Annotated in this window: 50 protein-coding genes (2 of these 50 only partly in view); 25 read left to right on the top strand and 25 right to left on the bottom strand. The window is 73.1% G+C overall.

The genetic code is table 11. The features are described from left to right. The 9 genes from ACPZVR_RS09955 to ACPZVR_RS09915 form a co-directional block, all read right to left on the bottom strand. A protein-coding gene (locus tag ACPZVR_RS09955; RefSeq protein ID WP_436699421.1) for a hypothetical protein crosses the window boundary here: on the bottom strand, positions 1-120 show its start. It extends 2394 nt beyond the left edge of the window; 120 of the gene's 2514 nt are visible here — the first part of the coding sequence; its start codon is at positions 118-120; its stop codon lies off the left edge, out of view. Then, positions 117-593, bottom strand: coding sequence for a phage tail protein (locus ACPZVR_RS09950; protein ID WP_436699420.1), 477 nt, complete (start codon positions 591-593; stop codon positions 117-119). Before ACPZVR_RS09950 ends, ACPZVR_RS09955 begins: the two co-directional genes overlap by 4 nt. Continuing rightward, entirely contained in the window at positions 583-759 is a 177-nt protein-coding gene (locus tag ACPZVR_RS09945; protein WP_436699419.1) for a DUF6760 family protein, read from the bottom strand. The genes ACPZVR_RS09950 and ACPZVR_RS09945 overlap by 11 nt, the downstream gene beginning before the upstream one ends. Positions 760-768: 9 nt before the next feature. Further along, positions 769-1269, bottom strand: coding sequence for a hypothetical protein (locus ACPZVR_RS09940; protein ID WP_436699418.1), 501 nt, complete (start codon positions 1267-1269; stop codon positions 769-771). After that, positions 1266-1748, bottom strand: coding sequence for a phage tail protein (locus ACPZVR_RS09935; RefSeq protein WP_436699417.1), 483 nt, complete (start codon positions 1746-1748; stop codon positions 1266-1268). The genes ACPZVR_RS09940 and ACPZVR_RS09935 overlap by 4 nt, the downstream gene beginning before the upstream one ends. Positions 1749-1798: 50 nt before the next feature. Continuing rightward, positions 1799-3370, bottom strand: coding sequence for a phage tail sheath family protein (locus tag ACPZVR_RS09930; protein WP_436699416.1), 1572 nt, complete (start codon positions 3368-3370; stop codon positions 1799-1801). 169 nt (positions 3371-3539) lie between these two features. Further along, a complete protein-coding gene (locus ACPZVR_RS09925; RefSeq protein ID WP_436699415.1) occupies positions 3540-3929 on the bottom strand; it encodes a DUF4280 domain-containing protein in 390 nt (129 codons plus the stop codon). Between the two features lie 39 nt (positions 3930-3968). Then, positions 3969-4433 (bottom strand): septum formation family protein, encoded by a 465-nt coding sequence (locus tag ACPZVR_RS09920; RefSeq protein WP_436699414.1) that lies wholly within the window; start codon positions 4431-4433, stop codon positions 3969-3971. Then, on the bottom strand, positions 4430-4984 hold the full coding sequence (locus ACPZVR_RS09915) for a Pvc16 family protein (protein ID WP_436699413.1): 555 nt from the start codon (positions 4982-4984) through the stop codon (positions 4430-4432). The genes ACPZVR_RS09920 and ACPZVR_RS09915 overlap by 4 nt, the downstream gene beginning before the upstream one ends. Positions 4985-5234: 250 nt before the next feature. Here ACPZVR_RS09915 and ACPZVR_RS09910 point away from each other — a divergent pair, with 250 nt between their 5' ends. The 4 genes from ACPZVR_RS09910 (at position 5235) to ACPZVR_RS09895 (ending at position 18344) form a co-directional block, all read left to right on the top strand. Continuing rightward, positions 5235-7628: a carboxypeptidase regulatory-like domain-containing protein gene (locus tag ACPZVR_RS09910; protein ID WP_436699412.1), complete on the top strand. Its 2394-nt coding sequence runs from the start codon at positions 5235-5237 to the stop codon at positions 7626-7628. 1 nt (position 7629) lies between these two features. Further along, complete coding sequence (locus tag ACPZVR_RS09905) at positions 7630-10194, top strand: carboxypeptidase regulatory-like domain-containing protein (RefSeq protein ID WP_436699411.1); 2565 nt, start codon at positions 7630-7632, stop codon at positions 10192-10194. Beyond that, positions 10191-15977: a carboxypeptidase regulatory-like domain-containing protein gene (locus ACPZVR_RS09900; RefSeq protein ID WP_436699410.1), complete on the top strand. Its 5787-nt coding sequence runs from the start codon at positions 10191-10193 to the stop codon at positions 15975-15977. The genes ACPZVR_RS09905 and ACPZVR_RS09900 overlap by 4 nt, the downstream gene beginning before the upstream one ends. A 261-nt stretch (positions 15978-16238) precedes the next feature. Continuing rightward, entirely contained in the window at positions 16239-18344 is a 2106-nt protein-coding gene (locus ACPZVR_RS09895) for an N-acetylmuramoyl-L-alanine amidase (protein WP_436699409.1), read from the top strand. Between the two features lie 28 nt (positions 18345-18372). On the opposite strand, the gene ACPZVR_RS09890 is transcribed toward ACPZVR_RS09895, so the two are convergent. Next, the gene (locus ACPZVR_RS09890; protein WP_436699408.1) at positions 18373-19101 is read right to left on the bottom strand and encodes a TIGR03089 family protein; all 729 of its coding nucleotides are present in this window, start codon (positions 19099-19101) and stop codon (positions 18373-18375) included. Positions 19102-19151: 50 nt separating this feature from the next. On the opposite strand from ACPZVR_RS09890, the gene ACPZVR_RS09885 reads away from it, so the two are divergent. After that, positions 19152-20228: a mannose-1-phosphate guanylyltransferase gene (locus ACPZVR_RS09885; protein ID WP_436699407.1), complete on the top strand. Its 1077-nt coding sequence runs from the start codon at positions 19152-19154 to the stop codon at positions 20226-20228. A 421-nt stretch (positions 20229-20649) separates the two neighbouring features. On the opposite strand, the gene ACPZVR_RS09880 is transcribed toward ACPZVR_RS09885, so the two are convergent. The 3 genes from ACPZVR_RS09880 to cofD form a co-directional block, all read right to left on the bottom strand. Then, positions 20650-21411, bottom strand: coding sequence for a DUF3105 domain-containing protein (locus ACPZVR_RS09880; RefSeq protein WP_436699406.1), 762 nt, complete (start codon positions 21409-21411; stop codon positions 20650-20652). Positions 21412-21479: 68 nt separating this feature from the next. Next, positions 21480-22436, bottom strand: a complete 957-nt coding sequence (cofE, locus tag ACPZVR_RS09875) for a coenzyme F420-0:L-glutamate ligase (protein WP_436699405.1) — start codon at positions 22434-22436, stop codon at positions 21480-21482. Then, the gene (gene cofD / locus ACPZVR_RS09870; protein ID WP_436699404.1) at positions 22436-23416 is read right to left on the bottom strand and encodes a 2-phospho-L-lactate transferase; all 981 of its coding nucleotides are present in this window, start codon (positions 23414-23416) and stop codon (positions 22436-22438) included. The genes cofE and cofD overlap by 1 nt, the downstream gene beginning before the upstream one ends. 222 nt (positions 23417-23638) lie before the next feature. Between cofD and ACPZVR_RS09865 the strand changes: the two genes are divergently transcribed. The 3 genes from ACPZVR_RS09865 (at position 23639) to ACPZVR_RS09855 (ending at position 28263) form a co-directional block, all read left to right on the top strand. Further along, positions 23639-23893 carry a WhiB family transcriptional regulator gene (locus ACPZVR_RS09865; protein ID WP_282403716.1) on the top strand — a complete coding sequence of 85 codons (255 nt, stop codon included), beginning with the start codon at positions 23639-23641 and terminating at the stop codon, positions 23891-23893. Between the two features lie 109 nt (positions 23894-24002). Next, positions 24003-26855 (top strand): glycosyltransferase family 2 protein, encoded by a 2853-nt coding sequence (locus ACPZVR_RS09860; RefSeq protein WP_436699403.1) that lies wholly within the window; start codon positions 24003-24005, stop codon positions 26853-26855. After that, entirely contained in the window at positions 26848-28263 is a 1416-nt protein-coding gene (locus tag ACPZVR_RS09855; protein ID WP_436699402.1) for a DUF5719 family protein, read from the top strand. Before ACPZVR_RS09860 ends, ACPZVR_RS09855 begins: the two co-directional genes overlap by 8 nt. A gap of 27 nt (positions 28264-28290) precedes the next feature. Here the strand turns inward: ACPZVR_RS09855 and ACPZVR_RS09850 are convergent, their stop codons facing one another. Then, a complete protein-coding gene (locus tag ACPZVR_RS09850; RefSeq protein ID WP_436699401.1) occupies positions 28291-28740 on the bottom strand; it encodes a metallopeptidase family protein in 450 nt (149 codons plus the stop codon). 57 nt (positions 28741-28797) lie between these two features. Here ACPZVR_RS09850 and ACPZVR_RS09845 point away from each other — a divergent pair, with 57 nt between their 5' ends. From ACPZVR_RS09845 to ACPZVR_RS09820, 6 genes are all read left to right on the top strand, one after another. After that, a complete protein-coding gene (locus ACPZVR_RS09845) occupies positions 28798-29169 on the top strand; it encodes a DUF3499 domain-containing protein (RefSeq protein ID WP_436699544.1) in 372 nt (123 codons plus the stop codon). Positions 29170-29190: 21 nt separating this feature from the next. After that, positions 29191-30579, top strand: coding sequence for a phosphomannomutase/phosphoglucomutase (locus ACPZVR_RS09840; protein ID WP_436699400.1), 1389 nt, complete (start codon positions 29191-29193; stop codon positions 30577-30579). Next, positions 30576-30770 (top strand): Trm112 family protein, encoded by a 195-nt coding sequence (locus ACPZVR_RS09835; RefSeq protein WP_436699399.1) that lies wholly within the window; start codon positions 30576-30578, stop codon positions 30768-30770. Before ACPZVR_RS09840 ends, ACPZVR_RS09835 begins: the two co-directional genes overlap by 4 nt. 22 nt (positions 30771-30792) lie before the next feature. Further along, positions 30793-31818 carry an SIS domain-containing protein gene (locus tag ACPZVR_RS09830; RefSeq protein WP_436699398.1) on the top strand — a complete coding sequence of 342 codons (1026 nt, stop codon included), beginning with the start codon at positions 30793-30795 and terminating at the stop codon, positions 31816-31818. Positions 31819-31916: 98 nt separating this feature from the next. Next, a complete protein-coding gene (locus tag ACPZVR_RS09825) occupies positions 31917-32996 on the top strand; it encodes an acyltransferase family protein (RefSeq protein ID WP_436699397.1) in 1080 nt (359 codons plus the stop codon). Positions 32997-33056: 60 nt separating this feature from the next. Further along, on the top strand, positions 33057-34073 hold the full coding sequence (locus ACPZVR_RS09820; protein ID WP_436699396.1) for a DUF808 domain-containing protein: 1017 nt from the start codon (positions 33057-33059) through the stop codon (positions 34071-34073). Positions 34074-34101: 28 nt separating this feature from the next. Here ACPZVR_RS09820 and ACPZVR_RS09815 read toward each other — a convergent pair whose 3' ends face one another. Continuing rightward, positions 34102-34521: a hypothetical protein gene (locus tag ACPZVR_RS09815; protein WP_436699395.1), complete on the bottom strand. Its 420-nt coding sequence runs from the start codon at positions 34519-34521 to the stop codon at positions 34102-34104. Between the two features lie 192 nt (positions 34522-34713). On the opposite strand from ACPZVR_RS09815, the gene ahcY reads away from it, so the two are divergent. The 10 genes from ahcY (at position 34714) to ACPZVR_RS09765 (ending at position 45722) form a co-directional block, all read left to right on the top strand. Further along, positions 34714-36156 (top strand): adenosylhomocysteinase, encoded by a 1443-nt coding sequence (gene ahcY / locus ACPZVR_RS09810; RefSeq protein ID WP_436699394.1) that lies wholly within the window; start codon positions 34714-34716, stop codon positions 36154-36156. Positions 36157-36593: 437 nt separating this feature from the next. Continuing rightward, entirely contained in the window at positions 36594-36800 is a 207-nt protein-coding gene (locus ACPZVR_RS09805; RefSeq protein WP_436699393.1) for a type II toxin-antitoxin system VapB family antitoxin, read from the top strand. After that, positions 36797-37237 (top strand): PIN domain-containing protein, encoded by a 441-nt coding sequence (locus ACPZVR_RS09800; RefSeq protein WP_436699392.1) that lies wholly within the window; start codon positions 36797-36799, stop codon positions 37235-37237. Before ACPZVR_RS09805 ends, ACPZVR_RS09800 begins: the two co-directional genes overlap by 4 nt. Positions 37238-37268: 31 nt before the next feature. After that, entirely contained in the window at positions 37269-37976 is a 708-nt protein-coding gene (gene mtrA / locus ACPZVR_RS09795; protein ID WP_436699391.1) for an MtrAB system response regulator MtrA, read from the top strand. Positions 37977-38004: 28 nt separating this feature from the next. Continuing rightward, complete coding sequence (gene mtrB, locus ACPZVR_RS09790; RefSeq protein ID WP_436699390.1) at positions 38005-39699, top strand: MtrAB system histidine kinase MtrB; 1695 nt, start codon at positions 38005-38007, stop codon at positions 39697-39699. After that, on the top strand, positions 39696-41525 hold the full coding sequence (locus ACPZVR_RS09785; RefSeq protein ID WP_436699389.1) for an LpqB family beta-propeller domain-containing protein: 1830 nt from the start codon (positions 39696-39698) through the stop codon (positions 41523-41525). Before mtrB ends, ACPZVR_RS09785 begins: the two co-directional genes overlap by 4 nt. 80 nt (positions 41526-41605) lie before the next feature. After that, complete coding sequence (locus tag ACPZVR_RS09780) at positions 41606-42349, top strand: ComF family protein (RefSeq protein WP_436699388.1); 744 nt, start codon at positions 41606-41608, stop codon at positions 42347-42349. A gap of 682 nt (positions 42350-43031) precedes the next feature. Beyond that, entirely contained in the window at positions 43032-43658 is a 627-nt protein-coding gene (gene hpf, locus ACPZVR_RS09775; protein ID WP_436699387.1) for a ribosome hibernation-promoting factor, HPF/YfiA family, read from the top strand. 95 nt (positions 43659-43753) lie between these two features. Continuing rightward, positions 43754-44413, top strand: coding sequence for a response regulator (locus tag ACPZVR_RS09770; RefSeq protein ID WP_436699386.1), 660 nt, complete (start codon positions 43754-43756; stop codon positions 44411-44413). A gap of 88 nt (positions 44414-44501) precedes the next feature. After that, positions 44502-45722 carry a winged helix-turn-helix domain-containing protein gene (locus tag ACPZVR_RS09765; protein ID WP_436699385.1) on the top strand — a complete coding sequence of 407 codons (1221 nt, stop codon included), beginning with the start codon at positions 44502-44504 and terminating at the stop codon, positions 45720-45722. A gap of 46 nt (positions 45723-45768) precedes the next feature. On the opposite strand, the gene ACPZVR_RS09760 is transcribed toward ACPZVR_RS09765, so the two are convergent. From ACPZVR_RS09760 to ACPZVR_RS09720, 9 genes are read right to left on the bottom strand one after another with little or no spacing between them, the layout of a single operon-like run. Then, positions 45769-47640, bottom strand: a complete 1872-nt coding sequence (locus ACPZVR_RS09760; protein WP_436699384.1) for an AMP-dependent synthetase/ligase — start codon at positions 47638-47640, stop codon at positions 45769-45771. Between the two features lie 34 nt (positions 47641-47674). Then, positions 47675-48817, bottom strand: coding sequence for an MlaD family protein (locus ACPZVR_RS09755; protein WP_436699383.1), 1143 nt, complete (start codon positions 48815-48817; stop codon positions 47675-47677). Further along, the gene (locus tag ACPZVR_RS09750; RefSeq protein WP_436699382.1) at positions 48814-49800 is read right to left on the bottom strand and encodes an MCE family protein; all 987 of its coding nucleotides are present in this window, start codon (positions 49798-49800) and stop codon (positions 48814-48816) included. Before ACPZVR_RS09750 ends, ACPZVR_RS09755 begins: the two co-directional genes overlap by 4 nt. Further along, positions 49797-50930: an MCE family protein gene (locus tag ACPZVR_RS09745; protein WP_436699381.1), complete on the bottom strand. Its 1134-nt coding sequence runs from the start codon at positions 50928-50930 to the stop codon at positions 49797-49799. The genes ACPZVR_RS09750 and ACPZVR_RS09745 overlap by 4 nt, the downstream gene beginning before the upstream one ends. Then, positions 50927-51907 (bottom strand): MCE family protein, encoded by a 981-nt coding sequence (locus ACPZVR_RS09740; RefSeq protein WP_436699380.1) that lies wholly within the window; start codon positions 51905-51907, stop codon positions 50927-50929. The genes ACPZVR_RS09745 and ACPZVR_RS09740 overlap by 4 nt, the downstream gene beginning before the upstream one ends. Continuing rightward, positions 51904-52974, bottom strand: a complete 1071-nt coding sequence (locus tag ACPZVR_RS09735; protein WP_436699379.1) for an MCE family protein — start codon at positions 52972-52974, stop codon at positions 51904-51906. The genes ACPZVR_RS09740 and ACPZVR_RS09735 overlap by 4 nt, the downstream gene beginning before the upstream one ends. Continuing rightward, positions 52971-54065: an MCE family protein gene (locus ACPZVR_RS09730; RefSeq protein ID WP_436699378.1), complete on the bottom strand. Its 1095-nt coding sequence runs from the start codon at positions 54063-54065 to the stop codon at positions 52971-52973. The genes ACPZVR_RS09735 and ACPZVR_RS09730 overlap by 4 nt, the downstream gene beginning before the upstream one ends. A 7-nt stretch (positions 54066-54072) precedes the next feature. Next, positions 54073-54915 (bottom strand): MlaE family ABC transporter permease, encoded by an 843-nt coding sequence (locus ACPZVR_RS09725; RefSeq protein ID WP_436699377.1) that lies wholly within the window; start codon positions 54913-54915, stop codon positions 54073-54075. Beyond that, on the bottom strand, positions 54912-55721 hold the full coding sequence (locus ACPZVR_RS09720; protein ID WP_436699376.1) for an MlaE family ABC transporter permease: 810 nt from the start codon (positions 55719-55721) through the stop codon (positions 54912-54914). The genes ACPZVR_RS09725 and ACPZVR_RS09720 overlap by 4 nt, the downstream gene beginning before the upstream one ends. Before the next feature lie 154 nt (positions 55722-55875). Here ACPZVR_RS09720 and ACPZVR_RS09715 point away from each other — a divergent pair, with 154 nt between their 5' ends. Beyond that, positions 55876-56643, top strand: a complete 768-nt coding sequence (locus tag ACPZVR_RS09715; RefSeq protein ID WP_436699375.1) for a MerR family transcriptional regulator — start codon at positions 55876-55878, stop codon at positions 56641-56643. On the opposite strand, the gene ACPZVR_RS09710 is transcribed toward ACPZVR_RS09715, so the two are convergent. Continuing rightward, a protein-coding gene (locus ACPZVR_RS09710) for a phosphatase domain-containing protein (protein ID WP_436699374.1) crosses the window boundary here: on the bottom strand, positions 56615-56968 show its 3' portion. Its footprint extends 96 nt past the window's final position; only the last 354 of its 450 coding nucleotides appear in the window; the start codon falls outside the window, past its right edge; its stop codon occupies positions 56615-56617. The genes ACPZVR_RS09715 and ACPZVR_RS09710 overlap by 29 nt on opposite strands.

Here is a 56968-nt window from a genome sequence, read left to right as displayed (position 1 = left end):
CAGGACGCCGATCTGGCGTTGGCTCTGCCGCGCGCCGGTGGCCGCCGGCAGGCGCAGCCGCCCGGCCGCGGCCCGGCCGAGCCGGGTCGCGTCGGTGGCCGCCACGGCGTCCTGGCTCACGTGACGGTCCTGGCCCGGAAGCCGTGGTGCGCGACCTCGAGCTCCTCCTCCAGCGGCGTCGGACTGCCGATCGAGAAGTCGGGTCCGCGCCACCGGACGGGGAAGACGTCGAGGAACTCCCAGGTGCGCAGCCGGGTCCCGGTGGTGTCGATCGCCGTGACGGCGCCGGTCGACCGGGTCAGCTTGTTCCCCGCCGCGGCGAACCCCTCGCCCGAGCTGCGCTCCAGCCACTCGAACAGGGCGTTGCTGTCGGTCAGTCCGCGCTTGAAGAGCAGGTGCGGCCACGACATGCGCCCCGGCACCCGGTGCGCGTACCCGTTCTGCCCTCCCTCGGCGAACTCGTGCACGGCGACCGTGACCTGGAGGCCGTGCACCTCGCGGAAGACGCCGATCTCGGTGCCGTCGAGCTCGAAGACGAACCGGTTCGCGGCGGGCAGATCGCCCCCGAGGGGCGTGACACTGCTACTGGACATGCTCGCGCACCGCCTCCCACGCTCGTTCGTTCAGGGCCACGACCGCGCGCACCATCCGGACCCGGTCCATGTGCTCGAGGTCGAGCAGGTCACCCATCGACCAGTGCAGGTGGTACGCCAGGTAGGCGATCTCCTGCCACAGGGCGTCGGTGGGGTAGCGCAACATGCCGAGACCTCACCCGTTCTTCCGCGGAAGCTCCTCGACGGCATGCCGCAACGTGGGACGGGGCTCGACGGCGACCTCGCCGGCCGAGGCCTGCTCGGTCGACGCGGCAGACACGGGCTCCGCAGCCGGCGGCTGCGACGGCGGCGCGGGCGGCTGGTCGACCACCAGCTGCGTGCCCTGCTGTGCCTGCACGAGGGCGTCGAACTCGGCCTGGTTGCCGAAGTTGATGACGCCGTAGAAGTCCTGGAGGTAGGCCAGGTCGACCGCGAACAGGCCCTCGATCTCGTGCATCGTCACCTGCGGCAGGCTGCCGAGCGTGCTGATCACCCGCGCGAGCACCAGGACCGTCAGCCGAGGGTCGTCCGGGCCCGTGACGCGCGGGTCCCGCAGGGGCTCCAGCTCGTCACGGGCCGTCGCCAGCCGCATGGTCCCGGTCCGGTGCACCTGGCCGTCGTCGTCCACGTACCCCCGCGGGAGCGTGAACTCGTAGGTCGTCCGCAGAGCGCTCACTTGACGCGCGACAGGCTCTCGACGGTCAGCGTGATGGTCTCCTTGACGGGGTCGTTGGAGTCGATGCTGAGCTGGTCGGTCGAGATCTTGCTCGGCCACCCGTTCGTGAAGTTGAACCGGGCAATCTCCGCATTGGTCGAGTCGTACATGACGATCGAGCCGTTCTTGCGGTTGCTGCTCCGGTCGCCGAGCGCGATGCCCTTCTCCCGGATGTCGTTGAACCAGCCCCAGAGCTTGTCCTGCTTGGAGTCCGGCGGCGCCATCCGCACCAGGCTGATGTCGGGCGCCTTGGTGGTCTTGCCGAGCGTCTTGACGACCTGCACCTTCCCGTTCGCGCCGGCCTGCTCCATGGTCACGACGTCGACCTCGATGTCGAGACCGGAGACGCTGCTGAGGATGGAGACGATCGAGCCGTCGATCTCCAGGAAGAAGTTGCTGGAGACGATGGGGTCGTTGTTGATGAGTGCGTCGTTGGGCATGTCAGATCCTTGGTTCTCGTCTGCGCGATGGGGTTAGCAGGAGCGGCCGCTCAGGACGCCGACTGCTTCTTCTGGCTGATCCGGAACACCACGAACTCCGCGGGCTTGACCGGAGCGATGCCGACCTCGACGACCAGCAGGCCGGCGTCGATCGACTCGGGCGGGTTCGTCTCGGCGTCGCACTTGACGTAGAACGCCTCGTCGGCGTTGGCGCCGAAGAGCGCGCCCGCCGACCACAGGCCGCGCAGGAAGGCGTCGAGGGTGCGCTTCACGCCCTCCCACAGGGTGATGTCGTTGGGCTCGAACACCGCCCACTGGGTGCCGGTCAGGATCGAGGCCTCGACCATGTTGAAGAGCCGGCGGACGTTGATGTACTGCCAGTCGGTGTCGGAGGCCAGGGTGCGAGCGCCCCAGATTCGGATGCCGCGGGTGCCGAACGGGCGGATGCAGTTGATGCCGATCGGGTTGAGCAGCGACTGCTCGTTCTGGGTGACGTTGCGCTCGATGTCGAGGACGCCGCGCATCGTGTCGTTGGCGGGGGCCTTCCACACGCCGCGGGTCTCGTCGGTGCGGGCCCACACGCCGGCGATGTGGCCCGACGGCGGGATCAGCATCTCGCGGTCGCCGTTGACGCCGATCGGGTTGTCGACCTTGATCCAGGGGTAGTACAGCGCGGCGTACGCCGAGTCGTACATGGCGACGTCGCTGCGCCAGTCCTTGATCTGCTGGGGGCTCATGCCCGGAGGCGCGTCCAGCACGGCCATCCGGTTGCCGTGCTGCTCGCAGTGGGAGATCAGCGCGGTCTGCACGGACTTCCACAGCGAGAGGTCGATGGTGCCGTCCTCCTGCGTGGCGGCGGTGACGAGGTCGGGAACCAGCACCATGGTGACGTCCTCGGCGACGGCCAGGCCGTTGATCCCGGCGCGAGCCGACTCCGAGCCGGCGAACTTGCGACCGGTGACGGGCACCGGCACCGGTGCGGCCTTCACCAGGTCGTAGACGCCGGGGCGGATCAGCTCGAGCTGACCGGACAGGTCGACGTCCTTCTCCACCAGCAGGTCGACCTTGACCTTGGTCGAGGTGCCGTTGACCGCGGTCGCGACGCCGGTCGCGCCGCCGGAGAGGTCGAGGCCGGGGAACGACTCGACCGGCTCCCCGCCCTCGAGGATCGTCATCGTGAACGTCGCGGCCGCGTCGTCGTCGGCCCCCGCGTCGTCGGAGCTGATCTGCACCGTGATGTCGGCGTCGGGCTCGAGGCTCTCGACGGCGACGGGCAGGCCGAGGGCCCGGTCACTGGCGGGCAGCTCGATGCGGGACGGCTCACCGGCCGGCTCGACGTTCGGCACCCGGCAGATGTAGGCGATGCTGCCGCCGTTGGCGAAGTAGCCGTACACCGACAGGGGCAGCATGCAGCCCGGCGCGAACCCGCCGTACAGCGCCTCGAACTGGTTCCAGCTGGTGACCAGGCGCGGGGCCAGGCCCTGGGGGTCGTTCGGGTCGTCGAGCGGTGCCCGCTCGGTGAAACCGACGAACGCGGCGACGGCAGTCGGTGCCGCCGAGAGCACCTTCTGTGACGAGACGACTTCTTCGACGTACACGCCGGGGGCGGTGTAGGTGGGCATGGCAACGGACTCGCTCTCGGGAGGGGGTGCTCGGGTGCTGGGGGGCCGAAAGAGCCGACCGGAGCAATCGTGCTCCATCACGAGGCGCGAAAAGTGCAAAACGACGAAACTGCTCCGGAGATACGCCCGGGCCCGGGTGAGCTGTGTTACGCGCGGTCGAGCGTCCGGCTCATCCGGTCTGCGTCGTGAACTGTCCGGGGGCGATCACCTGGATGACGCCGCCCCACGCGCAGTTCAGGGAGCAGTTGTTCTGCACGACCGGCAGCGACCCCACCAGGGGCGACGGCGCCGCACCGCCCCACGGCCCGGCCGGTGCGGGCACGCACGGCATCGGCGTGAGGACGCCCAGAGCCGCCGAGGTGGCCGCGGCCACCTGGGGGTTGGCCAGCGAGTTGCACATCCCGAAGGAGCCGATGTTGGCGAGCGGGATCATGTCGGTGATGACGGCCACCGGCTGCTTGCCGATCATCGCCCGCCGCGCCGGCAGCACGGTGAAGGGGGCCGGCGAGATCCCGAAGCTGCACATCAGCTGCGCGCCGTTCACGACGGGGAGGGGCATGGCGGCTCCGATCGGCTGGGTTCGGGTGGTCTTCGGCGCTCAGCGCTCGCTGCCCTCGACGGAGGCGGTGAGCGGCTCGCCCGCGGTCGTGATCACGCAGAGCACGTCGCGGTCGTCGTCCTCCCAGCTGCGCGGAGAGGGGAGCAGGTAGGTGAAGAACAGGTCGGAGTCGAGATAGTCCACGCCGACGTAGTCGCGGAACTCCTGCGCACAGTGCCCGTCCGCGAACGCCGTGAGCTCGTCCTCGCCGGGGAAGGTGCTGCCCTCCTTGTCGTAGGGGACGACGGCGTAGGCCTCGAGCGCGTGGGCATCGCCGCACGGCACCTGGTCGAGGTCGTCGACCTGGGCCTCGACCTGCTCCAGCGCGCGGAAGCACATCCCCGGCTTCACCTCGAAGACGGAGGTGCCGTCGGCGTCGTCGTCGCCGAACCACCCGCAGCCCGCCAGCAGGAGGGTGGTCGCCGCGAGCAGCGCGGGTACGGCGGCCCGGGGGTGCGGTCTCATCGTCGGATCCGATCGGCCATGGCCGCGATCCGCTCGACGGCGGGCGCCTGGTCCTCCCACGCGAACGTGTCGGCCGCGACGGTGGCCCGCACCTGGACGGCGGGTCGCAGGGTGCCACCGAGCGCCTGCCAGATCTCGCGTGCCGCGTGGCGGTCGTCCCCGAGCGAGAGCCGGATCGTCGAGGAGAGGCCGGACGGCGTGACGGCCGACGGCACGATCTCGGTGCCGGCGAGGAGACTGACGAGGTCGCTCAGCAGCTGGTGCTCGTCGCGGGGACCGCCGGCCCAGGTGCTGATCAGGTAGCTGAGCTGGATCATCGGCTGGGGCCGGCGGAAGCGCCGGCTCTCGGCGTCGTCGGGCCGGGTGACCGACCGCGACGGGTCGGCGCTGCGCTGCACGTCGTAGAGGAACAGGTTGACGGTGATCCGGGTCTGCTTGGCCGCCCACTCCTTGTCGGGGGTGGCGAAGGAGACCTCGCCGACGTCCTCGGTGAGGGAGAGCCGGTCGCGCACGAGCTGCTCGAGCGCGGCGTCGACGTTGCTGATGAACACGATGGGGGGAGGCCTCTGCTTCGACCGGTGGCGAGGTCGTCCGACCTCGGGCCGGCCGCGGCCGGCATGGACGGCCAATCTAGTGCCGGGCCACGGATGTCCGCAGGCGGTCGGGCAGATCCGGGCGCATTTGCCGATTCTCCTGCACGATGGCGCGGCCGTTCTTAGGATGCGAGGCGCCCCCAACGCACGCTCACCGGCCGGAATCTGCTGCCGGAAGTCCGGCGTGCCTGAAATCAGGTGAAAGCCGATGCAGCTGTCGACCCCGCAGCGAGAGATCGCCGCGGACCCAGGATCCGTCTCCCGGATCCTGGTCAAGGTCGTCAACACCGGCACGATCATCGACGGACTGTCGGCCCGGCTGATCGGCGCGGGCGGCGCGCAGGTCGGGGCCGAGCCGGCCATGCTGCCGCTCTTCCCGGAGGCGGAGGGCGAGTTCGAGCTGACCGTCCATCTGCCCGAGGCCCAGCCGGCGGGCCGGCACCCGCTGACGGTCGAGGTGGTCTCCCACACCACCGGTGCCGTGCAGCACGCCGACGTCGACCTGGACGTGGCCGCGCGGCCGATGCTCGGCGTGGTCCGCGAGCCGCGGATGGTCCGCGCCCGGCGCTCCGGGCGGTTCGTGCTCGCGCTGACCAACCACGGCAACGTGCCGCTGGACGTCGCGCTCGCCAGCACGCCGGGCGACGCCGGGACGACCGTGCGGCTGACGCCGGGCTCGCTGCGGCTGGACGCCGGCACCACGACGTCGGTGATGGCCGTGGTCCGCGGCCCCCGGATGATCACCGGCGCCGAGGTCGACCGCACGGCCGGCATCGAGATCGTCGGCACCCCGGCCGGTCCCGCGCCGACGACGGGCCCGGCCACTGCCGACCCGGAGACCGGTACGGCGCCGCGGACTCCCTCGCCGACCGTCGATCCCGCGGTCGAGGGGGACCCGGCCCTCACCCACAGCACCACCGTGCAGCTGCGCCAGCGTCCGCTGATCAGTCGCGGCCTGCTCACCTTCTTGATCCTGGCGTCGGTGGTCGCCCTGTGGGCGGCCATCTTCCTCTTCGGCCTGATCAACGTCTTCGCCGGCGACCCCCTGACCAAGACCGCGCCGGCCTCCTTCTTCGCCGCGGCGGCCGGAGGCGGCGGTGACCAGGACGCGGGCGGCGCGGGCGGTCCCGCGGACGCGCTGCCGAAGAGCGGTCTGCTGCCGCCGGGGGTGGGCGGGCAGATCGGCGGCACCGTCACCGCCCGCAGCGACGGCAGCCCGGTCGGCCGGATCCTGGTGGAGGCCTACCGCGCCGGGCGGGACGGCCGGATGGTGAAGGTGAGCTCGGGCGCCACGCAGAGCGACGGCAGCTACACGCTGGCCGGACTGTTCCCGACGTCGTACCGACTCAAGTTCTCCGCCAAGGGTTACGACACGGTCTGGTACGGCAGTCCGGGAGGCGGCGACGTCGGCGGTGCCGGGCAGTCCGCGCCGGGCGGTGGGTCCGGGCGCGCCGAGGCGCAGGAGATCCTCGCCGAGGCGCAGGGCACCGTCGACGGCATCGACGTGGTCATCGGCGGCCAGGAGGGCTCGATCTCGGGGAAGGTCGACCCGGGCGACTCGCTCGTGCCGGTCGCCACCACCGTGTCGGCGCGGCTGCTCAGCAGCGCCGCGGACGCCCCGCCGGCCGCGACCACGACCACGGACCCCGCGGGCGGCTACGTGCTGACCGGACTGCAGGCACCGGGCGCCTACGAGCTGAGCTTCGTGGCGGAGGGCTACCGGCCGACGACGGTGACGCAGAAGCTCGCCGGCGGCGAGAACCGGATCCAGCCGACCGTGCTGCTGAGTGCCGGGGGCGGCCAGATCTCCGGCGTGGTCCGCGGCGGTGCCGGCCCGCTCGGCGGGGTCACGGTGACCACCACGGTCGACGGAGAGGCGGTGTCGGTGATCACCCCGACCGTCGGCAGCGTCGGCAGCTACGCGCTGCAGAACCTGCCGACCCCGGGCACCTACGTCCTCACCTTCACCGCCGCCGGGCACGGCAGCCGCACGGAGACGGTCGCGCTCGATCCGGGGGAGAGCCGGGCCGGGTTCGACCAGAAGCTGACCGCCGGGACCGGCAGCGTCAGCGGTGTCGTGCGCGGCAGCGACGGCGGGATCGGCGGTGTCACGGTGGTGGTCGGCGGAGCGGTGAGTGCCGACGGGAAGTCCCCGTCCACGACCACCCTGACCACGGGCAAGGTCGGCAGCTTCGCGTTCAGCGACCTGCCCGCCCCCGGCGACTACACGCTGACCGTCACGGCGCCGGGCTACGCGCCGGAGACCCGGCCGTTCAGCCTCGCCGCGGACGGACCGGCGGCCACCGTCGATCTGCAGCTGACCACGCAGCTGGGCAACCTCCGGGGCAAGGTCACCCGGGCGGGCGGCGGCCTCCTCGACGGCGTCATGGTCACCGTGACCAGCGGCACCGAGACCTTCCGGACCACGTCCAGCGGCCGCGGTGGCGCGCTGCCGAACGGCGGCTTCCTGTTCGCCGGCCTGAAGCCCGGCTGGTACAGCGTCACCGCGACGATGCCGGGCTGGACCCAGCAGACCGGCCTGGTCCGGATCCGGGCCGGCCAGGACGCGGACCTGAGCCTCGCGCTCGAGGAGACGGGCTGACATGCGGGTCTCCGTCAGCCCGGCCCGGGTCGAGGTCACCGCCGGCATCCCCCAGACGATCGCGATCACGATCACCAACCCGGGCACCGTGATCGGCGGCTACGCCCTCCGGCTGCTCGGGGCCGACCCGTCGTGGGTCGAGCTCGAGGAGGAGCGGATCTCGCTCTTCCCCGACGAGTCGCGGACCCTGGTCGCGACGGTGAACGTGCCGGCCGGCCTGGCCGCGGGGGAGCGCCGGATGGCGGTCCAGGTGCGGGAGCTGACGCCGCCCGAGCGCAGCGCCGTCGAGGAGTTCGTGCTGGTCGTGCCGGAGGCGCCGAGCACGCAGGTGCGCATCGACCCGGTCACCCTCACCGCCGGGCGTACCGGCCGCTTCAGCCTCCTGATCGACAACAACGGCAACACCCCGGCGCGGGGCTGGCTGGCCGGGCTCGACGCCGAGAGCGCCATGCGCTACCGGTTCGACCCGCCGACGATCGACCTCGCGCCCGGCGAGCATGCGGTCGTCGACCTCCGCGCGCGCGGGCGCCGCCCGCTGATCGGCCAGCCGGTGGTGCGGGTCCTCGACATCCACCTGGTCGAGGGCGGTCCGCCGCCGAGCCCCGACCGCCACCAGGACGCGCCCCGCCCGCCGGATCCCGAGCAGCGGCCCGCGACGACGGCGTCGCTCGTGCAGACCGCCGTGCTCTCCCGGGGCCCGATCGGCCTGTTCGGACTGCTCGCCGCGCTGACCGTGTTCGCCCTGGTGCTGACGATCGCCCTCTCCCGGCTGGTCGGCCAGTCGGCGGCCGACCGCAACCTCGCCCTCGAGATCGCCGCCGCCGACGGATCGGGTACGACGAGCGGCAACTCCGGCGTGGCCGGCACGGTCCGGCTGCTGACGACCGGGCTCCCCGTGTCCGGCGTCGCCGTCAACGTCTACAGCGCCGAGGACCTGGTGACGCCGCTGGCGTCCGACGCCACCGACGCGGAGGGCGGCTACCGGATCGACGGCCTGGCCGCCGGCGACTACAAGCTCGTCTTCCGGGGCGCCGGGTTCGAGCCGCTGTGGTACCCGCGGTCCCTGGGCGTCGAGAACGCCGAGACGATCACGGTCGAGGCCGACCACCGGGTCGCGGGCCTCGACGTGGCGCTCGGGGGCGCGCCGGCCACGATCAGCGGCACGGTGCTCGGCGAGGACATCGCGGACGCCACCGTCTCGCTGCGCACGCCGGAAACGGCGCCGGTCGCGGCCCCGGGTGCGCCCGTCGCGACGGGGACGGTGACCGGCACGGGCGGTGCGACCGTCGACACAGCACCGGTCGCGGCGGACGGCACCTTCTCGTTCGCGAACGTGCCGTCGCCGAGCGTCTACGACCTGGTGGTGACGAAGAAGGGCTATGCGACCTCGACCCAGCGCGTCGACGTCGCGGCCGGCGAGGAGCGGCAGGGCGTCGAGATCAACCTGGTCCGCGGCAACGGGATCATCAGCGGCAGCGTGACCTCGAACGGCAAGCGGATCGACGGAGTGACGATCACCGCCACCTCGGGGGAGTCGTCCTCCTCCACGGTCTCCCTGAGCAGCGGCGACGTCGGCAGCTTCACGCTGCGCCGACTCCCGACACCCGGGGTCTACACGGTTGTCGCCAGCAAGGAGGGCTACGCCTCGCAGACCCTGAGCCTCACCCTCGCCGACGGCCAGGAGCTGACGGGGGTGGCGCTCAGCCTCGGCGCCTCGTCCGGAAGCCTGAGCGGCCGTGCCCTGCTCAGCGGCGGCGGTCCCGCCGCGGGCGTCACGGTCACCGTCACCGACGGCGTGCGCAGCGTGGAGACCGCGACCCAGAGCTCGGGGAAGGTGGGCAACTGGAAGGTCTCCGGACTCGACCTGCCCGGCACCTACACCGTCACCTTCTCGCGCTCCGACCTGGCCGCGCAGACCGTGTCGGTCACCCTGGACCAGGTCGGCACCATCACGCCGTCCTCGATCGGCGCCACGGTCACCTCCCACGGCATCGAGACGGTGATGAAGTCGTCGACGACCGTCTTGGAGGGACGGGTCACCCAGCCGGCCATCGACAACGTGGTCCGGCCGGTCGGCGAGGTGACGGTCGAGCTCAGCTCGGGATCCTCGACCTATCGGGTCACCACCGCGTCGGTGCCCTCCGACCAGCGCGGTCGCTACCGCGTCGAGGGCCTGCCGCCGGGCACCTACACCGTCAGCGTGAGCCGTGCCGGGGTCCGCCCGACCTCGACGATCCTCCAGCTCGCGGCCGGCGACACCCGCGACTACAGCCCCGAGCTCGCGAAGGCCGCGTCGTTGAGCGGGACGGTCACCGTCGCCGACTCCGGTGCGCCCGTCGGCGGGGGCTACCTCGTCGAGCTGTACCGCGCCGCGAGCTATCCCGGCTCGGTCTACCGCACGACCCGCACCGACGCGGCGGGCAACTACCAGTTCGCCGACGTCGACGCCCCGGAGGTGTACGTCGTCCAGGTGCGTCGGACCCAGGGCGCCGCTCCGATCGGCTCGGGCAACGCGACCGTCGCAGCCAGCCAGCAGGCCACCAGGAACGTGAGTGTGACGCCATGAGCATGCCGCCGATCGAGCCTGCCCCGCCGCCGCGGATCGAGGTCCCCGAGCTGGTCCGGACCGCCGCCGGCGCGGCGGTCGCGCTCACCGCGGTCGTCACGAACACCTCCGCCGAGCCGCGCAGCTACACGCTGCTCACGGTGGGCGTCGATCCCGCCTGGCTGCCCGGTCCGATCCGCAGCGGCGTCGTGGCGCCGGGGGCGTCGGAGACCCTCGAGATCCGGCTCACCCCCACCGCCGGGACGCTGCCGGCCCGCTACCCGGTCGCCGTCACGGTCCAGGCACTGGTGCCGGGGACGAGTCGTCCCGCCCCGGAGCCGGCCGCGATCGGCGAGGCGACCCTGGTGGTCAACCCCCGCGCCCAGTTCCAGCTCGAGGTCACCCCCGAGCGGTCGACCCTGGTCCGCCGGCGCCGGCTGAGCGTCGTACTCCGCAACGGCGGGGCGACCGACACCACCACCGAGCTGCAGGGCAGCGCGACCCCCGGCCTGGAGGTCCGCCTCAAGCGGCGCACCGTGACGCTCGCCGCCGGGGAGGAGGTCCAGGTCCCGGCTCGGCTGGTGGTGACCCGGCCGCGACCCTTCGGCAGCACCAGCCAGCACTCGTGGACGGTCACCGCGACCACGGCGGAGGTGGTCCGCCGTGCCCGGGGGATCGCCCGGCAGCGCGCGGTCCTCGGCAGCGGCTGGTTGCGTGTTGGAGCCCTGCTGGCGGTCGTCGGCATCTGGATCACCGCGGCGGTGGTCTTCATCCCGCCGCTCGCCGACCGGTTCGGCGCCGAGCCCGAGGACGCGGTGGTCGCCGGTCCCGCGGGCGACGACGAGCAGGGCGGTGCCTCCGCGGAGGGCAGCGGCGCCGGCGGCTCGGGAGCGGACGGGAAGGGGCGGGTCACGGTGGTCCGGGCGGAGTCGCCCGCGACACCGAAGGGCCTGCAGCTCAACGGCACGGTCAGCGCCGAGGACCCGTCGGGAGTGACGGTCACCCTCGCCCCGACGTCGCTCGTCGACGAGGGGGCCACGGGTGCCTCCTCGGCAGCCGTCCGCCCGGTCGCGTACGGGAAGACGCCCCGGTCCGCCGTGCTGGTGCGGGTGCCGGGCGAGCTGCCTCGGACCCGGACCGCCACGACCACCGCGGACGGGACCTGGTCCTTCCCGGACGTCACCGCACCCGGCTACTACCTCGTGACCTTCACCAAGCCGGGTTACGACCCCCAGAGCTTCGTCGTGGACGCGGCCACCGCCGACCCGACCAAGCCGATGGAGGTCGAGCTCGAGCCCGGCGACGGCAGCCTGTCCGGCACGGTCCGCGGCCCGGACGGGCCGGTCGGCGCGGCGACGGTGACCATCAGCGACGGCACGAGCACCCTGACCACCAGCAGCGCGTCCCGCAAGAAGGTCGGCGGCTGGTCGGTCTCCGGGCTGCACACCCCGGGCAGCTATCTGGTCCAGGTCACCAGCTTCGGGCTGGGCACCGAGTCGCGCCTGGTGACGCTGGACGCGGGCGGCAACGCCACGGCCGACGTCCGCCTGGTCCCCGGGGTCGCCGCGCTGACGGGCACGGTCGAGGGTCTCGAGCCCGGCGGCGACTTCGGCGGGATCGGCGGCGTGACGGTGACCGCGACCGACGACAAGGGCGAGCAGCGCGTCGCCACGACGGTGACCACCAAGGAGCTGGCCGGTCGCTACCAGCTCCCCGACCTGCCCGCGCCGGGCTCCTACGTCGTCACCTTCTCCGCGGACGGCTACCAGGACCAGACCAGCCGGGTCGTGCTCAAGCGCGGCCAGTCCCGGGCCAAGCTCGACGCCGAGCTCGTCGCGAGCAGCGGCGTCGTCGCCGGTGTCGTCAGCGAGGTCCCCGGCGGCGACCGCGTGGTGGGCGCCGGCATGACGCTGAGCAACAGCGACAACACCTACAAGACCACCACCACGGCCGACAACGCGGCGCCCGGGCAGCAGGCCGGCGCCTTCCGCTTCAACGGCGTCGAGCCCGGCACCTACCAGCTCACCACGGAGTACTTCGAGTTCGAGACCGCCATCCTCACGGTGCAGGTGGGCGCCGGCCAGGCGGTGACGGTCAACCCCGAGATCGAGCGGCTCGGGGGCGGTGTCCTGCCGGCGACGTCGACGATCCGCGGCTCCGCCGTCGACCTCTACAGCGGCGACGCGATCGACTGCACGGCAGCGGACCCGTGCCACGCCACCACCACCGACCAGAACGGCGACGAGATCACGGTGCCGTTCGCGGGCGACGAGGAGTACATCCTCCCCGAGCCGGGCCGACCTGGCCTCGAGCCCGGTCTCTACTCGGTGCTCGTCTCCGCGCCCGGGTACGAGAGCGCGATCGTCCGGGTCCAGCTGCCCCTCGGCAGCACCGCGATCGCCCCGACGGCCGAGCTGACCAAGCTCCCCGTCATCTCGGGAACCCTGCGCGTGGCCAGCGGCGTGCCCGCGACCGACAACCGCACCTGCATCTGGGCGAGCCCGGACGGCGACCCCCAGCCGACCGCGAGCTGCGCGGCCGCGATCGCCGACGGCACCTGTCTCGCGCCCGGCGAGCCGCGCGGCATCCTCGACGAGGCCACGACGGTCTGCGAGTGGGTCGAGGACCTCGACCCCTACGAGCTCGAGGTGCCCCGTGCCGGTCCGTGGGTGATGACCGCGCGGATGACCGACGGGACCTACGCCCCGCTGACCGGCGTACGCGTGAACCTCGCGCCCGGCTCGACGACCATCCAGAACCTGGAGTTCATCCGCCTCGCCGAGATCCAGGTGATCCCGCAGGCGCTCGACGGCACCGGTGCGATCCAGCCCTTCGCCGGCGCCGACGTCACCATCGCGCCGATCCTGACCGGCGGCGGCACCGGCCCCGCCACCAGCGGCACGTACGGCGCCGACGGCCGGGTCCACTTCACCGCGCTGTCGCCCGGCGGCTACCGGCTCACCGCGTCCGCCGCGGGACGGCGGAGCGACACCGGCGACGTCTACGTCCTCGACAACCAGGTCGCGGTCGTCTACCTGACCCTGGGACGCAGTCCCGGGCTGTTCACCGCGCAGGTCGTCTCGGACGGCAACCAGCAGGTCGGCGGCGCCCTCGTCGAGGTGACCGCGCCCGGCAGCTACGACGGCAGCACCCCCGAGCAGATCACCGCCACCGCGACCAGTGACACCGCCGACGGCTGCGTCGCCTTCCGCGACGCCGCCAGCCCGATCGTCGCGCAGGGCGCCTGCGACGCGACCTACGGCGCGTCCGCGCAGACCGTCGTCGACTTCGCCTCGGACTACGCCCAGCGGATCCGGGTCACCAAGCCCGGCTACGACGAGCTGGTCCTCACCGACAAGAAGATGCAGTCGGTGATGACGCTGAACCTCGCGCCCTCCCCGGTCACGTTCAGCTCCCGCATCACGACCGAGGGCACGGCGCCGTCGTACCCGGACGTGACCTTCGCGGTCACCTCGACGACGACACCGGTCGGCACGGTGACGGTCACCGCCGACGCCGACGGCGACCTGCTGTGGCACGACTCCCGGTACGCCGCCGGCTCCATCCGGCCCGGCACCTACACCCTGACGGCGAGCAAGGGGGAGTACGTCAGCGACCCGGTCACCTTCACCTGCCAGGTCGCGACGCCGTGTGCCCCCGACGGTCCCGTGCTGCGCCAGCTCGGCAGCCTGCGGGTCGAGGCGCTCGGCCTCGACGGCACCGGGAACCCGGTCCCGGTCGACAACGTGATCGTCACCCTGCTGCGCGGAACCCAGCCGGTGAGCACCCAGGCCTCGCCGACCGACGGCAACACGGTGACCTTCACCGGGCTGCGGCCCGGCGCCGCCGACTACACCCTGCGGGTGCAGGCGGCGGGCTACGCCTTCGGCTCCGGCACCCTGAGCTGCACGGTCGGCGCGGAGCCCGCCTCCGCGCAGATCTCGATCGAGCCCGGGGCGCAGACCGCCTGCGACGCGACCCTGACCCGGATGGCGCGGATCGACGGCACCGTGCAGGGCGTCCTGGCGGCCGCGCCGGTGACCGATCCCGACGTCGGCGTACGCAACCTCGCGGGGGCGGCGGTGACGGCGACGCGGTGCACCGCGTGGCTGCCGGCCGGTCCGGCGGAGCAGGCGGACTACTGCACCGCGCTCGGGTCGGTCCGCTTCCCGGCGACGACCGGCCCCGACGGCCGGTTCACGCTGTCGGGCACCAACCAGGTCGAGGGCATCGCCGACGGCGTGTGGCTGCTGACCGCCCAACAGGCCGGCTGGCGGACCGTCAAGCCGAGTGGCGCCCCGTCCACGGCGCTGGCCGGCACGGTGGTGCGGGTCGCCGACGGCACCGACGCGACGGCGACCGTGCCGCTCCACGTCATCCCGGTCGACTTCACCGTCGACGTGAAGGACCAGAACCAGACGCCGCTGACCGGCGCCACCGTCCAGCTGCTGCGCGGGACGACCACCGTCGCGACCGCGGATGCGGTCGGCGGCACCGCCGGCCGCTACCTGTTCGCCGACGCGATCCCCGGCAACTACACCCTCCAGGTGTCCGGCAGCGGCGTCGTCGTGTCGACGGCCCAGGTCGAGATCAGGACCGGCCTGGCCGGCCAGAGCTTCTCGATGGCGGTCAGCCGGGCCGCCAACAGCCTGAGCGGCACGGTGACCTCGGTCGACGCGCAGAGCGGCCTGTCCGGCGTCACCGTGACCCTGCACGCCTGCACGGGCGGCACCTGCGCGTCCGGGGTCGCGAGCGGCACGGACGGCCAGCCGCTGCAGACGACGACCGCGGCCAACGGGACCTTCCTGCTGAGGACCGTGCCCAACGGCAGCTTCCAGGTGCGGTTCCAGAAGCGGAAGTACGAGGACTCGGTCGGTGGTCCCTACACGTTCGACCACACCGTGGGCGCGCTCCCGACGCTCCAGGTGACGATGGCCCGGATCCTGCGGGCGGCCCGGGTCGACCTGGTGACGTCGCCCGCGGGCACGGCGCTCACCGGAGCGTCGGTGCTGCTGCGGTCGACGGACACCGGTGTGGCGCCCCTGGGGCCCCAGACGGTCAGCGGGACCTCCGTCTCCTTCCCGCAGGTGCCGTACGGCTGCTGGAACATCGAGCTGACCCTGCCGAGCGGCCACTTCGGCCAGGTGGACCTGCCCAGCAAGGACTCCCTGGCGAACGAGTGCCAGGGCCATGTCGTCGTACGCACCAACGGCGCCGAGGTCGACACCTCGGTCACCGTGGTCGAGACGCCGGTGACGATCACCGTGGCCGGTACGCCGATCGCCGGCCACTCCGTGCCGAGCTCGGCGACCATCGCGGTCTCCGGCCTGACCCTGCCCGACGACGAGGTCGTGGTCGGCAGCAGTGGGGGACTGGTGCTCCATCTGCCCCCGGGCACCCACACGGTCACCGCCTCCACGCAGCCGTCGGCGTTCTGGCCGGCCGTCACGCAGAGCGTCACGGTCGCCGCCGGCGACGCCGCGAAGTCGGTCGCCCTGACCCTGGCCGAGGTCACGGGAGGGCTGACGGTCCGCACCCGGCTGGTCGGCACGACCACCGCCGTCGCGGGCACCGTCACGGTGGCGCCCGGCACGGGCCAGACGGCGGCCGTCCCGGCGGCCTACGCCACCGGCGTGGCCACGACCGGCTCGGTCGGCCTGGACCTGCCCGCGGGGAAGTGGCACGTCACCGCCACCACCAGCGACGGCCGCACGGTGACCGAGCAGGACGTGAATGTGGCGGCGGCGACCCAGAGCGTCACGCTCGAGCTCCCGGCCCCGACGCCGCCGCCCACCACCCCCTGACCCTGACCCGGCGCATCTGAACGCTCTGAACCCGCCGACCGGTCGCAGTTGAAGGCCGAGATCTCACCGACCCGTCGCGTTTGAACGCGACGGGTCGGCTATCGCGCTCCGGGGCCGATCGACAAATTTGCAGACCATCGGCGTGTCGAGTGGAAATTACACGATTGTAGTTACTCACGATCCCTTCCCAGGCGCGTGTGACGCGTGTGAAAGTTGCTACTCGTGTGATTCCTTCCCCGCACACACGTCTGGAGCAGAGCCATGTCGCCGTACCCCACGGAGATCCCTGACCGCACGCGCCGCAGCCGGTTCGTGACGGTGTGCCAGCAGGCGCTGGCACTGGCCGTCGTCGTCGCCGTCCTCACCCCAGCGGCCCGCACCGTCACGATGGAGGTCCGGCCCGCCGAGCCGGGCGCCGCCGACCCCGGCACCGTCGCCCTGCAGGCGGCGGCCACGCCGGTGACGGTGCCGACCGATGTCGTCGAGCCCACGGTGACGGAGTACCCGCTCACCGCGTCCCCGAAGGCCGTCAGCGGCCGGGTCGCCCTGCGCGGCAGCGTGAAGCCGCTCGCCGACGGAGGCGACGAGGTCGTCAGCGATGCGCTGCCGGTCGCGGGCTTCGGCACCGTCGGCGTCACCTGGGCGCACGGCACCGAGCTCGCCGAGGACGCGATCACCGTCAACGTGCGCACGCGCACCGGCGACACGTGGAGCGAGTGGACCGCGGCGGAGTACCACGACGAGCACGGCCCGGACCCGGCCAGCGACGAGGCGCAGCGCTCGCGGCCCGGCACGGAGGCCGTCCTGGTCGGCGACGTCGACGAGGTGCAGGTCCAGGTCGAGACGACCTCTGCCGCGCCGGAGGACCTCAAGGTCGCCGTCATCGACCCCGGTACGCCGGACTCGACCGCGCTCGAGGGCCCCGCGATCTCCGCGGCCCCGTCGGGCTCCTCGGCAGGGACGTCCTCCGACGGCGAGAGCGCGCCCGGAGCCGACGGCGCGATCGCGATGCGCGCCGCCACGACCGGCCCGCCGCAGCCGCCGATCTACTCCCGGGCCCAGTGGGCCGCCCCGGAGGACCCGAGCTACAAGCCGAAGTACGGCACGATCAGCGCCGGCTTCGTCCACCACACGGTCAACGCCAACGACTACCGGCCGGAGGACGTGCCGGCGATCCTCCGCGGCATCTGGAAGTACCACGTGAAGACCCGTGGCTGGAGCGACATCGGCTACAACTTCCTCGTCGACCGGTTCGGCCGGATCTGGGAGGGCCGCGCCGGTGGCGTCGACCGGCCGGTCGTCGGTGCGCACACCCTCGGCTACAACGACTACTCCTTCGCGATGTCGGCCATCGGCAACTTCGAGACCGCGCAGCCGACGCCGGAGCTGATCAACGCCTACGGCGCCCTCTTCGCCTGGAAGCTGTCGCTCAGCGGCGTGGACCCCGCGTCGATGAGCCAGAAGGTCGGGTCCAAGTACTTCGCCGCGATCAACGGCCACAAGGACGCCGGCAAGACCGCCTGCCCGGGCAAGTACCTGTACGCGCAGATCCCGGCGATCCGGGCGATCGCCAGCCAGGCGCAGCAGGGCGCGCTCCTCGGCCAGCTGAACGGCAGCTACATCGGCTCGCCGAACCCCGACATCGTCGTACGCAACGAGAAGTCCGGACGGCTGGTCCTGCACGACATCGACAAGGTCGACGGCACCTGGCGGATCGCGGCGACGGTCAAGACGAACATCGAGGCGCCCTGGGCCAAGCAGCTGCTCCGGGTCGGTGACTGGGACGGCGACGGACTCAACGACATCATGGCCATCCGCAAGAGCGACAAGGCTCCGGTGCTCTTCCGCGGGCTCGGCGGAGGCAGCTTCCAGCCCGCGCAGGTGCTGCCCGGCAGCTTCCGTGGCGTGAAGATGCTGGCGGCGGTCGGCGACGTGACCGGAGACGGTCTCCCGGACCTGGTGGGCCAGCCCAAGGGTGACGTGATGCGGGTGTACCCGGGCCAGCAGATGACCGGCTTCCAGGCCAGCGTGCCGGCGGCCGGACAGGTGCCCGGCAAGAAGCTGGTCCCGATCGGCCGGTGGAACAAGGACGGCGCGCCCGACGCCCTGGTGCGCAGCGGCTCGTCCCTGACCCTCTACAGCCGGATCCTCCCGGGGGCCTGGGCGCCGGGCAAGGCGATGAAGTCCAGCACCGCGGGCTACGACTGGGTGATCGGTCTGGGCCCCATGGTCTCGACCGGGACGAACGTGCTGGTGGTGCGCAACAAGGCGACGCGGGCGATGTACCTCGTGCCGAAGGCGAAGGCCAAGAAGCTCGGGACGCCGATCCTGCTGAAGAAGCGGAAGAAGTTCGACCTCGCGGGCTAGTCCCGCGTCACCGATCCGTCCTGGTCGCTCAGGCGGGGAAGCGGGCCGTGGCGTGCTCGGCGACGTACGTCGCCTCGAGCCGGTGCGGTTCGGCCCGGGCGACCAGGACGAGCGAGCCGCCCGACACGAGCGGCTCGCAGAGGATCGCCGGCTCCGTGACGGGGTCGGCGACCGCGAGCAGGCGGCCGCTGCCGACCAGACCGGCGGCGGCCGCCTCGCTCCACAGCCGGGCCTGGGTGAGGGACCGGCCGGCCGTCTCGATCGCGAGATCGTCGGGCTGCGGCGGGTCCCAGGCCTGGAAGGCGTCCGGCTGGGACCAGATGTCGACGCCGACGTCGGTGACGCCGGCCGGCACCGGCTCGGCGAAGCGGACCCCGAGTGGCAGCAGGGCGGACGCCAGCACCGCGAGGTCGGAGGCGCGCGCGGACCAGTCGACCAGGGTCTCGGGACCGCACACGACCGCCGCGAGGTCGGGGTCGCCCGGCTCCGCGACCGTGAGCCCGCAGTTCCACGCCGCACCGAGGAAGACCGTGCCCAGCCAGTGCGGTGGCAGGTCGACACAGATCCGGTCGCCTCGCTCGAGGCCGAGCTCGTCGACCAGCAGTGAGCTGGCCTTCGCCACCCAGTTGGCCCACGTCGTCACCGAGAGCTCGACCCGCTCGCCGGTCGCGTCGTCGTAGAAGGTCACCAGCGGCTGGCCGGGCTCCGCGCGCAGGCGGGCCGCCAGGACGGCGGGGAAGGTCGTCGGCGTCGTCACGCCCCGAGCCTAGGCCGGGGCGGCGAGGGAGAGGCCGTAGGGTGCGGCGCATGGTTGACGACATCCCCGGCTTCTGGGCCGTGGTCCCCGCCGGCGGTGCCGGGACCCGGCTGTGGCCGCTGTCCCGCTCCCGCTCGCCGAAGTTCCTGCACGACCTCACCGGCGCCGGCGAGTCCCTGCTCGAGCAGACGCGGACCCGGCTCGCCCCGTTGGTGGGCGACCGGCTGCTGGTCGTGACCGGCGAGGCACACCGTACGGCGGTCCGCGGCCAGCTGGCGACGCTTCCCGAGGATGCCGTCGTGGCCGAGCCCTCGGCCCGCGACTCGATGGCCGCGATCGGCCTCGCCGCGGCCCTGCTGGAGCGGCGCGGGGCCGAGGTGATGGGCTCCTTCGCCGCCGACCACGTCATCACCGACCCCGACGGGTTCGGGACCGCCGTCGCCGCCGCCGTGGCCGCCGCACGCGACGGCTGGCTGGTCACCATCGGCATCGAGCCGACCTTCGCCTCGTCGGCCTTCGGCTACATCCGGCAGGGCGAGCAGCTGCCCGGGCATCCCACGGCGCGCAAGGTCGCCGAGTTCGTGGAGAAGCCGTCGGTGTCGGTGGCCGAGGAGTACCTCGCCACCGGTCAGTACCGCTGGAACGCCGGCATGTTCGTCGTCCGACCGTCCGTCCTGCTCGACCTGCTCGCCGAGCAGGACCCCGACTTCGCCGCCACGCTGCGCGCCATCGCCGCCGAGCCGGACCGGCTCCCCGAGCTGTGGGAGCGACTGCCGCGGATCGCGATCGACCACGCGGTCGCCGAGCCCGCCGCCGCGGCCGGCCGGGTCGTCACGATCCCGGGTGGCTTCGGCTGGGACGACATCGGTGACTTCGACTCGCTCGCCACGCTGCTCGGCGACGACGACGCCTGCAGTGTCCTCGGCGACGCCGAGCTGACCCAGCTCATCGGTGCCAGCGGCATCGTCGTCCCCGGCTCCGGCCGGACGGTCGCCGTGATCGGACTCGACGACGTCGTCGTCGTCGACACCCCCGATGCCCTCCTCGTGACCACCCGCGCCCGGGCGCAGGACGTCAAGAAGGTCGTCGCCGCCCTCAAGGACCAGGGTCGCATCGACCTTGTCTGATGGGCCGAGCGTGTGCGTTTGATGGCGCGAGCGCGTCGTCGCTTCGCTCCGCCGCGCTGCCGCGCACGCGGTCGGGCTGCGTAGGTCCGGCCTTCGCCTGGCGGCCAGCCTCCGGCACGGCGGAAAGCGCCGGTCTCGTCGGCTCCGGTCGCTCGTCCCTCGCTCCCTACGCCTCCTCGCCGGCGTTTCGCGCCGTAGCCTCGCGGCGTTCGACGCGCGCGCCCCCGTGCCATGGGGCCCGGTCGTCGCGGGAAGCGAGGGCGACGCAGCGCAGGGAGCGACGAAGGAGCGACCGGAGCGGAGGAGCCGAGCTTTCCGCGAGCCGGCGGGTGGCCGCCACGCGAACGTCACCATCTACCCAAGCCAACTGCGCGCGCGGCAGCGCGGCGCGAGGAACGAGCGACGGGCTCGCGCCATCAACTCAGTACGCGTAGGGCTCCGGGGCGTCGGTGAAGGGGTACTTGTCCATGAAGGAGGAGAGTGCCGCGCCGCTGACCTCGGAGCAGTACTGCCAGGCGCCGTACTGCTTCTCGGTGTCGCGGTCGACGCGCCAGTGCGTGAAGGCGATCGGCTGACCCTTGGGGAAGGCCTTGCCGGTCTCCTTGACGTCGGCCTTGGTCCACGGCGCGACCTTGAACTTCAGCCGCTGGTTGGTGTCGTTGGCGTCCATGATCTTGGCGATGGCGCGCATGGCCGAGACCTGCTCGGAGTCGTCGGCGACCGTGGTGTCGTACCACAGGATCGTGTAGCCGTGCTCGAGGTTGTGCACCAGCTGCTCGAGCTCGGGGCGCGAGCCCTCGGTGTAGAAGCGGTCGCCGATCGGGGCCGGTGCGATGCCGGCGACGTTCCAGTGCGCGCCGAACGCGACGGGGCCGTCGGTGTAGTCGACCTGCTGTCCCTCGGGGACGTGCTCGCCGCTGCCGGTCGCCTCCTTCTCGGTGATCTCGCCGCAGACGCTGGCCGCGGCGCCGATCTCGTCGACGCTCTTGCCCTTCCACTTCTGGTCGTTGACCATGTCGCGGACCTTCGGGTAGAGCGCGGCCCCGACGATCACCAGGGCGACCACGATGCACACGCCCACGATGGCCATGCCCTGGCGCTTGTCGGCGCGCTTCTGCTTCCGCCTGATGTCATCGATGACTTGGCGGCGCTCCGACTTCTCGGACTTGCTGGACTTGGCCACTGCGGGTACCTCGTCTTGGTCGTGAGGGGGCAGGCGTGAGCGCGCCCCGTGCGGCGAACGCGGGAAGTCTACGGAGTAACCGGTCGAAACCGCAGGTGGGTGTCGAGATCGCTCGCGCCCGCGCTCTCCCAGCCGTGGGCGAAGGCGACGATGTCGGCGGCCGCGCGCCGCTCCCTCGGAGTGCGTACGTCGACCGGCGTGGCGGCGTGTGCCGCGATGCCGGCGCGGCCCAGGGCGGCGACGAACTCCTCGGCGTCGACGGTGCTGCCGAACGGCGCGCGTGCGGCCGGGCGGGCGGCGACGGCCTGGATGACCGCCTCGCGCGCGCCGTACCCGAAGAGGTCGGCGCCGTCGGCCCGGATCAGGGCCGACGCTCCGGGGCCGGCGTCCCCGGGGGCGAGGACGAGGTCGGCGCGCCCGCGCAGGACGGCGCAGGGGCGGGCGCCGAGCTTGCCCTGGGCGAGCTCGACGGCCGAGGCGATCTCGTCGGCGACGGCGGGCGCGGTGACGGCGAGCTCGTTGCCGTGGGCGTCGAGCCGGCCCGCGAACGACTCGAGCACGGCGATGCCCGCGGCGCCGATGGCGATGTCGGTCTGTCCTTCGCGCCAGGCCCGGCCGGCGGTGTCGGTGACGACGACTCCGACGTTGACGCCGCGGCGCTCGGCGACCGCTGAGCGCAGCCGGCGTGCGGATGCGTCGGGGTCGAGCGGCAGCAGCACGACGAGACCCTGCTCGACGTTGGAGGCGTCGACCCCGGCCGCGGCCATGGTCAGGCCGAGCCGGTTGCGCACGATCCGCGTGGGGCCGCGTCGGGCGACGAGCCGGTCGGTCTCCGCGTCGATCCAGGACTCGCGGTCGCCGCTCTCGACCCGTCCCTCGGCCTTGCTGACGACCTTGCTGGTGACGACGAGGATGTCACCGTCGACGAGGTCGTCGGGGCCGAGCGCACCCAGCAGCGCGTCGGCGAGGTCGTCTCCGGGCCGGATCTCGGGGACGCCGTCGGGGGCGCTGACCGTCAACGACATCAGCGCACCAGCTCCATCGCGGCGGCGGCCATCGCGGCCGTGGCGTCGGGGTCGGTCATCATCAGCGGGACGGCGGCCGCGGCGATGCCGGCGGCCTCGAGCCGCGCCACCTGGGCGGCGTCGCGCTCGTCGATGAGCCAGCCGTCGAGGACGCCGCCCGCGGACCGCGCTCCGTAGTTGAGGCCGACCCCGGCGGCACTGACCTCGACCCCGATCGAGGTCAGCATCTGCTCGGCCATGCCGCGCACGTGGGTGTCGCCGACGATGGGGGAGAGCCCGACGACCCTCGCCTCGGTGGAGCGCACGGCGTCGCGGATGCCGGGCACGCCGAGGATGGTGCCGACGGAGACGACCGGGTTGGACGGCGGCAGCACGACGAGGTCGGCGCCGGTGATCGCGTCCACGACGCCCGGGGCGGGGGTGGACTCCTCCAGCCCGACGAAGACGACCTTCTCGGCGGGCACCTCGGCGCGCAGCCGCACCCAGTACTCCTGGAAGTGCACGACGCGACGCCCGCTGGGGGAGTCGGGGTCCGCGACGGCGACGTGGGTCTCCACGCGGTCGTCGGACATCGGCAGCAGGGTCAGGCCGTCGCCGTACGTCGGCCGGAGCCAGCGCGCGCACAGCGCCTCGGTGACCTGCGAGAGCGGATAGCCGGCGTCGAGCATCTGGGTCCGCACCAGATGCGTGGCGATGTCGCGGTCGCCGAGACCGAACCAGGTGGGCTCGACGCCGTACGCCGCGAGCTCCTCCTTGGCGCTCCACGTCTCCGCGCGTCGTCCCCAGCCCCGGTCGGGGTCGATCCCGTCGCCGAGGGTGTACATCACGGTGTCCAGGTCCGGGCACACCTTGAGCCCGTGGACCCACCAGTCGTCGGCGTTGTTCGCGACGACCGTCACGTGGGCGTCCGCGGCGACACCGGGTAGGGTTCCGGAGGCGATGCCGTGGAGCAGGCCTTGCAGGAACCGGGCTCCGCCCATACCGCCCGAGAGGACGGTCAGCTTCCGAGCAGGTCGACCGATGGGTCCAGCGGCTGTCGCGTCAGGTGTCGATTCCACGGGGGTCTACTGTGCCGTGCCCGGAAAGGGCAGCGTGCACGGGGCTGCCTATAGCAGATTCGACCTTGACTGTTTGGGTATGACACGTATGTAATTCCAGAGGTGTCGTTCGGGGCACCGGGTCGAGTCGTAAGGGGCGAAATCGTGAGGGAACTGTTCCTGGTCGAGGCAGATTCCGACGAGCTGGGGTGGCAGGAGCGTGCGCTGTGCGCGCAGACCGACCCCGAGGCGTTCTTCCCGGAGAAGGGAGGATCGACGCGTGAGGCCAAGAAGGTCTGCCAGACGTGCGAGGTGCGTCAGGAGTGCCTCGAGGCCGCGCTGGGCAACGACGAGCGCTTCGGGATCTGGGGCGGCATGTCGGAGCGCGAGCGTCGCAAGCTGAAGAAGAAGGCCGTTTGAGCGCAGCCGCACCGAGCTGACCGCGTCGCGCGTCCCCCGCCGGCACTGACGGTTCGCCCCCTTCGGGCCGTCGGTCGTAGGGTCTGACCTCGTGTCGCAACAACCCGAGGTGGCTGTCCTCCTGGTCAGCCACGACGGCAGCTCCTGGCTGCCGGCGGTCCTCGACGGCCTGCTCGCGCAGACCGCGCCCCCCACGCGTGTGGTGGCCGTCGACACCGGCAGCTCGGACGGCAGCGCCGACCTGATCCGCACCGCCCTCGACGGGCGGCTGCCCCTCGAGCAGCGCACACTGCCCCGCGACGCCGGGTTCCCCGACGCCGTCGCCGAGGGGCTGCGCCCGCTGGCCGCGACCGGCACGGAGTGGGTGTGGATCCTCCACGACGACGCGAACCCCGCCCCCGACGCGCTGGCCGCGCTGCTCACCGCCGCGGCGCAGCGGCCCGAGGCCGACATCCTCGGTCCCAAGCTGCGCGAGTGGCCCTCGCTGCGGCGGCTGCTGGAGCTGGGCGTGACCATCAGTGGCACGGGTCGGCGGGAGACCGGTCTCGAGCGCGGCGAGTACGACCAGGGCCAGCACGACGAGGTCCGCGAGGTGCTGGCGGTCAACTCGGCCGGCATGCTGGTGCGCCGCGCGGTGCTCGAGGAGCTCGGCGGCTTCGACCCGGCCCTGCCGATCTTCGGTAACGACATCGACCTCGGCTGGCGGGCCGCGGCCGCGGGACGCACCACTCTCGTGGTGCCGTCGGCGGTGGTCTTCCACGCCGAGGCGGCCCACCGCGGCGTCCGTCGTACGCCGCTGACGGGTCGGCACACGCACTTCCAGGAGCGTCGCGCCGCGCTCTTCACGCTGCTCGCCAACGCGCGCAGTGCCACGCTTCCGCTGCAGGTGCTGCGGCTCACCCTCGGCTCGGTGCTGCGGGCGCTGGGGCTGCTCTGCGCGCGGGCGGTCGGTGAGGCCCTCGACGAGCTGGCCGCGCTGATCTCGGTCCTGCGGCATCCCGGTGCGATCCGCTCCGCTCGTCGGGTACGCCGCGCGGCCGCGTCCGGCGGCGCCGACCGGGCCCGGGTCCGCCGACTCCTGGCGCCCTGGTGGCTGCCCTATCGCCACGGGCTCGACTTCATCGGCGACCTCGCCGCCGCGGCGACCAACCAGGCGGCCGACGTCGCCGAGCGGCGCCGGGTCGCCGCGGCCGAGCGCGACGCGGCCGCGGGGCCTCCGCCCGCGCGCCATCGCGACGAGGAGGAGGAGTTCGCGGACACGGGCATCGTCGTCCGGTTCCTGACGAACCCGGTCGCCGTGGCGACCGCGATCACCGTCCTCGCACTGCTGGTCGGCGTTCGCGACGTGGTCGGCGGCGTCGCGGGTGGCGCACTGTCGCCGGCGCCCGGCAGCGTCGGCGACTGGTGGGGACTGCACCTCGAGGGCCGCCACGCGATCGGCTTCGGCAGCGACATCCCGGCGCCGCCGTACGTCCTGCCGCTCGCGGTGCTCGGTCTCCCGTTCGGTCCGGAGCTGGTCATGTCGCTCCTCATGGCACTCGCCGCTCCGCTCGGCCTGTGGGGCGCGTGGCGGTTCCTGCGCGTCGTCGCCCGCCTCGTCGCGCCGTACGGCGCCCCGCGCTGGCTGCTCCTGTGGGGCTCGGTGACCTGGGCGCTGGTCCCTCTCGTCTCCGGCGCGTGGGGCGGCGGGCGCTGGGGCGTGGTCGTCGCCGCGGCGGTGCTGCCGTGGATGGCCCACGCCGCCCTCGGCTTCGCCGACCCCGACGCCGCCCACCGCTGGCGCGCCGCCTGGCGCACCGGCCTGGCGCTGGCCCTGGTCACCGCCGTCGCGCCGTCGACGTGGCTGCTGGTGGCCGTGCTGGTCGGCGTCCTGCTCGGCTGCGCGGTCCGCCTGGTCCCGGGCGAGGTCCGGGACCGGTCGGTGTGGGGGCCGCCCGTCGCGGCCCTGGCCGTGCCGCTGCTGGTCCTCCTGCCCTGGTGGCTGCCGCTCCTGCTGGAGGGCGGCGTCGCGGGCACGGTCCTGGAGATCGGCCGGTGGCCGACCGCCGCGACGTCCGGCTGGGAGCTGCTCGCGGGGCGCCTGGGCGGCCTGGGCGCGCCGGCCGCCGTCGGCCTGGTGCTGCCGGTCCTCGCCCTGCTGTCCCTGGTGCCGCGCGCGACCCGGATCCCGGTCGTCGTGTGCTGGCTGGTCGCCGCGGTCGCGGCCGTGGTGGCTGTCCCGCTGGCGGTCGCGACGGTCGACATCACCGGACCGGTCGGGCAGCAGCCCGGCCTGGGCGGCGTGCTGCTGATGCTGCAGGGCGCCTGGATCACCGCGATCGTGCTCGGGGCACTCGCCCTGCACCACCTCGGCGACCAGCCGAAGCCCGCGCAGGCCGGTCTGGCCGTCGCGGGCGTGGCCGGACTGGTCGCTCCGCTCGTCGGGCTCGTGTGGTTCGCGGGCTGGGGTCCTGCGGAGCTTCGCGACCCGCCGGAGTCCGACGTCCCCGTCTACATGGCCCAGCGCGCCGAGCAGGCCGAGGAGAACGGCGTGCTCGTCCTGCGCGGCGGGATGGACACGGGTCTGCGCTACGAGGTCCACCGCGGCGACGGCCCGACGGTCGGGGAGGACGAGATCGCCGCGCTGACCCCGGAGGACCGCGGCGTCACCGCGACCATCCGCTCGCTCGTGACCGCGCCCGACCCGGACGCCGTGGAGCGGCTCTCCGAGCTGGGCATCCGCTACGTCGTCCAGGCGGCCCCGGCCGACGGCGTGATCGCCGCCAGCCTGGACGCGACGTCCGGCCTGGTCCAGGCGAGCTCCGAGCGTGGCACCCGCGCCTGGCAGGTCAGCCCCGAGCCGGGGCCCCTTCCCGGACACCGGGCCTGGCTGCGCTGGATCCTGCTGGTGGTCCAGGCCGGTTCGATCCCGGTCCTGATCGTGCTCGCCCTGCCGCCCCTGCGAAGGAACCGCGATGAGTGACCCGAAGCCCGCAGGCCGTCGCGCGTCCGTCGCGCGACGCAGGAGAGTCGACGTCCTGGTCGCCCTGGCGCTGGCCCTGCCCGCCGTCGTCGGCGTCGCGATCGGCGTGATCGGCGACGAGCAGACACCACGCGCGGGCACGCGTCCCCCGACCACGGCGGAGCTCGCCTCCTCGACCGTGGTGTGCCCGGGCGGGACCGGTCCCGCGAGCACCGCGCGCGCGGGCCGGACCCCCGACGTCGCCGGCGGACCGGTCACCGTCCTCGCCGCGCCGCAGGACGGCTCCGCGGCCGTGCCCGCGACGTCGGTGACGGTCGCCGCCGGCGCCACGGCGGTCGTCCCCGACAGCGCGGGCCCGATCGTGCTCGGTGGCGAGGGCGCCGCCGCGCCGGGTATCGCCGCCGGTCGCGACGACGCACTGGCCGTGCCGGAGTGCCGTCCGCCGGCGTACGACGAGTGGCTGGTCGGGCTCGGCGCGACGGCGCGGTACGCCACGACGCTGGAGCTGGTGAACCCCGACGACGGCGAGGCCGTGGTGGACCTCGCGCTGGTCGACGAGGACGGCCCGGCCGAGGAGCCCGCGCTGCGCGGGATCCAGGTGCCGGCGCGGGGTGTGCAGCGCATCGACCTCGCCACGGCCGCGCCCCGGCGCGGGATCACGGCCGCCCACGTCACCGTCACCCGAGGCCGGGTGACGGTGACCGCCCGCAACACCCGCGACCAGCTCGGCCGCGGTCGTGCCGCCACCGACTTCCTGCCGACGCAGGCCGCGCCGGCCACCGACAACCTCATCCTGGGTCTCGCGGGGATCCGCAACGCCACCCTCGTCGTCGCGAACCCCGGTGACGACGAGGTCCGGGCGCGGCTGCGCCTGGTCACGGCCGACGCGACGTTCACCCCGACCGGTGCCGCGGACGTGTCCGTGCCGCCGCGCGCCGTGCGCGAGGTGGACCTCCGCCCGCTCCTCACCGGCGAGAACGCCGCCGGTGTGCTCGGCGTGCTGGTCGAGTCCGCCGACCCGCTGGTCGCCTCGGCCCGCCTGGTGCACCGCGGGGACCTGGCGCTCCTCGCGCCGGTGACGACCGTCGAGGAGCCGACCGCGGCCGTGCTGCCGGTCGGGGAGAAGACCCTCCTGCTCGGGCAGGCCGACCGCAGCGGCGTGGTCCAGGTGACGTCGTACGCCGCCGACGGAGCGATGCTCCGCGAGGACCAGGTCGAGGTCGCCCCCGACCGGGCCGCGCCCCTCGACCTGCCGCCCGAGGCGGTCCTGGTCGCCGTCGAGCCGCGCGGGACCGCGATCGCCGGTGTCGTGATGCTCCCCGCGGCGGGCGGCCAGCCGGGACTGGCGACACTGCGGCTGCGGCCGGCCGAGACGCACGCCCGGATCCCGGCGGTCACGCCGGAGTAGCTCCCGGAGGAGCGGCGAGGTGGTGGATCAGTCGTCGTCCGCCAGGTAGCGCGGGTCGACCTGGGCCGGCTCGATGCCCAGCAGCTCGGCGACCTGCTCCACCACGATCGTCAGCACGATGGCCTCCAGGTCGGTACGGTCCGCCGCGCGGTGCTCGAGCGGGCGGCGGAAGACGACGAGCCGGGTCGGCGTCGTCCCCGAGCCGCGGACGAGCGAGGACAGGGGCACCCGCCCCGAGTCCCAGTCGTCGGGGAGCTGCGGAGCGTCCTCGACGGCGTACTCGACCAGGCCGAGGTGGTCGGACCAGCGTGCGTCGATGGCGGTCACGACGTCGAGCATGATCCGGTCGAAGGTCTCGCGGCGACTGCGGGGGCGGGGCGGCCGGTGCCCGGCGGACCCCAGCGGCAGCACCGCGGGCCCGCGCATCCCGCGCCCGCGCCGGTCGCGGCGCCGCCCGGGGGAGAAGGAGGGCTCCATGACCAGCGAGCCTATCCACCGAACATCCGCCTGGGCGGTAGCGTCTGCGCCGTGAGTGTGAGCCCGGCCCCGCAGAGCCTGCGGACCTGTTCGCGCACGGCCTGTGCCCGCCGCGCCGTCGCCACGCTGACCTATGTGTATGCCGACTCGACCGCGGTGCTCGGCCCGCTGGCGACGTACGCCGAGCCGCACGCCTACGACCTGTGCGACGTGCACAGCGAGCGGCTCTCCGCCCCCCGCGGCTGGGAGGTCGTCCGCCTGGCGCTCGGCACTCAGCAGCCGGGACCCAGCAACGACGACCTGCTGGCGCTCGCCGACGCCGTCCGCGAGGCCGCCCGGCCGGTCCGCCGCGAGCCGGTCGAGCAGCCCCCGGAGCCCGGGCGGGAGGTGGCCCGCAAGGGGCACCTCCGCATGATCACGACCGACTGACTCTCCGCTAGTGTCGCGGTCATGGCGAGCGGCACGACGTCCTCTGACAACCTGAGCAAGGTCTTCAAGGCCTACGACGTGCGCGGCATCGTCGGCGAGCAGCTCGACGAGGAGCTGGCGCGCGCGACCGGGGCGGCGTACGTCGAGGTGCTGGGTGTCGAGGCGATGGTGATCGGCTACGACATGCGCCCGAGCTCGCCGGCCCTCGCGGGAGCCTTCGCCGACGGTGCGACGTCGGCCGGAGCCGACGTGACGATGATCGGCCTGGCCTCGACCGACCAGCTCTACTTCGCCTCCGGCCACCTCGACCTGCCGGGTGCCATGTTCACCGCGAGCCACAACCCGGCGCAGTACAACGGCATCAAGATGTGCCGGGCGCTGGCACAGCCGGTCGGCATGGAGAGCGGCCTCGCGGAGATCCGCGACCGGGTCGCCGCCGGCACGACGGCCGGGGCCACCGGCCGATCGGGCCGCACGGGCTCGATCGACTCCCACGACGTGCTGCAGGCGTACGCCGCGCACCTCCTCGCGCTGGCCCCGGTCGCGGGCCGGAGGCTGAAGGTCGTCGTGGACGCGGGCAACGGCATGGCCGGTCACACCGCACCGGCCGTCTTCGGTCGCCTCGCCGACCAGGTCGAGATGGTGCCGATGTACTTCGAGCTCGACGGCACCTTCCCCCACCACGAGGCGAACCCGATCGAGCCCGCGAACCTGGTCGACCTGCAGAAGGCGGTCATCGCGGAGCGGGCCGACGTCGGCCTGGCGTTCGACGGCGACGCCGACCGCTGCTTCCTCGTGGACGAGCGCGGCGAGCTGGTCTCGCCGTCCACGCTGACCGCGCTGATCGCCGCGCGCGAGCTCGCGAAGGAGCCGGGCTCGACGGTGATCCACAACCTGATCACCTCCCGGGCGGTGCCCGAGATCGTGACCGAGCTGGGCGGCACGCCGGTCCGCACCCGGGTCGGACACTCCTTCATCAAGGCCACGATGGCCGAGACCGGGGCGATCTTCGGCGGCGAGCACAGCGGCCACTTCTACTTCCGCGACTTCTGGCGCGCCGACTCCGGCATGCTCGCCGCCCTGCACGCGCTGGCCGCGCTCGCCGAGTCCGACCGGCCGCTGTCCGAGCTGCTCGCGAGCTACGCCCGCTACCCGCTCAGCGGCGAGATCAACAGCACCGTCGCGGACCAGGACGCCGTCCTCGCGGAGCTGGAGGCCACGTACGGCGGTCAGGACGGCGTGACCATCGACAGGCTCGACGGGCTCAGCGTCGGCCACCCCGACTGGGCGTTCAACGTGCGCGCCTCCAACACCGAGCCGCTGCTGCGGCTCAACGCCGAAGGGAAGGACGAGTCCACCATGACCCGAGTCCGTGACGAGGTCCTCGCGATCATCCGGAGCAGCAAGTGAGCGCGGCGGACCGGGGCGACATCTCGCCCGAGCTGCTGGCGATCATCGTGTGCCCCTCCTGCAAGGGCGAGCTCGCGGTGACGCCGGCGGACGGCGCCGTGGAGCTGGTGTGCCAGGGCTGCGGTCTGGCCTACCCGGTCCGCGACGGGATCCCGGTCCTGCTGGTCGACGAGGCCCGCACGCCCGCCTGAGGGCGCGAGGGCAGGCGACCCGATGGTCTGGTTCGACGAGTCCCGGCTGGACGACGCGGCGGCCCTGGCCGCCGCCGACCTGCGGCTGCGGACGCTGGCCGAGTCCGGCTCGCGGGTACGCCGCGAGGTCGGCGGAGCGGCCGGCGCGATCGCCGAGGCCGTCTCCCGCTCGATCGAGTCACGTCCCCGCGCCGTGATCGCGGCCGGGCCGGACTCCCGGCTGCTGCGGGCCGTGCTCGAGCCGTTCTGCCCGGTGCCGTTCGTCGCGTGGCCGTCTCCGGCGCTGCCGGGGTGGGCGGGCAGCCTCGACCTGGTCGTCGTGCTCGCCCCCGAGGGAGGCGACCCCGGCACGGCCCTCGCCGTCGCCGAGGCGGCCCGCCGCGGCTGCCAGCTCGTGGTCGCCGCGCCCCCCGACTCGATCGTGGCCGAGCACGCCACGGGGCGGTGGACGACCTTGCTGCCCACCAGCACCGGCGACCAGCTCGCCACCGCGGTCGCCATGCTCTCCTTCCTCGACCAGGTGCACCTCGGCCCGACCGCCGAGCCCGACGCGGTCGCCGAGGCGCTGGACTCCGTGGCGATCGCCTGCTCGCCGCACCGCGACATCTCGATCAACCCCGCGAAGATGCTCGCCATCGCGCTCGCCGACGCCGCCCCGCTGGTCTGGGGCGGCTCGGTGCTCGCCGCGCGGGCCGCGCGGCGGATCGCGGAGTCGATCCGGCGTACCTCCGGGCGCACCGCGCTCGCGGGCGACGCGGAGCACCTCCTGCCGGTCATCGAGGCCGCGCGCCCGCGCAACGTGTTCGCCGACCCGGTCGCCGACGGCACCGGCGATCGTCGTCCGGTGCTCGTCATGCTCGACGACGGCGTCGACGATCCGGTGGTGCGCGATCAGCGCCAGCGCCTCGAGGACGCCGCACGCACCCAGGACGTCCGGATCGAGCACGTCTCCTCCCAGGCGACCGGTGAGGTCGCCCGCTACGCCTCGCTGCTGCTCAGCGGCACCTATGCCGCGGAGTACCTCCGCCTGGGGCTGGTCGCGGACTGACCCCCGCTCGGGTCCCGGGCCGTCCGCGCACTCGCGTTCTCAGCGTCGGGTTGTCTGACACTTGGTGTCCCCACAGGCGGTTCGGGTACCAAGGAGTGATGGCCTCACCTACTCGGGATCCGTGGCTCGACAACGCGAAGATGGGCCTGGTCACGCTCGTCGTGGTCGGGCACCTGCTGGCGCTGCTGCCCGCCGACGGGCCGGGCGGACGGATCTACGACTTCGTCTACCTGTGGCACATGCCGGGGTTCGTGTTCCTCTCCGGCTACCTCTCGCGCGGCTTCGGCTACAGCCCGGGGCGCCTGTGGCAACTGGTCACGACGCTGCTCGTGCCCTATCTGCTGTTCGAGGGCGCTCTCGCCTGGTTCCGGATCAACGTCGGCGACGAGCAGCTCAGGGACCTGTGGACCGACCCCCACTTCCCGCTGTGGTACCTGCTCGCGATGGTCGCGTGGCGCCTGGTCACCCCTGTCTTCCGCCCGCTGACGGGTGGAGTGCTCGTCGCCGTCGGGATCTGCCTCGCCGGCGGGTTCCTGGTGGGGGACTGGACGCGCTGGCTCGACGCGCCACGCGTCCTGGGCTTCCTGCCGTTCTTCGTGCTCGGGCTCAAGACCACCCCCGAGGCACTGGAATGGCTGCGGGGACGGTTCCCCGCGCTGCTCGGCCTCACGACCTTCGCGGTGCTCTGGCTGGTGGCTGGGTCGTTCGAGCAGTGGGCGAGCCGGCCCTACCTCTACTACCGGCCCTTCGAGCTCGTCGACGACCCCACGTCCACGGCGCTGGTGACGCGGCTGCTCATGCTGCTCGCCGGGGCCGCCGGCGCGCTCGCCTGGCTGACCCTGGTGCCACGGGTCGGCGGGTGGTTCAGCCGGATGGGCGCCGCGACGCTCGTCGTCTATCTCTTCCACGGGTTCGCGGTGAAGGAGCTCGAGTACCTCGGCTTCGTCGACTGGGCGCAGGACCGGCCCTGGGCCGGGCTGCTGGCCGCCGTCGGGATCGGCGTGGGGGTCGCGCTGCTGCTGGCCGCACCGCCCGTACGCCGGGTGCTCGAGCGGGTCGTCGACCCGTTCGACGTGGCGCACCGCAGGATGCGGGAGGCGGTCCAGCTCACGGGCGTCGTCCACGAGCAGGAGACCGCGGAGCGCGCGGCGAACCGGCTCGTGTCCTCGGGCCGGTAGCATTTCGGGCATGCGCTGCAGCCCCTCCGGACCGATCCGTCCCGCCCTCCGGGGGCCGCGGTGAGCGCGGGCCTGTTCGGCCTGCTCGACGACGTCGCCGCCATCGCCAAGCTGGCCGCGGCGTCGATCGACGACGTCGGGGCGGCCGCGGGCCGGGCCACCACCAAGGCGGCCGGCGTTGTCGTCGACGACACCGCCGTCACCCCGCAGTACGTCCACGGCGTCGCCGCCGAGCGCGAGCTGCCGATCGTCAAGCAGATCGCGATCGGCTCGATCCGCAACAAGCTGCTCATCATCCTGCCGGCCGCACTCCTGCTCAGTGAGTTCCTGCCCGACGTGCTCCCGATCATCTTGATGATCGGCGGCACCTTCCTCGCCTACGAGGGCGCGCACAAGGTCTGGCACCTGATCTCCCACCACGACGAGCACGACGTGCCCGTCACCGAGATCGGTCCCGAGGCCGAGAAGCAGATGATCGCCGGCGCGATCCGGACCGACCTCATCCTCTCGGCCGAGATCATGGTGATCGCCCTCGACGAGGTGGCCGACGAGGGCTTCTGGTCCCGCCTCGCCATCCTCGTCGTCGTCGCGATCGCGATCACGATCGCGGTCTACGGCGTCGTGGCCCTCATCGTGAAGATGGACGACACCGGCCTGCTCCTCTCCCAGCGGTCCTCCGCCTTCGCGCAGCGGATCGGCCGCGGCCTCGTCGCGGCCATGCCGAAGCTGCTCTCGGCGATCTCCATCGTCGGCACCGTCGCGATGCTCTGGGTCGGCGGCCACATCCTCCTGGTCAACGTGCACGAGGTCGGCTGGTGGGACGCCCCCTACACCTGGGTGCACGACATCGAGCACGACATCGAGCACGCCGTCCACGGGTTCCTGGGTGGCGTCCTGGCCTGGTTGGCCAACACCGGCATCTCCGCCGTGATCGGTCTCGTGGTCGGCGCCGTGGTCGTCGTGATCGTCTCCCTGCTGCCGTTCAAGGGCGACAAGGACCCGGTCGAGCGCTACGAGGAGGACACGACGACGGACGGCACCATGCCGACGGAGGGCACCACGGCACCGGACGCCTGACGGCGGTTGACGGCGGCGTGCTGCCCGCTCAGCCGCCGACGCAGTCGTTCGAACCCGAGTGGCAGGGCACGTAGTGCGGGTTCGGGGGCGGTGGGTCCTCGCGCAGCAGCTGCGCCCAGTCGATCGCCGGCACCGCGAAGACCGTCGCCGACGCCGCCCCGGCGAGCGCGACGAGGGCGTGCCATCGCAACGCCCGCCGCGCCCGGCGCCGGGCGGCCAGGAGCAGGGTGATGCCGGCGGTCCCGGCCAGCACCGCCACGAGCACCCGGTACAGCCGGACCGAGTCCGCGTCCGGCCCGCCGCAGGGGCCGCCGATGCAGAAGTAGGCACCGAACTGCAGGAGCGGGAGGAACAGGGTGACGCCGACGGTCGTGGCCGAGGCGAGCGCCTCCACCAGCGTCGGGAGGAGGGCCGGGTGGTCGCGGTCGGTCAGCGGAGTGTCAGTCATGCCTGCAGGGTCGCGGCGGCGCGGTGCGAGGGCATGAGTACCCGGCCCCAGATCGCCGGCTCGCCCGATGATTCCCCGGGCGTCGGGCGCCGCTTGTAGGGTGTCCTACGTCATGCGCGGGAGATCCCGACGATGCGCAGATGCGCCGCAGGACCCAGCTGTCACACGACACTCGAACCTCGAGGATCACTCATGGACTACAAGGTTGCTGACCTGAGCCTGGCCGAGTTCGGCCGCAAGGAGATCGAGCTCGCCGAGCACGAGATGCCCGGCCTGATGGCGATGCGCGCCCGCTACGGCGCCGACCAGCCGCTCAAGGGCGCCCGGATCGCCGGCTCCCTGCACATGACCATCCAGACCGCCGTGCTGATCGAGACGCTCACCGCTCTCGGCGCCGACGTCCGCTGGGCCACCTGCAACATCTTCTCGACGCAGGACCACGCCGCCGCGGCTGTCGTCGTCGGCAAGGACGGCACGGTCGACGCCCCCGCCGGCACGCCCGTCTTCGCCTGGAAGGGCGAGACCCTCGCGGAGTACTGGGACGAGGCCGAGAAGGTCTTCGACTTCACCGACGCCGACGGCAACCGGATCGGCCCCAACATGCTGCTCGACGACGGTGGCGACATCACGCTGCTCGTCCACAAGGGCGTCGAGTTCGAGAAGGCCGGTGCGGTCCCCGGGCAGGACTCCACCGACAACGAGGAGTTCAAGGAGGTCCTCCGGGTCCTCGCGCGCTCGCTCGACAACGACCCGACGCGCTGGACCACCATCGCAGGAGGCATCAAGGGCGTCACCGAGGAGACCACCACCGGTGTCCTGCGTCTCTACGACCGCTTCAAGGAGGGCTCGCTCCTCTTCCCGGCGATCAACGTCAACGACTCGGTCACCAAGTCGAAGTTCGACAACAAGTACGGCTGCCGCCACTCGCTCATCGACGGCATCAACCGTGGCACCGACGTCATGATCGCCGGCAAGACAGCGGTCGTCTGCGGCTACGGCGACGTGGGCAAGGGCTCCGCGGAGTCGCTGCGCGGCCAGGGCGCGCGCGTCATCATCACCGAGATCGACCCGATCTGCGCCCTGCAGGCGGCGATGGACGGCTACGAGGTCAAGCGCCTCGAGTCCGTCGTGGAGTTCGCCGACATCTTCATCACCACGACCGGCAACTTCGACATCATCCGGGTCGAGCACTTCGAGAAGATGAAGAACCAGGCCATCGTCGGCAACATCGGCCACTTCGACAACGAGATCGACATGGCCGGCCTCGCGAAGATCCCGGGCATCGTCAAGGACGAGATCAAGCCCCAGGTCCACCAGTGGATCTTCCCGGACGGCAAGAAGGTCATCGTCCTCTCCGAGGGCCGCCTGCTCAACCTCGGCAACGCGACCGGCCACCCGTCGTTCGTCATGTCGAACTCGTTCACCAACCAGGTCCTGGCGCAGATCGAGATCTTCACCAAGACCGACGAGTACCCCATCGGCGTCTACGTCCTGCCCAAGCACCTCGACGAGGAGGTCGCCCGCCTCCACCTCGACGCCATCGGCGTGGAGCTGACCGAGCTCAACCAGGCGCAGGCCGACTACCTCGGCGTCCCGATCGAGGGCCCGTACAAGTCGGAGCACTACCGGTACTGAGTTGGTTGGCGCGAGCGCGTCGCCGCCGGTCGGGGCTTCCGCTCCGGCCGGCGGTATCGCTCGCTCCGGTCGCTCGTTCCTCGCTCCCTTCGACTCGCTCACCTGCCGGCCTGCGCGGTTCGCCCCTGGCGGCGCCGCGCTGCCGCGCCGCGGTCGTGTGGGGTAGGTCCAGGCTTGGCCTGGCGGCAAGACAGCGGGCGCCGCGCTGCCGCGCCGCAGTTGGCTGGCGTAGGTCCTGCCTCGGTCTGGCGGCAAGACGCCGGCAGCCGGTGTCATGACGCACGGAGCTGGCGGCAGGGCGCACGGACCCTTCGGGCCCATGCTTGCCTCCGATGCGCATCTCGCGAGCCCCGCGCCCTTCAGGGTGCGGGGCTCGTTCGTTCCGGCCAGCGGAGATATACTTTCCACCGGAAAGGGATATCTCCTGGGGGTGGGCGATGGCGAAGACGTTGATCGAGGTGGACGAGCACCTGATGGCCGAGGCGATGGCCGCGACCGGCCACACGACCAAGCGAGCCACCGTGACCGAGGCGTTGGAGCAGGTCGTCCGCAAAGCCCGCGCGCTGGACTACCTCGAGGAGTTGCGGGAGGGAGTCGCCAGCGCCCTCGATGACCCGGAGGTCGTCGCTCGAGCGCAGCGATGAGGCAGCTGTACCTGCTCGACAATTCCGTCACGCAACGCCTGCACCGCGCTCCGGCGGTCGCCGATGCGGTAGTGGGACTACTCGCGACCGGTGAGCTCGCCAGCTGTCTTCCCCAGGTGCTGGAGGAGGGCTTCTCTGCCCGCAGTGCCGCCGACCACCGCCGCATCCTCGACGGCAACCGTCGGGGCAAGGTCTTCCTGGCGCCCGACGAGGAGGTCGCCCGCATCGCCATGGCTCTCCAGGAGCTGCTCTTTCGTGCGGCCATGGGGCGATCGGTGGGGGTCAGCGATCTCCAGATCGCGGCCACCGCCCTGCGCCACTCGCACGGCGATCAAGCAGTCACCGTCGTCCACTACGACGCCGACTTCGACCACCTGGCGCGTGTCCGCCCGGACCTGCGCTCGCAGTGGATCGTCCCTTCCGGCTCAGTGCCGTGAAACGCGCCGACCCATCAGTAGGATCGCAAGCGTGACTCCGCCCTCCAGCGCGCCGTACCCGACCAAGGGACGCGTCCTCGTCGTCGACGACGACGCCCCGCTGGCGGAGATGCTCGGCATCGTGCTCGGGCAGGAGGGCTTCGAGAGCCGGGTCTGTCCCCGCGGTGACCAGGCGCTGGCGGCGTTCCGCGACTACCGGCCCGACCTGGTCCTGCTCGACCTGATGCTGCCGGGCAAGGACGGCATCGACGTGTGCAAGGAGATCCGGGCCGAGTCCGGGGTCCCGATCGTCATGCTGACCGCGAAGGGCGACACCGTCGACGTCGTCGTCGGGCTCGAGTCGGGCGCGGACGACTACGTCGTCAAGCCGTTCAAGCCCAAGGAGCTGGTCGCCAGGATCCGGGCCCGGGTACGCCGTACCGAGGCCGTGCCGCAGGAGACGCTGACCATCCGCGACGTCGAGATCGACGTCGCCGGGCACGCGGTCACCCGCGACGGGCGGGAGATCTCCCTGACGCCGCTGGAGTTCGACCTGCTGCTCTGCCTGGCGCGCAAGCCGGGCCAGGTCTTCACCCGCCAGGTGCTGCTGGAGGAGGTCTGGGGCTACCAGCACGCCGCGGACACCCGCCTGGTCAACGTGCACGTGCAGCGCCTGCGGTCCAAGGTCGAGCACGATCCGGAGCATCCGGAGATCGTGCTGACGGTGCGCGGTGTCGGCTACAAGGCCGGCTCCGGATAGGCCCGCGGCGGCCGGGTTCGGCCGTCGCGTGCTGGCGGGGCTGCGCCGGTGCTGGGCGTGGCTGGCGCCGCGGCTGCGCCGCGCGCTGACGTTCTGGCGCCGCTCGATCCAGGCCCGGGTCGTGGTGAGCACCGTCCTGCTGTCCGCCGTGGTCGTCAGCGGCGTCGGCTGGATCCTGCTGCAGCAGACCCGGGAGGGCCTGCTGCAGCACCGCGTCGACGTCGTCCTCGGGGAGGTGGACGCAGAGGTCGCCGACGCCAAGGACCGGCTGGAGGCGGCGTCGGGACGCGAGGGCAACGCGGGTCGACAGCAGCGGGACCTGGTCGACCCGATCATCGAGCGCGGCGACAGCCGCGGGTACGCCGTCGTGCTGGCCGGCCCCGAGGAGGAGGGGCCGGCGCTGCGGACCGGCGGCGGCGAGTACACCAGCGGCCTGGACCTGACCAGCGTCCCGGCCGCGCTCGAGGAGCACTTCGATGGGCCGCTCCGGGAGACCGCCTGGACCTACACCGAGATCGTCCGGTCGACGGGCACCGGTGCCGACGCGCGGACGACGCGGGAGCCGGGGATCGTCGTCGGATCGCAGGTCCAGCTGCCGTCCGACGGCCAGACCTACACGCTGTACTTCCTGTTCCCCCTCGCCGAGGAGCAGGAGACGCTCAACCTGGTGACCCGGGCGCTGCTGACCGCCGCCGGGCTCCTGCTCGTGCTCGTCGCCGGGGTGACCTGGCTGGTCACCCGGCAGGTGGTCAGTCCGATCCGCATGGCGCGCGAGGTGGCCGAGCGACTCGCCGCCGGCCGGCTCCAGGAGCGGCTCCAGGTCGCCGGCGAGGACGACATCGCCCGCCTCGCGTACTCCTTCAACCAGATGGCGACCAGCCTGCAGCGCCAGATCCGCCAGCTGGAGGAGCTGAGCTGGGTCCAGCGGCGCTTCGTCTCGGACGTGTCGCACGAGCTGCGGACGCCGCTGACGACCGTGCGGATGGCCTCCGACGTGCTCCACGATGCCCGGGACGCCTTCGACCCCGCCACGGCCCGCTCCGCCGAGCTGATGCAGGCCGAGCTCGACCGGTTCGAGAACCTGCTCGTCGACCTGCTGGAGATCAGCCGCTTCGACGCGGGCGCGGCCGTCCTCGCCACCGAGAACGTCAATCTCGGCGACCTCGTCCGCCGGGTCGTGGACGCCGCACGACCGCTGGCCGACCAGCGGGGGCTCCGGGTGCTCGTCGAGGAGCCGGACGTCGCCGTCCGCGCGGACGTCGACGTCCGCCGCATCGAGCGGATCGTGCGCAACCTGGTCACCAACGCCATCGACCACGCGCTCGCCGACGACCCCACCGAGGCCGTGCTGGTGCGGCTCGCCTCGGACGACGAGTCCGCCGCGATCACCGTGCGCGACCACGGCATCGGGCTGGCGCCGGGGGAGGCGTCGATGGTGTTCAACCGCTTCTGGCGCTCCGACCCCGCACGCACCCGGACGAGCGGCGGGACCGGACTGGGCCTGGCCATCGCCCAGGAGGACGCGCACCTGCACGGCGGCTGGCTCCAGGCGTGGGGACGCACCGGGCAGGGCGCCCAGTTCCGCCTGACCGTCCCGCGGCACGCCGGCGGGACGCTGCGCCACAGCCCCCTGCCCCTGGTGCCCGAGGACATCACGTCCGGCGACGCCGCCGTCGTGGCCGGGCCGGCCGGTGTCGTCCCCGATCCCGAGGAGGGCCGATGACTCCCGCCGCACCCCGCCGGGCGCTCCTCGCCAGGGGCGCCGCGTCCGCCCGGTCCCGGCGCACGCCCCGCCCCGTGCTCGGAGGCGTTCTCGGACCCCTGCTGGCCGTCGTGCTGGCCCTGGTCCTGTGCGGCTGCACCTCGCTGCCGACCTCCGGGCCGGTGATCGAGGGTGGCGGGGCCGACCAGGGTGGCCCCCGGCGCGCGAGCGACATCGACGCCCGGCCCCCGCTGTCCGGGGCCTCCCGGACCGAGGTCGTCGCCGGGTTCCTCGACGCGATGACCGCCTGGCCCGTGCAGACCAGCGTCGCCAAGGAGTACCTCACCGAGGAGGCGGCGGCCGGCTGGGACCCCGAGCAGGAGACGATCGTCTACAGCGACTCGCTGCCCGTGCGGGAGAGCGCGGGCACGGTGTCGGTGCGCCTGACCGCTGCGGACCGGCTCGACGCCGTCGGCGCCTGGCGGGGCGCGATGGGCGCCGAGGAGCTCACCTTGGACTTCCGCGTGAGCATCGAGGACGGGCAGTACCGCATCGCCGACCCGCCGGACGCGCTCGTCGTACCCGCGGGGTGGTTCCGGCAGCGCCACCGCCAGGTCTCGCTGTACTACTTCGACCCCATCGCGCAGATCCTCGTCCCCGAGCCGGTCTTCGTGCCCGAGGGCGACCAGCTGGCGACCAGCCTGGTCTCGGCCCTGCTCGCCGGGCCGCCGCCGCGGGCGCAGGGGGTGGTGCGCTCGTTCCTGCCGTCCGGGCTGACCGTCGGGCTCTCGGTGCCGGTGAGCGACGCCGGGGTCGCCGACATCGCGCTGGTGGGGGAGCCGCAGGCGATCACGGCCCAGCAGGCCGAGCTGATGCTCGCGCAGCTGGCGTGGACGCTGCGTCAGGATCCGTCGGTCACCGCGCTGCGGGTCAGCATCGACGGCACCGACCTGCCCCTGCCCGGCGGCGTGTCGGAGTACTCCGTGGAGGCGGCGGCCGCCCTCGGCCCGGCCGGCCCGGGAGGCGGCCGCGCGCTCTTCGGCGTGAGCCAGGGGCGACTGGTCTTCGGCAGCGGCGACGGTGAGCTCGCGCCGGCCACCGGCGTCTTCGGGGCCGAGGGCGCCGGCGTGAGCTCGGTCGCGGTCACGCTCGACAACCAGCGGGCGGCGGCCGTCGACCTCGGCGGCCGCCGGGTCCGGTTGGCCCGGGTGCAGCAGTCGGCCTCCGAGCCCGCGGCGCAGACCCTGCTCTCCGGCGGCAACTACACGCGACCCACCTTCGACCACGCCGACCGGCTCTGGGTGCTCGAGCGGCGTCCCGGCGGCGCGGTCGTGTGGCTCTACGACGAGCACGACGACGCGGTCCGCACCGTGCGCGTGCCCGGGATCACCGGAACCCGCGCCCGGGGGCTGGTCGTGAGCCGGGACGGCACCCGCCTCGTCGGCATCGTCCGCACGCCCGACGGGAGCGACCGGGTGGTCGGGGCGCGCGTCCTCATCGGCGGTCGCGGTCAGGTCCAGCGGGCGGGACGGCCGTTCGTGGTGCGTGAGGCCGAGGGCAGCCACATCACGGATCTGGCCTGGAACGGCCCGATCCGGCTGGGCCTGCTGACGGCCACCGCGCCCGGCAGCCTCTACGAGGTCGACGTCGTCGCCGCCGACGGTGCCACGGTCGGCGTCGACGCGCTGTCGACCATCGTCACCGGCAAGGTCCGCGGCCTCGCGGCGTCTCCCGTCGAGGACGCCCCGATGCTCGCCGTGTACGCCGACCAGTACGTCGACGTCGTCCGCCAGGAGCCGCAGCCCGTCGACCTGGACGGCCTGACCCAGCTCGACTACGCCGGCTGAGCAGGCTGACGCCGAGGCGTTCTCCACAGCGGGGCGACGGCCGGTTGCTCCCGGCGGCACCCCCTGCTGGGGTGGCGTGGATGAGAACGCTGCCGCTCCTCGCCGACGGCTTCGTCGACCTGGTGCTCGGCTCGCGCTGCGTCGGCTGTGCGCGGCCCGGCCGGCCCCTGTGCGGAGCGTGCCGCGCCACGCTGCCCGTCACGGCGAGCCCCCGACGGCCCAGCCCGTGTCCGGACGGCCTGGTGCCGCCGTACGCCACCGGTGACTACGACGGGCTCCTGCGCGCGCTGGTCCTCGCCCACAAGGAGCGGCGGGTGCTGGCCCTCGGGGCGCCGCTCGGCCAGCTGCTGGCCGTCGCGGTCGCGAGCGCCGTCGGGGCCGTCGGGGCTGTCCCGGCCGGACCGGTCGTGCTGGTGCCGGTGCCGTCCCGGGCCGCGACGGTCCGGCAGCGCGGACACGATCCCACGCTGACCCTGACCCGCGCCGCCGCCCGGGCCACCGGCCGGGTGTCCGGCGGTGAGGTCCTGACCGCCAGCGTGCTCCGCCTCCGGCCGGGCGTCGTGGACCAGGCCGGTCTCGACGCGGCCGCCCGGGCCGCGAACCTGGCCGGCTCGATGACGGCCCCCGCGGCCGCCGTACGCCGGCTCGCGCGGCGCTGTCCACGGGCGCACGTCGTCGTGTGCGACGACGTCCTCACCACCGGCGCCACGCTCCGCGAGGCGCAGCGTGCCCTCGAGGCCGCCGGCGTCCCGGTGCTCGCCGCGGCCGTGGTCGCGGCCACCCGCAAGCGGAGTGCCGGACCCGCACCGGTGGCGCGGAGCTGAACTTCGGGTGAAGCCTTTCGTCGTCACCAGCGACGGACTAACGTCTGGTCATGGAGTCCGCCCGGGTCCGTGGTTGCGTCGCTCAGACCGGGCGCGAGCCCGGTCGGAGGCGGCAAGCCGATGCCAGTCGCAGGCGAAACGGTCCACGTAAGCCGGCCCTCGGGCCGGTGAGCACGGTGCGGCTTAGTCGTAAGCCCTGCCTCGGCCCGGACGTCAGATACGTCCGGTCCCGGGAGAAGGCCGGTAGTGGCAACAAGCTGCGGAAGCCTCAGCAGGCGGGTGTGGGGACGAAGACCAGGTCGGCCGGGCGGACTCCGCTGTCGGCGCGAGCGTGTCGCATGTCGTGCTCGCCGCACGGTCCTCGCTCCGCTTCGGACCGCGGGCTTCGCACGACGCGGCTTCGCCGCCGTGCGACACGCTGCCGCGCTCGCGGTCGCGTTGCGTACGGGGCAGGGTCGGCCTGGCGGCCCGCCTGCGCTGGTGGGGATGGCGCATACGCGTCGGGCTCGTTCCTCGCTCCCTGCGCCTCCTCGCCCGGCGTTCCCGCCGTGGCCTTCGTTCGTGGGGACGGCGCGGGCGCCGCTACGTCACCCCTTGCTGGTCCAGAGGTCGGCCAGCACTCGCACGTCCTGCCGGGGCGGCAGGAGAACCCATCACACCGAAATTCCCTTGGAGGTATCTGATGGACGTTGTGGTCACCGGACGGCACTGCGAGATCTCGGACCGGTTCCGGGAGCATGCCGCGGAGAAGCTCGCCAAGCTGGAGAAGCACGATCACCGGATCATCCGGGTGCATGTGGAGGTGGACTGCGAACCCAACCCGCGCCAGCACGACCAGGCCGTCCATGTCGAGCTGACCGCCTTCTCCAAGGGGCCGGTGATCCGCGCCGAGGCCGCCGCCGACGACAAGATGGGGGCCCTCGACCTCGCACTGGACAAGATGGCGGCGCAGATGCGCAAGGCGGCCGACCGGCGCCGGGTGCATCGTGGCCGCCGCACTCCGGTCTCGGTCGGCCGGGCGCTCTCCGACGTCCCGGCGACGGTCGTCGAGGAGGCCGACGAGGACGTCGCGATCGAGCGGCAGGTCGGCCCGATCACGGTCACCGGCGACGGCCCGCTGGTGGTGCGGGAGAAGACCCACCCGGCGGCGCCGATGACCCTGGACCAGGCGCTCTACGAGATGGAGCTGGTCGGGCATGACTTCTATCTGTTCGTCGACAAGGAGAGCGAGCGACCGGCCGTGGTCTACCGGCGCCGGGGCTACGACTACGGCGTCATCTCGCTCGACCTCGGGAGCAACGACGACTGAAGCGTGGTCTGGACCGGCATGCTCTCGGGAGGTCATGTCATGATGCCGCTGTGGCGAGTGGTGATTCGCCGGCGACCGCCGTACCGGGACAGCCCGTGAGCGAGCCGGTACGGGTGGTGGTGGTCGACGACCAGGAGCTGTTCCGGCGTGGGCTGACCATGCTGCTGGGCATCGAGGACGGCATCGAGGTCGTCGGCGAGGCGAGCAACGGGGCGGACGGCGTCGCGATCGTCGTCAGCAGCGTCCCCGACGTCGTGCTGCTGGACGTGCGGATGCCGAAGCAGTCCGGGATCGAGGCCTGCGTCGCGATCAAGGAAGCCGTCCCGACGACGAAGATCATCATGCTCACCATGTCCGACGACGAGACCGATCTCTACGAGGCGGTCAAGAGCGGCGCCTCGGGCTACCTCCTCAAGGACTCGTCCATCGAGGAGGTGGCCCAGGGCGTGCGCGTGGTCGCCGACGGCCAGTCGCTGATCAGCCCGTCGATGGCCGCCAAGCTGATCGACGAGTTCAAGACGATGTCCAAGCCCGACCGGCAGACCGGCCAGGCCCTCAAGCTCACCGAGCGTGAGCTGGAGGTGCTCCGGTTCGTCGCCCGCGGGCTCAGCAACCGCGACGTCGCCGCGCAGCTCGCGATCAGCGAGAACACGGTCAAGAACCACGTCCGCAACATCCTCGAGAAGCTGCAGCTGCACTCGCGGATGGAGGCGGTCATGTATGCCGTGCGCGCCAAGCTGGTCGAGCTGGAGTAGGGCGGAGCGCCGGAAACGCCCGTCAAGTGGCGACGCGAGGCGCAGTTGGGACGGGCGCGGTGTCGGCGACGGCTCCTAGGGTGGCCCCGTGCCCACGACGCAGTCGCTGTCCCTCGCGCAGGCCCGCCGGATCGCGCTGGCCGCGCAGGGCTTCCTCGACCCCGCCCACACCGCGCCGACCCTGCGGACCTTCGACCGCACCCTGGCCCGCACCGGCGTGCTCCAGGTCGACAGCGTCAACGTGCTGCAGCGGGCCCACTTCATGCCGCTGTACTCCCGGATGGGGCCCTACGACGTCGACCTGCTCCGTCGCGCCGCCAGCGGCCGCGACCGGCGGGTGGTGGAGTACTGGGCGCACGTCCAGGCGTTCATGCCCGTGGAGCTGTGGCCGGCGATGCGGCACCGGATGGACTTCTACCGCGGCCGGCGCGGCAAGTGGTTCGCGGTCGACGAGGGCGACGCCCTCGAGAAGGCGCTGATCGCCGAGATCGGCGAGCGCGGCGCCAGCACGTCGCGGGAGCTCGACGACGGCCTGCCCCGCTCCAAGGACCACTGGGGCTGGAACTGGTCGCGCACCCGGCGGATGCTCGACCACCTCTATATGACCGGCGAGCTGGCCATCGCCGGCCGCACCAGCCAGTTCGAGATCCGCTACGACCTGCCCGAGCGGGTCCTCCCGTCCGCCGTGCTCGACGCGCCGGCGCTGCCGGCACAGCGGGCCCACGTCGAGCTGGTCCGCCGGGCGGCCCGCTCCCACGGCGTCGCGTCGGCGAACTGCCTGGCCGACTACTACCGGATCCGGGTGGGCGAGGCCCGGGGCGCGATCGAGGAGCTGGTGGCGGCCGGCGAGCTCGAACCGGTCGCGGTGCAGGGCTGGCGACGCCCGGCGTACCTCCACCGCGACGCGCGGATCCCGCGCCGGGTCGGGGCCCGAGCCCTGCTGAGCCCCTTCGACCCGGTGGTGTGGGAGCGCGACCGGGGCGAGGCCCTGTTCGACTTCTTCTACCGCATCGAGATCTACACGCCGGCCGCGCAGCGCGTGCACGGCTACTACGTGCTGCCGTTCCTGCTGGGCGACCGGATCGTCGGACGGGTCGACCTCAAGGCCGACCGTCCGACGTCCCGCCTGCTGGTGCAGTCGGCCTGGACCGAGCCGCACGCGCCGGCGGAGACCGCGACCGAGCTGGCCGCCGAGCTGGAGCGGCTCGCCGGCTGGCTCGGCCTGGCCGAGATCGTCGTCGGCCCGAAGGGCGACCTCGCTCCCGCGCTCGCCGCCGAGGTGCGGCGCACCAACCGAGTTCGTCGTTGATCGACCCGATCCGCGACAAATCCGGTAGGTGCGTGGTTCCTCCCGGTCAGGCGTAGAGCCGCTCCAGCACATCGGCGTACTTGGCGTGCACCACGCGGCGCTTGAGCTTCAGGGTCGGGGTCAGCTCCTCGGACTCGGCCGTCCACTCGACCGGGAGCAGCTCCCACGCCTTGACCTGCTCGGGCCGGGAGAGTCGCTCGTTGGCGCTGTCGACGGCCTGCTGCGCGACGGTGAGCATGGCGGGGTGCTGGGCGAGCTCGGCGAGTGAGGTGCCGGTGGGGATGCCGAGCTGGGTGGCGACCAGGGAAGCGATCTCGGCGTCGAGGGTGAGCATCGCGACGACGTACGGCCGGCCCTCGCCGAAGACCAGGGCGTGGCCGACGATCGGACTCTCCTTGAGGTGGTTCTCGATGTTGGAGGGCGCGATGTTCTTGCCGGACGAGGTGATGATCATCTCCTTCTTCCGGTCGACGACCTTGAGGAAGCCGTCCTCGTCGAGCTCGCCGATGTCGCCGGTGTGGACCCAGCCGTCGGCGTCGATGAGCGCCGCCGTCGCCTCGGGCTGGCGGTAGTAGCCCTTCGAGACGACCGGGCCGCGGGCGAGGATCTCGCCGTCGTCGGCGAGCGCGATCTCGATGCCGGGAAGTGCCCGGCCGACGGTTCCGAGGCGGAACTGGTCGGGCCCGCACGACGTGACGGCCGCGCAGGTCTCGGTCATGCCGTACACGTCGTAGATCCGCATGCCGAGCCCGGCGAAGAACCGCGCGACCTCCAGCGGCATCGGCGCGGCCGCCGAGGCGGACCACTCGCAGCGGTCGAGGCCGAGCAGGGCGCGCAGGAAGGAGAGCAGCCCGGCGTCGGCGGCCCGGTAGCGGGCCTCGAGCTCGGGGGATACCGCACCGCCGTGCTGCAGCGCCTCGACGTACTCCAGGCCGACGGCGAGGGCGCGCTCGACCTGGGCCCTCTTCTCCGGGTCGGTCTCCGCGGCGAGCTTGGCCGAGATGCCGGTCTTGATCTTCTCCCACACCCGCGGGACGCCGAAGAAGCGCGTCGGGTGGACCTCGCCGAGGGCGCCGAGCAGGAGCGCCGGGTCGGCGATGAGGTGGATGTGGGCGCCGTTGACCTGGGGGATGTACATGCCGAGGGTGCGCTCGGCGATGTGAGCGAACGGCAGGTAGGAGATGAAGTCGTTGTGCTGGGTGGGCGCGGCGACCCGCAGCGAGCAGGCGCACTCGTAGAGCACGGCGTGGTGGGTGAGGACGACGCCCTTGGGGTTTCCCGTCGTGCCGGAGGTGTAGAGGATGGTCAGCGGGTCGTCCGGCGCGATCGCGTCGATGCGGGCGTCGAGCTCGGCGGTGTGCTCGGTGCGCCAGGCCGCGCCGGCGGTGAGGAAGGCGTCCCAGCCCACGAACCGGTCGTCGCCGGCGGGCGGCTCGGCGTCGATGAGGACGACGGTGCGCAGGGAGTCGGTGGCGCCGAGGCCGCGCTCCCACCGGGCGAGGTGGTCGGCGTTCTCGAGGACGGCGACGGTCGGCTCGGCGTGACCGGCGACGTAGGCGACCTGCTCGGGGGACAGCGTGTTGTAGACCGACATCGACACGGCGCCCGCGTGGACGGCGCCGAGGTCGGCGACGACGTGCTCGATGCGGTTGGACGCCATCAGCGCGACCCGGTCGCCGGGCCGGACCCCGGCGGCGATGAGGGCGCCCGCCAGGTCGAGCGACCGCTCCCGCAGCGCGGCCCAGCCGACGGTGCGCCAGCCGGGGGCGTAGCCGGCGGACAGGTCGATCCCGACCTTGTCGGAGTACGCCGGGCGCTCGCCCTCGGTCTCGACCGTGCGGGCCAGCGCGGCCGGCAGGGTGAGGCCGGCGATCTCCTGCTCGATCTCGGCGCGGATCGCCAAGGTGTCGGTGCTCATCGGGGTTCCTCTCGGGTGGGCGGTGTGGACGGGACTACTGCTGGGGGACCTCGGCGGAGCCGCGGCCCTGGGTGCCGCGCGGCGGGTCGGTGCACCGCACGTCGGTGCGGGGCTCGCGGCGGCTGGTGTCCTGGACGTCACGCTGGACGCTGCGGTCGTAGACGCAGTTCTTGAGGATCCGGGGGACCAGCAGGACCCGGCCGCTGCCGTCGCGGGTGCTGCCGGCCATGACGTCGGCCTGGAGCGGTGCCCAGTCCAGCCAGTGGTGGAGGCCTCGGAGATGACGGGCCGCCATCTCCGTGACGGGCACGCCGGCCCGCAGCATGCGCCGCAGGTCGGGCGCCGCGCGGCGCCACCAGCGCTGCAGGCGCGGCAGCAGGTCGATCGCGTGGGCGACGGTGCGCCGGATCGCGGGCGTGGCGGCGGCGAGCGAGCGGGCGACCGCTTCGAGGTCGGCGGACAGCGCGCGGATCTCGGGGGACAGGTCGGCCACCGTGGACAACGGCGTCTGCGCCCCGCGCGCGAGGAGGGTGAGGTCGGGCTCGAGGCGGCGCAGCATGGCGAACGCGCTCTCCAGCTCGATCGCCAGTGCCCGGAGGTCGACGTCCTGCTCGTCGTCGCCGAAGATCGCCGCGGTCTCGGCGGCGATGGTCCGCACGTCGGCGACGTCGAGGTGCGCCATCAGCTCCTGTGCGTGGGCGAGTACGTCGGGCACGCCCAGGGGAACGCTCGTGGCGGTCAGCGGCACGCGCGCCCCGTCCGCGAGATAGGGACCCCGGTCGGTCGCGGGGCGGACGTCGAGGTACTGCTCGCCCACGGCCGAGAGGTTGCGCACCTCCATCGCGCTGTCGCGGGGGATGCGGACGCCGGAGTCGATCTCGAGGGTCGCGACGACGCCGACGCCCTCGTCGGCGCCGAGGCGCACGTCGCTCACCTCGCCGATCCGCTGGCCGCGGTAGGTGACCACGGATCCCTCGTGCAGCCCCGCTGCCTGCGGCAGCTCGACGGTGACGGTCGTGGGGTGGTGGAAGAGGGAGCCGCCGACCACGGTGTCGGCGACGTAGACGACACCCGCGACCAGGATCACCAGGATCAGGCTCTGCGCCACCCTGATCCGGCGCCGCCACGTCCGGGCGGCGGAGGCGGCCGCCTCGGCGGGCGTGGGGCGCGGGCTCATCGCGCACCACCCGTCGCGGTCAGCGCCTTCAGGTCGAGCAGGAAGGTCAGGTCGAAGTTCGCGTAGTCACCGGGGGCGGCCCGGTCGCTGCCCTCGGCGAAGGCGACCAGGCCGGCCATCACGCCGTCGATGTCGGCGCGACCGTCGAGGAGTGACTGGACGACCGGTCGCATGTCGCGCAGCTGGGCCACGAGATCGGACCGCACCGCCCGGGTGACCGGGGTGGCGACGGCGTCGAACCGGCGCAGCGACTCCATCGCCGCCACGAGCCGCGCGCGCTGCCGGTCGAAGGTCGTGACCAGGTCGGCGAGGTCGGCGAGCGAGCGCGTGATCGCGGGCAGGTCGCCGGCCAGCCGGGTCGTGAGCCGGTCGAGGGCCGCGGTCAGCCGGTCGACCCGTGGGAAGTCGGCGTTGAGGTCGGTGACGGCCGTGTCGAGCCGCCCCAGCAGGCGTCGTACGTCGCCCGCGTTGCCGGTCAGCGCGACGTTGAGCTGGTCGATGATCGTGGAGATGTCGGCGAAGCTGCCGCCGGTCACGACGGTCGACAGGGCGCTGAGCAGGTCCGTCACGTCGGGGGCGCTGCCGGTCGCCGCCACCGGGAGCGTGGCGCCGTCGGCGAGGACCGCTCCGGTCGCACCGGGCAGCAGCTGGACGAACGCCGTGCCCATCGGCGAGGTCAGCCGGATCTCCGCCCGCGAGGAGTCCCGCAGCTCCACGGAGGTCGAGAGGGCGAGCTCCACCTCGGCGACGTAGTCGTCCGCCTCGACGGCGGTCACCTGGCCCACGGTGGCGCCGTCCAGCTTGACCGGCGCGTCGACCGGCAGGTTGAGCGCGTCGGCGAACTCGACCGTCACCTCGTACGTCGGCCCCTGCACGAGCCCCGGCAGCGGGACGTCCTCCAGGCTCAGCCCGCAGCCGGCCGTCACGGCACCGAGGACCACCGCGGACGCGGCCGCGGCGCTCCGGAGGCGCTGCCCGGTCACGGGATCCCTCCGGGTAGCGCGTCGTAGATGCCGTCGAGGAGCGGGTCGAGGATGCCGGTGCCCTGGCCGTTGAAGAGCAGCCCGCACACGCGTTCGCCGGTCCCGCCCGCCAGCGCACCCGCGAACACCCGGCAGGTGTGGTCGCGGAAGGCGGCCGAGAACGGGCCGGCGCTGAAGGCGAACTGGACGCGCAGGCGCCCCAGGTCCCAGTCGTAGGCGCGCGCGAAGTTCTCCGCCATCGTCGGCATCGTGTCGAAGGCCTCCTCGAGGGAGTCCTGCCGCGAGCGGACCACGTCGACGACGTCGGCGAGCCCGGCGAGGTCGTCGCCGAGGACCTCACCGTTCTCCTCGAGGAACCGGTTCGCCAGCCGGGTGAGCTCGTCGAGCCCGTCGAGGGCCGCGACCAGCTCCTGTCGCTGGTCCGCGAGGACCGCGCCGGTGTCGGCCGCCGCGCGGGTGAAGTCGCGCAGGCCGCGGTCGCGCTCGGTGAGGGTGTCGACGAGCGCGAGGAGGTTGTCGGTGACCGCGGTGAGGTCCCCCTCCTTCGTGTTGATCATCGCCAGGGCGTCACGGCTCTCGGCGAGTGCGGCGCGCAGATGGCGGCCGTTGCCGTCGAGTGCGGTGGCGGTGGTGGCGAGGACGTCGCCGAGGCCCTTGCCGCCCTTCCCGTCCAGGCCGCCGTCGAGGGCCAGGACCAGGTCGTCGATCGCCCGCGCGATCTCGTCGACGGTCGCCGGTGCCCGGGTGCGGGTGACGTCGATGTGGGCGCCGGACGCGAGGGTCGGCCCCTTGCTCCAGGCGGGGCCGAGCTCGACGTACCGGTCCGTGACCAGCGAGCCCTGCAGGATCTGGGCACCGGCGTCCCTCGGCACCCGGGTGCCCGGGGCGAGGCGCAGGACGACGCGCATGGTGGCGCCTCGCGGCTTGATCCGCGCGATCTCGCCGACCTTGACGCCGAGATAGGTGACGTCGTTGCCGACGTAGACCCCGGTGGTGTCGGCGAAGTCGGCGGTCACGACGAGGTCGTCGGCGTCGTCCCCACCCAGCCACCCCGCGAGCCGGGCGCCGGAGACCGCCAGCGCGAGCACGACGGCGCCGCTCAGCGCGAGGAGCACGGTCCGCCTGCTCATCGGCAGTCCTCGGGGGTGATCGAGCAGACCAGGTCGTCGGGGATGATGGCCCAGGGCGCGTTGACGCCCAGCCACGGCCCGTCCCCCGTCGCGTTGGTGAAGACCCGCATCGTGGGCCCGGCGAGCTCGAGCGTCCGGTCGAGCCGCGCCCGGTGCTCGTCGAGCACGCGGAGCACCTGGTGCAGCTCGCGCAGGGCGGGCTCGAGATGCGGTGCGCTCGCGCGGACCAGGGCGGTCAGCCCGGTGACGAAGCGGTGCGCGTCGCCCAGGAGCGCGCGCAGGGTCTCCTTGCGCTGCTGGACCATCAGCAGGACCGTCGTGCCGTCCGCGAGCACCCGGTCGAGCTGGTCGGTCTGGCCGAGCACGAGGTCGGTGACCTCGCGGACCGAGGTCAGCAGCGCGTCGAGGTGGCGTTCGCGGCCGGTGGCCACGGCCGAGACGCCGGCGATGCCGTCGAGGGCGTCGCGCAGCGCCTCCGGCGCGAGGTCGAGGTCCTCGGCGAGGACGTCGACCGCCTGCTGCACCCGGTCGAGGTCCAGCGCCTCGACCTGCGGCGTCGACTCCAACCAGAACCGCTCGATCGTGTAGCTGTCGACCGCGTGCTCGACGCCGATCGTGCCGTCGGCACGGAGCGGGCCCTCCTGTCCCGGGGCGAGGGAGAGGAAGCGCTGGCCGAGGATCGACAGCAGCTTGACCTGCACGCTGCTGTCCTCGGTGACCCCCAGCTCGTCCGGCGCCCCGGTGAGGCTGAACCGGACGTCGACCTGGTCACGGTCGGCGGTGACGGCGGTGACCTCGCCGATCCTCAGTCCCGCCATCCGCACGTCGTCGCCCGGCTCGAGCCCGGCGGCGTGACGCAGCCGGACGTGATAGGTGGGCTCGCCCGCCAGGGCCCGGACGCCGAGCAGCACCAGCCCGACCACCACCACGGTGGCGACGACGCGCAGCGGCCGGGCGAGCCGGCGGACGGCCGTCATGAACGGCACCTCGTCGAGTGGCGGTTGCCCGCGATGCCGAGGTCGAGCGCGATCGGGACGCCCGGCCCGGCGGCGGCGAGGGTGCAGACGTAGACGTTGAGATAGCTGCCGTACCCGAGCGTGCGCAGATAGGTGTCGAGCTGTCGGGGGACCGCGGCACCGGTCTGCGCCAGCAGGTCGGAGCGGCCCGCGAGATAGCGGAACCACGGATTGCTGAGCACGGCGGCCTCGACCGCGGGCCCGCGCACCTCGTCGACGAGGTCGGCGGAGGTCGCCGACAGCCGGGCCAGCGCGTCGAGGCTGGTTCCGATCCGGTCGCGATCGCGGGCCAGCCCGCCGGTCAGCGACGCGAGACCGTCGACGAGCCGGGTGATCTCGGTGCGGTGCCGCTCGGTCGTGTCGAGCACGAGGGTGACGTTGTCGACCACCTCCGCGAGCGCGACGTCACGATCGACGATGCCGGAGGTGAGCTCGGCGGTCTGCTCGAGCAGGTGCCGCATCGTCGGGCCCTGCCCCTGCAGCACCTGCACGATGTTCGTGGCGAGCTGGTTGACGTCGGCGGGCTGCAACAGGTCGAAGACCGGCCGGAAGGCGTTGAACATCGCGGTGAGGTCGAGCGCCGGCCGGGTCCGGTCGAGGGGGATCCGGGCGCCGTCGCTCATCCGCCCGGCGTCCGCGGCGCGGTCCGGGCGGGACAGGGCGACGTACCGCTGTCCCATGAGGTTGAGGTAGTCGACCGAGGCCACGACGTCGTCGTGGAGGCGTTGGTCGGCGGCGACGCTCAGGGTGACCACGGCCAGGCCACGCTCCTCGCCGCGGCCCAGCCGGGTGGCGGTGACCCGGCCGACCCGCACCCCGGCGACCCGGACGTCGTCGCCGACACGCAGGCCGGTGGCGTCGCGGAACACCACGGTGACGGTGATGGCGTCGCCCCGCTGGGCGCGGGACAGGGTGCCCGCGACCATGCCGGTCAGCACGAGGGCGAGGGCCGCGAACGCGACGACGCCGAGCACCGCGCCGCGATGGCGGCGCAGCTCGCTGAGCTGACGGCTCCGCGGGCGGCTCATCGGCTGCCTCCGCACGGTCCGGTGAGGCCGCGGTAGGCCGGGCAGTCCTGCGGGTCGGTGGGGTCGTAGGGGTCCAGGAGCTGGGGAGCGAGGACGCCCTCCATCTGGATCCGACCGTTCTTCACCGCGGCGGCGCCGTTGCGCAGCAGCACGGGGACCTTGCGCAGCAGCTCGGCGAAGGCGGGGTAGCGCTGCGCGAAGACCTCCAGGTTGGCCGCGGTGGCGTTGAGCAGCCGGGCGGTGAGGGCCCCGTTCTCGCGCAGGAACGTGGTCATGCCCTCCTCGCCGTCGAGCAGGGCGGGCAGCCCGGCGAGCAGGCGCGAGACCTCGGTGTGCCGGCGGACCAGGGTCCGCGCCAGTGGCCGGGTGTCGCGCAGCACCCGGACCAGCTGCGGCTCGATGTCGGCGGCCAGGTCGGCGTCCCGGGCGAGCAGGTCGAGGTCGGTGCGGACCTGCGGATGGAGGTCGGCCCAGCGGCCGAGGAAGGCGTCGCCGTCGCGGACCAGCTCCGCGATCCGGGCGCCGCGCCCGTCGAGAGCGTCGGCGAGCTGCGACAGCGCCACGTCCCACTGCGCCGGGTCGACGGCCGCGAGCAGGCGTTGGGTCGCGGAGAAGGTGTCCATCAGCCGCACCGTCGCGGTCGACGTGTCGGCCGGTACGACGGCGCCGGCGCTGAGGTGCCCACCGGCGGACGCCGTGGCGGGGGCGTCGGGCGCGGCGGCCACCAGGTCGACGTACTCGTTGCCGAAGAGGGTGCCGGGCAGGACCCGGGCGGTGACGGTGGCCGGGATGAGCGCGGCGTGCTCGGGGGCGACCAGCACCTGCGCGCTCGGGCCGGCCGGATCGACCTCGACGACGCGACCGACCCGCAGGCCGGCGTACTTCACGTCGGAGTTGATGCCGAGCGTGTCGCCGACGGTGGGCAGCTCGACGGTCACCCGCACGTCGTCGCTGAGCACGCCGAGGGTCTGCAGGCCGAGAACCCCGGCGAGCGCGCCCACGAGCAGGGACCCGAGCACGCCGGCGGCGGCCAGACGCAGGCGCAGGGCGCGCGGATCCGCCGTGCTGTGGGCGAACAGAAACTCGCTCATGCCGGCCTCACCCCGAGATCTGGACCTGCTGGTCCGCGCCCCACAGGAGCAGCGTCAGCAGGATGTCGACGACGGTGAGCGCGATGATGCTGGCCCGGATGGCGCGGCCGGTCGCCCGGCCGACGCCCTCGGGGCCGCCGGTGGCGGTGAAGCCGTGGTAGCAGTGGATGAGGGTGACGACGGTCGTCAGCACGACGACCTTGATCGCGGAGTAGATGACGTCGATGGGCGCGACGAACGTGCGGAAGTAGTGGTCGTAGGTGCCGGCGGACTGGCCGTAGAAGGTGGTGACCATCAGGTCGGTCGCGACATAGGTGCCGACCAGGCCGATCAGGTAGAGCGGCAGGACGACGATCCAGGCCGCGACCAGCCGGGTGCTCACGAGGTAGGGGATCGGCCGGATCGCCATCGACTCCAGCGCGTCGATCTCCTCGCTGATCCGCATCGCGCCGAGCCGCGAGGTGAAGCCGCAGCCGATGCGCGCGGCGAAGCCGAGCGCCGCCACCATCGGCGCGAGCTCGCGGGTGTTGGCGTAGCCGGAGATGAAGCCGGTCAGCGGTGCCAGGCCGATGACGTCGAGTCCCTGGTAGCCCTCCAGTCCGACCTCGGTGCCGGTGAGCGTCGAGAGCAGCAGGACGACGCCGACGACCCCGCCGCCGACCAGGAAGATGCCGGAGCCGAGGGTGACCTCGGCCAGCACCCGCTGCACCTCGTGCCGGTAGCGGGTCACCGCGACCGGCAGCCCCGCGACGGCGCGCCAGGCCAGGACGAGCTGCAGGCCGATGCCGGCGAGCGGGCCGACGACGACGTGGTCGACGGTCTCCTCCAGGGTCGTGACGGGGCGGCTCATCCGATCGGGCCGCCCGCGAAGGTGCTGTAGACCTGGGAGATCAGGAAGTTGGCGGCGAACAGCAGCACGAAGTTGGTCACGACCGCGCTCGTCACGGCCTCGCCCACACCCGTCGGGCCGCGGTCCGCGCGCAGGCCCTTGTGCGACGCCACGACGGCACAGATCACCGCGAAGATCGCGGCCTTCGCGAGCGAGAGCCACAGGTCGGAGAGCTGGGCGAGCGTCGTGACGGAGGCGAGATAGCTGCCGGGCGGCAGGTCCTGGAGGACCACGCTCACCGACAGGGTGGTCATGATCGTGAAGAACATGACCACCCCGTTGAGCAGCACCGCGACCGCGACGATCGCGAGCATCCGCGGCACGACCAGCCGCTCCAGCACCGAGAGTCCCATCACCTCCATGGCGTCGATCTCCTCGCGGATGCGCCGGGAGCCGAGGTCGGCGCAGATCGCGGAGCCCGCGACGCCGGACAGCATGAGGGCGGTGATGAGGGGAGAGGCCTGCCGTACGACGGCGAGCGTGTTGCCCGCGCCGGTGAAGGCCACGGCGCCGACCTCCTGGGCCAGGACCCCGACCTGGAGCGCGAGGATGATCCCGAACGGGACGGAGACCGCGAGCGCGGGCAGGGTGCAGACCCGGATCGCGTACCACGTCTGCACGACCGTCTCCGCCAGCGGGAACCGTCGTCCGGCGACGGCGGAGACGACGGCCGCGAACACGCGGCGGGTGAAGCGGGTCAGCGCGGCCACCTCGGCGAGGGGCCGGCCGAGCGCCGGGAGGACCCGCGGAGCGCTGTGCGCCGGCAATGGGACTCCCCTCGACGGTCGAGATGCGCCCGGAGCAGGGCACGATGACAGTAGAACTGTCACACCCGTACTGTCCACGCCGATGTGATCTGCGTCAACCCCCGCGGTGTTTCTCGCGTTGCGCGCGTGAAATGACAGTCGTACTGTGACAGTCATGAGCAGTGCTGCCGGGGTGGACCCGACCTCTCGGGCCGATGACGACGCTTCGCTGCGGACCGTCGACGAGCTGGCCGCGGCGGCCGGCCTGACGGTGCGCACCACCCGCTACTACGCCAGCCTGGGCCTGCTGCCTCCGCCCGCGCGCCGCGGGCGCATGGCGTGGTACGACGACACCCACCTCGCGCGCCTGGAGATGATCCGTGCGCTGCAGGGACACGGCTTCACGCTGCAGGCCATCGAGAAGTACCTCGCGTCCCTGCCCGCCGACGCCGGTGTCGAGGACCTCGCCGTCCAGCGGGCGATGCTGACGTCGTGGACCGTGGGGGAGCCGCAGGAGCTGACCCGCCGCCAGCTCGACCAGCACGCCGGACGCCGCCTCGCCGACGACGAGGTCACCCTGATCGAGGAGTTCGGCCTGCTCCGCGTGGCGACCGACGACCGCGGCGGGGTGCGCTACACCCCCGTCCACGGGTTCGACGTCGCCGTCCAGCTGCTCGAGGTCGACATCCCGGTCGCCGGCATGCGGGCCGCCGGCGACGCCATCGAGCGGCACATGTCGGCGCTGGCCGAGGAGCTCACCGTCGTGCTGCGCGACGAGGTGGTCGAGCCGTGGCGCCGGGCGAGCGACCATCCCTCGCGGGAGGACGCCGAGCGGCTCGAGCACACCATCGGCACGCTGCGCCGACTCACCCTCGACGCGATCGTGCGCGCCTTCCAGCGCTCGGCCAACAAGGTCATCGCGCGGTCGCTGGACCGCCGCTGAACCGACGCACGAACCGGGCCTGGAACGGCGTCTCGACCGCGCGGGCGTCGTACCGCTGCCGGATCCAGGCCACGGCGTCGCTCGCGGGGACCCCGTCGAGGACCGCGAGGCAGGCCAGCGCCGTGCCGGTGCGGCCCCGGCCGCCCCCGCAGGCCACCTCGACCCGCTCGCCGTCCGCGCGGTCGAGCACCTCGCCGAGCGCGGCGCGGAGGTCGGCGGCGTCGGCCGGCAGCCGGAAGTCCGGCCAGCGCGTCCAGCGCTCCGCCCACGCGACGGGCTCCGGCCTGCGGCCCAGCAGGTAGAGCCCGAACTCGGGGAGCGGCCC

It is taken from the genome of Nocardioides segetis, from assembly GCF_051390595.1.
GTDB lineage: Bacteria > Actinomycetota > Actinomycetes > Propionibacteriales > Nocardioidaceae > Nocardioides.
This window is presented reverse-complemented; position numbering and strand designations above follow the sequence as displayed.

What these genes read in the sequence shown, in the direction of transcription:
- ACPZVR_RS09950 (WP_436699420.1), bottom strand. Translation starts at nt 593, where the DNA reads ATGTCCAGTAGCAGTGTCACGCCCCTCGGGGGCGATCTGCCCGCCGCG.
- ACPZVR_RS09945 (WP_436699419.1), bottom strand. Translation starts at nt 759, where the DNA reads ATGTTGCGCTACCCCACCGACGCCCTGTGGCAGGAGATCGCCTACCTG.
- ACPZVR_RS09935 (WP_436699417.1), bottom strand. Translation starts at nt 1,748, where the DNA reads ATGCCCAACGACGCACTCATCAACAACGACCCCATCGTCTCCAGCAAC.
- ACPZVR_RS09930 (WP_436699416.1), bottom strand. Translation starts at nt 3,370, where the DNA reads ATGCCCACCTACACCGCCCCCGGCGTGTACGTCGAAGAAGTCGTCTCG.
- ACPZVR_RS09925 (WP_436699415.1), bottom strand. Translation starts at nt 3,929, where the DNA reads ATGCCCCTCCCCGTCGTGAACGGCGCGCAGCTGATGTGCAGCTTCGGG.
- ACPZVR_RS09920 (WP_436699414.1), bottom strand. Translation starts at nt 4,433, where the DNA reads ATGAGACCGCACCCCCGGGCCGCCGTACCCGCGCTGCTCGCGGCGACC.
- ACPZVR_RS09910 (WP_436699412.1), top strand. Translation starts at nt 5,235, where the DNA reads ATGCAGCTGTCGACCCCGCAGCGAGAGATCGCCGCGGACCCAGGATCC.
- ACPZVR_RS09905 (WP_436699411.1), top strand. Translation starts at nt 7,630, where the DNA reads ATGCGGGTCTCCGTCAGCCCGGCCCGGGTCGAGGTCACCGCCGGCATC.
- ACPZVR_RS09900 (WP_436699410.1), top strand. Translation starts at nt 10,191, where the DNA reads ATGAGCATGCCGCCGATCGAGCCTGCCCCGCCGCCGCGGATCGAGGTC.
- ACPZVR_RS09895 (WP_436699409.1), top strand. Translation starts at nt 16,239, where the DNA reads ATGTCGCCGTACCCCACGGAGATCCCTGACCGCACGCGCCGCAGCCGG.
- ACPZVR_RS09885 (WP_436699407.1), top strand. Translation starts at nt 19,152, where the DNA reads ATGGTTGACGACATCCCCGGCTTCTGGGCCGTGGTCCCCGCCGGCGGT.
- cofE (WP_436699405.1), bottom strand. Translation starts at nt 22,436, where the DNA reads ATGTCGTTGACGGTCAGCGCCCCCGACGGCGTCCCCGAGATCCGGCCC.
- cofD (WP_436699404.1), bottom strand. Translation starts at nt 23,416, where the DNA reads ATGGGCGGAGCCCGGTTCCTGCAAGGCCTGCTCCACGGCATCGCCTCC.
- ACPZVR_RS09855 (WP_436699402.1), top strand. Translation starts at nt 26,848, where the DNA reads ATGAGTGACCCGAAGCCCGCAGGCCGTCGCGCGTCCGTCGCGCGACGC.
- ACPZVR_RS09850 (WP_436699401.1), bottom strand. Translation starts at nt 28,740, where the DNA reads ATGGAGCCCTCCTTCTCCCCCGGGCGGCGCCGCGACCGGCGCGGGCGC.
- ACPZVR_RS09840 (WP_436699400.1), top strand. Translation starts at nt 29,191, where the DNA reads ATGGCGAGCGGCACGACGTCCTCTGACAACCTGAGCAAGGTCTTCAAG.
- ACPZVR_RS09830 (WP_436699398.1), top strand. Translation starts at nt 30,793, where the DNA reads ATGGTCTGGTTCGACGAGTCCCGGCTGGACGACGCGGCGGCCCTGGCC.
- ACPZVR_RS09825 (WP_436699397.1), top strand. Translation starts at nt 31,917, where the DNA reads ATGGCCTCACCTACTCGGGATCCGTGGCTCGACAACGCGAAGATGGGC.
- ACPZVR_RS09815 (WP_436699395.1), bottom strand. Translation starts at nt 34,521, where the DNA reads ATGACTGACACTCCGCTGACCGACCGCGACCACCCGGCCCTCCTCCCG.
- ahcY (WP_436699394.1), top strand. Translation starts at nt 34,714, where the DNA reads ATGGACTACAAGGTTGCTGACCTGAGCCTGGCCGAGTTCGGCCGCAAG.
- ACPZVR_RS09805 (WP_436699393.1), top strand. Translation starts at nt 36,594, where the DNA reads ATGGCGAAGACGTTGATCGAGGTGGACGAGCACCTGATGGCCGAGGCG.
- ACPZVR_RS09800 (WP_436699392.1), top strand. Translation starts at nt 36,797, where the DNA reads ATGAGGCAGCTGTACCTGCTCGACAATTCCGTCACGCAACGCCTGCAC.
- ACPZVR_RS09785 (WP_436699389.1), top strand. Translation starts at nt 39,696, where the DNA reads ATGACTCCCGCCGCACCCCGCCGGGCGCTCCTCGCCAGGGGCGCCGCG.
- ACPZVR_RS09780 (WP_436699388.1), top strand. Translation starts at nt 41,606, where the DNA reads ATGAGAACGCTGCCGCTCCTCGCCGACGGCTTCGTCGACCTGGTGCTC.
- hpf (WP_436699387.1), top strand. Translation starts at nt 43,032, where the DNA reads ATGGACGTTGTGGTCACCGGACGGCACTGCGAGATCTCGGACCGGTTC.
- ACPZVR_RS09760 (WP_436699384.1), bottom strand. Translation starts at nt 47,640, where the DNA reads ATGAGCACCGACACCTTGGCGATCCGCGCCGAGATCGAGCAGGAGATC.
- ACPZVR_RS09755 (WP_436699383.1), bottom strand. Translation starts at nt 48,817, where the DNA reads ATGAGCCCGCGCCCCACGCCCGCCGAGGCGGCCGCCTCCGCCGCCCGG.
- ACPZVR_RS09745 (WP_436699381.1), bottom strand. Translation starts at nt 50,930, where the DNA reads ATGAGCAGGCGGACCGTGCTCCTCGCGCTGAGCGGCGCCGTCGTGCTC.
- ACPZVR_RS09740 (WP_436699380.1), bottom strand. Translation starts at nt 51,907, where the DNA reads ATGACGGCCGTCCGCCGGCTCGCCCGGCCGCTGCGCGTCGTCGCCACC.
- ACPZVR_RS09735 (WP_436699379.1), bottom strand. Translation starts at nt 52,974, where the DNA reads ATGAGCCGCCCGCGGAGCCGTCAGCTCAGCGAGCTGCGCCGCCATCGC.
- ACPZVR_RS09730 (WP_436699378.1), bottom strand. Translation starts at nt 54,065, where the DNA reads ATGAGCGAGTTTCTGTTCGCCCACAGCACGGCGGATCCGCGCGCCCTG.
- ACPZVR_RS09725 (WP_436699377.1), bottom strand. Translation starts at nt 54,915, where the DNA reads ATGAGCCGCCCCGTCACGACCCTGGAGGAGACCGTCGACCACGTCGTC.
- ACPZVR_RS09715 (WP_436699375.1), top strand. Translation starts at nt 55,876, where the DNA reads ATGAGCAGTGCTGCCGGGGTGGACCCGACCTCTCGGGCCGATGACGAC.